Source organism: Kribbella sp. NPDC020701, assembly GCF_055562215.1.
Window position 1 is genome coordinate 1 of sequence record NZ_JBVHFT010000027.1, and the last position, 57,671, is coordinate 57,671.

Below are 57,671 nucleotides of genomic sequence, written 5' to 3' on the forward strand. Positions count from 1 at the left end.
CACTCCCCGGCAGGTCCACGACGAGTACCTGGAACGGCAGCTCGTAGCATAATTGGCCATTAAAAGAGCTGTCCGGAAAACGCGGGGCGCATCAGCTCGCCTCGGTGGACTCTGCCGTCGATCGGCTCGATCAGTTGGCCCAACGGATGTTGACTATGGCAGAGGCGACCAGCCGGCGCATCTCAATGGCCGCAGCGGCGTCGCCGGTTCTCGGAATGAGATCCGGCGAGGCAATCGTTGCGGAGCGGATGAGCCGTCCCAGTGACCTCGCCCAGTGCGACCGCGACGACCTCTTCGATCGTGATGCGGAACAACTCTTCGGATATCTGTGCCATCTCTCGGACGAGTGCCGCTTCGGATGGGGCGTCGCAGGATGACTGTGACGACTCGTGAAACCTGGCCCTCGCGGTCGCGATTCCAGTCCAGCCGAGAGTCTGAGGCACGGCTGTTACTCCTTGTCGACGCCTTCAGCCGGAAGTCCAAGGGCGAGCCTCGCTTCCTGGAAGGGCGGGTCAAGCTCGCGAAGCTGGACTTCCTTCTGCGCTATCCGGTCCACTTACGCAAGGTCTTAATCAAGCACGGAGTCGACGCCGACCGTCTGGAGGATCTCGAGGAGAACGACGCTCCTCTGGACAACAGGATGATGCGGTATCGCTACGGCCCCTGGGATCCGTCGTACTATGCGGTGCTCGGCTCGCTGATCGGCAGAGGGCTGGTCGAAGTCGAACCGTTGCCGGGATCGGGCGGTTTCGGCTATCGCACGACTGCCCTGGGGGCCGGACTCGCCGAACAGCTTCTCGCCGACGAGATCTTCCTCAAGATCGGTGACCGCGCCAAAATTGCTACGTCGGTGTCTGGACAAGTCGGGGCGGACGCTGATGGGCTACGTCTACGAGGTTCCCGAGGTGGCGGACGCGACGTGGCTGGACGACATCCGATGACGAGCCAAGAGCCTGCTGGGCCTACGTCGTCGCACCGCCTCGAGCTGGAGTCGGTGGAGCTGGTCGGCGGTGGGCGAAAAGTCCCGTTCCATCCCGGTCTCAACATCATCCAGGGCGACATCACCAGCGGGAAGACGACCCTCGTCCGGCTTATCAGTGCCCTGCTCGGGCCGATGCCGAGCAACCTGCCGCCGGAGGTGGAGCAGCTGACGGCGATCCGTGGTGAAGTGGTTCTCGGCAACACGGTCTGGAGCATTTATCGGCCTCGCACCACAACCAGCACGGCTCCTGTGGAGATTAGCGAAATCGTCCATGGGCGGGAGCCGTCCTCGACCCGTCTCCCGGTCACCGGCAACGGGCCGTCGTACGGCAAGTTCCTTCTTGAGCAGCTGGGCCTGCCGATCGTCAGCGTTCCTCGCGCCCGCAGCGATCCGTCCGGAGCGTTGACGCCCGTGTCCATCAGGGACTGGCTCAACTACTGCATCATCACCGGCGATGAACTCGACACCCAGGTGTTCGGGCATCTGCGGCCGTGGCGGGAGGAAAAGCGGCGCTGGGTCTTCGAGCTGGTCTACGGGTATTACGACCCGGAGTTGGCCATGTTGCGCGCCGAACTTCGGACCCTCGAACTCCAGATCCAGGAGCACCAGAAATCCGAGGCGATCAGCCAGCGGTTCCTCGCCCAGACTCCGTTCGCCAGTGCGGAGGCGCTGGACCGCGAACTGGCCGGCAGACGCCAGCAGCTCGCCGAGCTCGTGAATCGGCGCAGAAACCTCGCAGGAGGTATGGATCGATCCAGGCCGGAACTCGCCAGGATCCGTGCCGAGCTGCTCGCTGCGAGAACCCGGTTTGCAGCGCTGTCGGAGCAGTTGTCGGGGCTCGCCGCCCAGGCGAGCGACCTGGCTGATCTCGAGCAGCAGTTGCGGGCACAGTCAGCGCGATTGACGCGCGCCATCGTGGCCGACGAGCTGCTAGTTGATTTTGACTTCGTTGTCTGTCCACGCTGCGGCCAAGGAGTGAGTCCAGGGCGGGCCGAGGACGGGCACTGCTATCTGTGCTTCCAAGAGCCCCGGCCGGCGCCGTCCACCTCGGCGCTGCTCGCCGAGCAGGAACGCATCGCCAGCCAGATTGAGGAGACCACGGACGTCCTCCGCGAGCGTCTCGCGGCTCGAGGTCAGCTCGAGGCGGAGCGGTCGGCGCTCGACGCCGAGATCATTGAGCTGTCGCGCCGGCTCGACGAGGGCACGTCGATATTCATCTCCGACCGGTCGTCGCAGCTTCAGCAAGAGGCGGCGGAGCAGGCGACACTCGAGGCCGACATCCGGCGGCTAACTGAGTACAGTGAGCTGGTCCACCGCTACCAGGCGAGTCTGTCCGACCGTGAGGCACTCCGGCGGGAGGCGGATGCCGTGGAGGAGCGGATCCGGGCCTATGGGATCAAGCGTGTCGATGCCGAGGGGCAACGTACGAGCGCTCGAGCAGCGCTGCTTGCAATATCTGCGAGAGCTGCGCATCCCGGACTTCTCTCCGGCCGAGCTCCAGGTCCACATCAACCGGAGTACCTACTTGCCCGAGGTGTCTGGCCGAGCCTTCGAGACGCTGTCTAGTCAGGGCCTCAAAACCCTGGTCAACATCGCGCACGCGCTGGCACATCACACGGTCGCAATCGACAGGGGACTGCCACTGCCCGGGCTGCTGATCTTGGACGGCATTTCCTCAAACGCGGGCCAGGAAGGTTTCGATCTGGCGCGCATCCGCGACGTTTACGACCTCCTGGCCCGCACGGCGCAGTGGTACCTCGGCCGGCTGCAGATTGTGGCCGTCGACAACGAGGTCAACAACGCCGTCAGTCTGGAGCACCGGGAATCGCTCATTCTCGGTCTCAGGCAGAGTGACCGCCTGATCCGCGGACTGTAGTGGCGAGGGGCCCGGAGCCGCCGTGCTCCGTGGCGATCAGCTCAGGACTGGGGAATCCGCTCAGCTTGATGATGGTGTCGTTGGGGGATCAGGACGGGGCGCACTCCGGGGCCGTCCCGCACTCCGCCAGAGCCTCACCCCGGATCTCCTCACGGATCGACGTTGAGTTTCTGCGTCCGGTCCGGTTCGTGATGACACCGCTCACTGCGAACTGGACCGGTGCATTCGTGGGATCAGCTGGTGACGGTGCAGGACTATCTGCTGTACGGACTCTGAGCGGTTAGCAGCCGTCTCTGTGCGCGGCTCAAGGCCTCTCGGAGGGTTTCGTTCGCCTGCTGAAGTTCGGTGACTTGGCGCTGCAGACGATCCACTTCCGCGAGCAGTACGGTCACCTGTTCGGCTTCGATTGCCTCGGCCGAGCGCACCAGTTTTCGGCTTCGCCAGTTGCGAAGGCGGCAAACACATGTGGCGAGACCCGGGTGACGCGTCTGAGGCGGAGGATCTCTGGTGCAGCAGCAGCGGCGGTCATGTGGTGGTGTTGAGCGCTGGGGCTGGTGATCTGCGGTTGGTCAGAGCTCAAGTGTCCAGTGGCCGTCGGGGCCGATGAGGGCGTTTCGATCCTCGCGGAGTTCGACGGTCATGGTGTCGAGGGGGAAACGGCCGGCGGCTGTCCACCTGGCTTGGACGCGTTGCAGGTCGTCCCATAGGCCTCGTGGGCCGCTTTGGTGGATGGTCTTGGTTTCGCTGTCGGCGCGTGCCCAGGATCCGTCGGCTGCTAGGAGCCACAGGAGTTGGCTGCCGTCGTCGCGGGTCGCGGAGCGGTTCTCGATGTCGGGGGTGTCGAGTTCGTACAGGCAACGCAGCTGCCAGTCGTCCCACAGGTCGGGTATGGGTCCTGTTAGTTGGCGGGTCTCGTCGCCTGGTTGGTCGCGGGCGGCGTTGAAGACGTGATCTAGGCGGGCTGGGTAGTCGGTTTCGCGGCGGGTGCGCATGAAGGTGGCTGGGTCTGGTTGGACGTGGCCGCGGACTACTCCGTCTGGGTGTTTGTCGGCGTTGATCATGAGCGAGGTGCCGGTGATGGTGGTGACGATCTTGCCGCCGGCGCGGAGAGCGTCTAGCCATGCCGGAGGGATGGGGCGGACGGCGACGGTGGCCATGATGCGGTCGTAGTTGGTGTCCGGTAGCGAGCCGGTGGCGTCGGCGATCTCGAGGCGTGGGGTTCGGCCGAAGTCGGCGAGGCGCTCGCGGGCGGCGTCGACGAGGTACGGGTCTAGGTCGATGCTGGTCACCTGCTTGTCGCCGAGGCGGTGTGCGAGGAGAGCTGCGGAGTAGCCGGAGCCGGTGCCGACGTCGAGCACCTGGTCGTGCTTGTGCGGGTCGAGCAGGTGGAGCATGCGCACGATCAATCCGGGCAAGGTGGACGAGGAAGTCGGGAGGCCCGTCGGACGATCGGATGTGTCCGCACGATCGGCGTGGAGCGAGCCCACGCGGGTCACCAGTGTCTCGTCGGTGTACGCCTCCGCCCACGGTTGGTCCGGCCGCGGCGTGCGAAGTCCCCAGGCGAATGGGTAGCTGTCGGGGATCGGCTCCCACCACCTCGGCACCAGTTGGTGCCGAGGTGTGGAGCTGACCGAGTCGTGCCACTCCGGTGCCGTTGCGGTTACTTCCTCGGCGAGCTTGCGAGCGGCGTCGGTCCAGTCGGTCACGGAGTCAATCGTCCTTTCCTTGGAGGGCATCGGCCATTGCTTCGATCATCGGTAGGCCGGCCTTAACAGCGAGCCAGTGCCATTGGCCGTTCGGGTTCACTTCGAAGAACACCCATCGGCCCTCTGGGGTCACGGCGAAGTCGAGCGCTCCGAAGTACAGGCCTAGCTCGTCCATCAGCAGCCGGACGCCCTTCTCGACATCAACCGGGAGCTCGATCGGATCGTAGGTGAGGGAGGGATAGTCCGTTCTCCAGTCCAGTCTGGCAGCCTCGCTTCCGGCCTGGATCGCGACCGGAAACATCCGGTGCCCGATCACTGTCAGGCGTACTTCGCATTGCTTGGGCACTCGTTCCTGGAACAGATGTGCAGTGCCGGTGAGGCTCGCGTCGATCTCGTCGGCGTGGAGCACTGTGGTCGGCAGGTAGCGATGACGCCGTTCCGCCGTGAGTACGCCACCACTGAGCCCCTTGTAGATGACCTCGTCAGCGCCGATGAACCCCCGGGCATGATCAGAATCCGAAGTGATGACCGTCCGTGGTACGTCGAGGCCGGCGCGGGCTGCCACAGCGAGCTGAACCGGTTTGTAGTTGGCGGCCGAGTCCTTGGCCGGATGATTGATCCATCGCACCGGAAGCGACCCCAGCACGCCGAGGACTCCGACGCGCGCCTCGGATACTGCGAACGCTCGTGCCTCGTCCGGCCAGCCGCTCGGCACACTGAACTCGGCGGGCCGTCGCCACCACACGGCGCTGATGGCCTCGAGTTCGACCGACCGATGAGCGGTCAGTTGCCCCTCCCAGCCTTGTGCTCCGAGGGTGGCGGCTATCTGGGACGACTGAGGGAAGTCGGATGTGTCGTAGCGGACGACCGGCGCATTCCGTCTGGTCAGTTCGTCGACGACCGCGTCCGCTGTGAGGTCGTCGCGGCAGGTCAGCACCAGGACGGTGCCCATGGTCAGTAGTTGTCAGTGGAGTTGTCCGATCCCGGGCGCTGGCCGTCGGGGATCGGCGTCTCGGTGTTCGTTTCCGGCAGAGCTGCGGCGATGGCGTGGTACGGGTTGCCGGTCGCGGACACGTTCAGCTGAAGGTTGGCGCTGTAGGTCATCGGCAGTTCCATCGGTGCCCTGTCCGGCCCGGATGCCAGGTGACGAACACCGAACGGAACGGCGGTCATCTCGTTGCTCATGATGTCTCTCCATTTCTGGTGATGGTTTGGAACGGCCGGCCCAGGACGGACTCGCTATCTCGTCCCCGCGCCGGCCGGCTTCTGGGGTGCGACCTCAGCGACTCGCTGACACCGCAGCTGCCGGCCCGGTAGGCCGTGGATTCGAAGGTTGATGACGTGCGCGTACTGCGCTGCAAGTGCTGTCGGAGCGATGTGCTCCTCGATCAAGTACTCGTCCAGCCACAGTTGAACGCGCCAGAGTTCCTGCTCAGTCATCCCTCAGGCCGGCCGGCGTCGAGCCACCGCACGACGGTGGAGCCGTTGTGGCCGTGTACTGCGAGGAGGGCGTCGAGGCCGTAGTCCCAGACGACCGTGGTGGCCCACTTGCCGCGCCATCGCAGCGCTACGGTTCCGTCCGACCACTCGACTCCCTCGGCGACGTCGCCGGTGCCGCTGACTCCGCTGACATCAACGGTGCGGCGGAGTACGAACCGGCGTGGGCCCGCGATTCGGCTGGTCGAATAGTCGGGTTGTGCATCGACTTCCATCGGAGTTCCCCTTCGAGGTCCTTGATCCCCATCAAAGAACGCGCGACTGCGGAACGTAAGGAAGAAGTTGCTACCTGTCGCTGAACGTGAACCGGAAATTTCCGGGCAGAACGCTGTCGGCCGGTGACTCGCCGTACATATCGTTGAGCTGTGAAAGGAAACCAGGCCCTGAAGGCGCGTATGGCCGAGATCGGCCTGACCCAGGCCGAATTGGCTGAGGCGGTCAACGCTGATCTTCGGCGCGCGGGCTATGGCGGCACCGTCAGCGATCGAACGGTGCGGAACTGGCTGACCGGGAAGACTCGCTGGCCACATCACCGCCAGCGCGATGCACTCTCCGCAGTCTTCGGCTGCCCGATCACGGATCTCGGTTTCCTCGCTCCGGCCGAGCCGGGGCCTGTCCCGCGGCGGCGATTCATCGGTACCTCCGCGGCGACAGTCATGGTCGCCACTGGGGCGTCGACGCAGCGCGCTGCTCAGTCCCGAGTCGGTGCTGGTGACGTCGAGCGGCTGCTCTCCAAATTCGCGCTGATCGTTGCGAGCGATCATCAGTACGGCGGAAAGCTCACCATCGAAACTCAGGCGTCCGCGCTAGCCGGTGAAGCTCTCGCTCTGCAGGCGCGGGGGACTGCGAGTCAGCGCATCCGTAGCGCGCTTTACGGCTGCGCAGCCTCATTCACGTCGAGTGCGATGTGGGCTGCCATCGACGGTCGGCGATTCGATACCGCGCAACGACACTTCGATCGCGCAGCAGGCCTGGCCACGATGTCAGGCGATCCGGCGATCCAATTCAGGATCTGGTCCCACGCCGGCAGCCTTTACCGCCACATGGCCAGGCCGATCGACGCGTTGGCTGCCAATGATGTCGCGCGTCGGTTGCCGATTGCGAGGCGAGATCCGATGTTCGCGTCACTCGGCCACGCAAGGCATGCCGCGATATTGGGGCAGACCGGTGATCACCGCGCCGTTCGTCAGGCTGTTGCCCATGCCGAAGACGCTCTGACCAGATCCGAACTCAGCGATGATCGGCCGCTCTGGCTGAACGCCTTCTACGACCAGGCAGAGTTGGAGAATCTCGCGCTGGCAGGCTACTTGGCGCTCGGCGACTATGAGGTGGCCGAGGGCCACGCTCATCGAAGCCTCGCTCTGCTGCGGCCCGGCATGCGGCGCACCCGATCGATCACCACCGCACGACTGGCCAAAGCACAGCTCGGCCAAGGCGACCTCGAGGAAGCAGTCGCGACGGCGATGTCGATCCCGCTCGAGCCGACCGGCCTGCATCCACGCATCAACTCGATGCTTCAAGACTTCAGCAGCACACTGCAGATCGCTGCACCATCGAGCGACCCGGCAACCGCCTGGGATCAGTACGCACACGACTCATTGAGGACGCTTCTGTGACCCCTGACGGTATTGCGTTGCGCCATTCCACCGTGATCGACGATGTGTGGAGCACGATGATCGAGGTGTACGCCGACGTGCGCGCTGATCAACTGCATCTGCCGCACTACTCGGTCGAGCGATTCGGCGAACAGCTTGCGCGGCACGCATCCGATCCCGGATGGGAAGTTGTCATCGGCTACGACGCGGACGAACCTGTCGGGTTTGCTTACGCAAACAGCCTCACGCCAGACGACCGCTGGTGGCGCCGGATGACTACTCCGCTGCCTGACGGCTGTGCGGATACGTCGACCGTGGCGGTGAAGGAGATCATGCTGCGCAAGCCGTGGCGGGGTCAGGGGATCGCCCTGCTGATCCACGACGAGCTCCTCCGCGATCGTCCCGAGGAGCAGGTGTCGTTGCTGGTCAACGCATTGAACGGCGACGGGAAGGTCAAGGCCCTATACGAATCTTGGGGCTATGAGCCGATCAGTACTCAGCAGCCGTCGGTCGATGGCCCGGTCCTGACAGCCATGCTCCGGCGAACTCACCTCAGGGCCGGAGACGTTGAGTAGCGTTGAGAAGCTTGATTACTGTGCGTAGCTCATGCGTTGAGCAGGCATGGAGAAGCCAGATGTGGACGGTGTGGGTGAGGATCCGCAGATTCGGGTGAGGCTGCCGGGCAGGTCGCCGGTGCTATATCCACAGGCTGCTCGTGTGTTGCGCCGGATCGTTCTTCGACTGGCCCGGTCGAAGCGCAGGTGGGCATCTTGAGCGGCGACGAGTGGGCGACGCTGGACGAACTGCTTGGTCTCGAGGCACTGGAAGCCCGTCCGACTAGTGAGGTCGGGATCGGACGGTTGGCCTTCTATGGACGTTGCTCGACTGAAGACAACCAGGATCCGCGGACCTCGCTGGCGTGGCAGATGGGGGAAGCAAGTCGCTTCGTTGAGCCGCTCGGCGGCGAGATTGTGGAGCAGTTCTTCGACATCGGGCAGTCTCGGTCGCTGCCGTGGGAGCGTCGCGGCGAGGCCGGCAGGTTGCTGCAGGAGTTGAAGAATCCGCAGCGTGGCTGGGATGGGTTGGTTGTGGGCGAGGCGACTCGTTGTTGGTACAGCAATCAGTTCAGCCTGACCTGGCCGAAGTTCCATCGGTACGGCGTCGCGCTGTGGATCCCGAGTCTCGGTGGGCAGTTCGATCCCGAGAACACGGTGCACGACATGGCGATGACGATCACGGGCGGCTTGTCGAAGTCGGAACGGCAGCATGTACAGCGCAGGGTTCGGGCCGCGATGGCGGCGCAGGTCGTGATGGACGGGCGGTACCAAGGCGGTCGAGCGCCGTACGGATATGTGGTCGTTGACGCAGGCCCCCATCCGAATCCGCGGAAGGCTCAGGAGGGTTGTCGGCTTCGGGCGCTGGCTGTCGACGAGGAGGCGGCGGCTGTTGTCGAGCGAATCTTCGAGCTCTACCTCGGTGGGTTGGGGCTGAAGTCAATCGCCGAGACGCTCAACCGCGAAGGTGTTCCTTGCCCGTCTGCCCATACTTCGCAGCAGAACCGGCATCGGAGGGGCGATGGCTGGCAACACAGCACCGTGAAGGCGATCCTCGAGAATCCCCGGTACACAGGCTTCGCTATCTACGGCCGATGGCGGAAGGTCGAGGAGTTGCTGGATCCCGACGATGTGGCAGCGGGACACGTTGTGCGCTTCCGGCGTTCGCCGCAGTCGAAGATCGTACGGTCGCGTGAGCCGGCGCACCCCGCGATCGTCTCGGTGGACGTCTTCACGCGGGTGCAGTTGGAGATCCGTGCTCGTCGAGGCGCGGATATGGCGGCCCGGGCGTCCCAGCCCCGGACGCGGATCGGGCCGAAGTCGGCGTACCTGTTCCGAGGAGCCATCTGCTGTGCGACGTGCGGGCGGAAGATGGTGGGCGCTCGACGAAAGCATGCGATGTTCTACCGGTGTGCAGCGAGAACATCGATCCCTGGATCGAGCGCAGCCCTGGGTCATCCGCCGACCGTCTACGTCCGAGAGGATCAGCTCTCCCGCGGCGTGAATGAATGGATTGCAGGTCTCTTCAGCCCCGACAATCTTGATGAGACTGTTGCAGTCCTCGTTGGCGCCCAGGACGTCGAGGACCCGACAGAGGCGACCGAGCGAGTCCTCCGGGAACGGATCGCTGCCGCGGAAGCGAGCATGAACCGACTGCAACGGGCCTTGGAGGCTGGTTGGGATCCCGAGACCCTGACGAACCAGTACAACGCGGCCGTGGCCGAGAAGAAGGCGGCTCTGGCGGGACTTGAAGCGCTCGAGTCGGCCGAGCGTCTGAGTCCTGCGGATATCCGCGCGATGCTCGACGAGCTCGGCGCCATGAAGACGGTGTTGGATCACGCGGATCGAGCGGATCTGGCCGAGCTGTATGGCACCCTGGCCTTGGAAGTGTCCTATAACCACAAAACGCGGGTGGCTGATGTTTCCATCAATCCAACTCCGCGTGTGGTTAGCCTGCGTGTCCGAGGTCGGATACGCACCTTAACCACACGCCTCGGCTTAGCCAGCTGAACTGGATCCGGACCTCGTGCGCGGACTGATTTCTGTCCATCAGCCTCCGAAGGAGCGCCGCGGCAGGTCATCCCGGCTCTCCGGGTGTTCTTCAAGGCATAGCCCAGGGCAGCACCCTGGGAGGTGACCGGGACATGGGCCCGACCTGATCGTGGAACGGCGCCGAGTGGCGTGGTTCTTGATGGTTGGGGAGGACTCTGTGGCCACGATCGCGAATGACCGTCGGCAGTCGGTCGGCTGGATGAATGGGGCTGGGCATCGGCTGACCCTCGGTATGTTCATGTTCGTCGTGCTGGCGCACTGGGCCGAGCACCTGGTGCAGGCCGCTCAGATCTGGGTCTTCGACATGCCGCGGCCGCAGGCGCGCGGGGTCCTCGGCCAGTTCTACCCGTGGCTGGTGTCGTCCGAGACACTGCACTACGGGTACGCGATCGTGATGCTGATCGGGTTGTTCGCGCTGCGCAACGGCTTCGCGGGACGCGGCAGGGCCTGGTGGACGGTGGCGCTGGCCATCCAGTTCTGGCACCACATCGAGCATCTGCTGCTGCTGATCCAGGCGCAGACCCAGCATTTCCTGTTCGGTGGGTCGGTTCCGGTCAGCATCCTGCAGCAGTTCTATCCGCGGGTGGAACTGCATCTGTTCTACAACACGGTCGTGTTCGTCCCGATGGTGATCGCGATGTACTTCCACCTGCGGCCCAAGGAGTCGGAGCGGGCGCTGACCGTCTGCGGGTGCGCCCGCGAGCGGGCAGCGGTCTGACGGCCATGGCCCGATCCGCCTGGGGACAGCTCGCGGTGGGGGCCGGGGCGGTGGTCGTCCTCGCGATCGGCCTGCTGATGCTGGCCGGTCGCGTGGCCGGCCCCGGCCTCGGATCGGTCTCGCCGGCCGACGGTGCCGCGTTCCGCGACCCTCCCGGCCAGGTGTCGCTCACGTTCGACCGGGCCGTGCAGCCCGAACAGGTCCACATCGAGGTCACTGACAGCCGCGGCGAGCCGGTCCCGTCGGGCGCGCCGGTGACCGCCGGTGCGGCGATCACCGAGTCACTGACCTTGCAGGACGACGGCGACTACGTCCTGGACTACCACGTGATCCTGGCCGACGGCCGCGCCGTGTCCGGCACCAACCGATTCCGGGTCTCTTCTGCCCTGCCCGCGGACTCGCTCCCCGGTGATCGGACCCCGCAGGCCGGGACCGGTCACAATCACGAACACTTCGGCGACGACCCGCTCAACGTCGTCCTCATCGTCGTCGCCGGGGTGGCCGTCGCCGCCCTGCTGACCATGCTGTTCCACCGGCCTCAACCCCGTCGACCAGTGGCAGAGGAGTAGCCAACTCATGAACACCCTCCGAGTGCTCCGGCGCAAGATCATGACTCCCGACCGGTCCGCCACCCGCATGGCGGTGCGCGGATTCCATGTCAAGAACGCCGAGGCGCGAGCGCTGCTGGAGTCCGTCGGCAGCTCGTTCCTGGACGGTTTCGAGTACGCCGCGGAGGCACGGACCCCGGCCGCGGCCGAAGCCCCGCTGGCGACCGTACCGACCCGGTTCCGCGGGTTCGCCCATGAGGGCGCCGCGATGGCCTTCGCGGTCCGCGACGCCCTCAACCCGGCCGGCGGCCGCAACGTCGAGCGGTTCCTGGCCGGGGCGGGGGCCGACCACGTCTACATGGCGTACGTCGGGGTCGGCTGGGCGATGGCGCGGGTCTCGCGCATCAGGTGGTCGACCCTGCACTCGCCCGATCCGTTGCTGCGCTGGCTGGTACTCGACGGCTACGGCTTTCACCAGGCGTACTTCAGGACCGAACGCTACGTCTACGATCTTTACGAGGACACCTCGATGCCGTGGGCAACGGTGACCGCGCGGGACTACGCCTCCCGGGCCACCGACCAGGGCGTCGGCCGCGCGCTGTGGTTCGTCGGCGGTACCGACGTGGAGGTCGTGACCAGCCTGGTCGAGCGCTATCCGCGCCGGCGGTGGGCGGATCTGTACAGCGGAATCGGGCTCGCCGCCACGTACGCCGGTGGCGCCACCGAGGCCGAGTTGACCGCGCTGTGGAATCACGCGGCGGACTACCGGCCGCAGATCGCGCAGGGTGCCGCCTTCGGAGCCGCCGCGCGGGCCAAGGCCGGTCTGGTCTGCCCACACAACGAGCTGGCCACGCAGATCTTCTGCGGTCAGCCGGTCGCACTGGCGCAGAAGGTGACCGACGAGGCACTGGTCGGTCTGCCGGCCGACGGCATCGTCCCGGCGTACGAGGTCTGGCGGCAGCGGATCGCGGCGGCCTTCGCGCGGCTCGGCCACTACGCACCTGCCGGCACCGATCAGAAGACCGGCACCGGCCAGGAGGAGCGGGCCTCCTGAGCACCGTGTGAGAAGCCGTCCTTCGGTGATCCGAGCAGGCTTTCCCCCGGGCGGGACATGGCCGCCTACCCCACCTGGCGCCGACCGGCGCCAACCCGTCGAGATGCGAGGATCCGATGCGATCGAGCCCAGTCGCGGTAGTCCGCCGACTCGCCCCAGCCCTCTTTGTGATCATCCTGACCGCCGCGCTGTTCGTGGCCGCTCAGCGACCCACGGTCTCTGCAGCCAACCAGGCCAAGCTGGCCGGGCAGTTCCGGTTCACCGAACTGCCGATCGCCCTGCCGGACAACCTGTCGCACAGGTCGGTCCGGGTGGTGAACCCCCAGTACGAGCACATCAGGTCCTGGATCTCGTCGGTCGGCGCCGCCATCTCGGTCAACGACCTGGACGGTCAGGGCGTGGCCAACGATCTGTGCCTGGTCGACACCCGCTCGGACTCGGTGATCGTCACCCCGGCCCCGGCCGGTGGCGAGAAGTACAGGCCGTTCGTGCTCGATCCGGCGCCCCTGCCGATGTCCGCCGTGATCGCGCCGATGGGGTGCGTCCCCGGCGACTACAACGGCGACGGCTGGACCGACTTGCTGGTCTACTACTGGGGTCGCACGCCGGTGGTGTTCCTGCACCGCGGGCAGCCCGGGGTCCTGGCGTTGGCGAACTACCTGCCGACCGAGTTGATCGCACCGTCCACCGCGCCCGACGGCACCTACCAGGGCAAGCAGTGGAACACGAACGCGGTGGCGGTCGCGGACTTCGACGGTGACGGGCATCCCGACATCGGTGTCTTCAACTACTTCCCGGAGAGCGGCGTCTTGGACCCGAACGGGCAGCCCAACGTCCAGATGAACCACTCGATGTCGCGGGCGACGAACGCCGGCGGCGCGCACATCCTGCGCTGGACGGGCGCGACCGCGACCTCGGTGTCCTACCAGACGCAGCCGGCCATCGACCCGAAGTACGCGACCGGCTGGACGCTGGGCGCCGGCTCGGCGGACCTGGACGGCGATCTGCTGCCGGAGCTCTATCTGGCCAACGACTTCGGCCAGGACCGGATGTTCCACAACCGGTCGACCCCGGGAAAGATCAGGTTCGAGCTGGTGGAGGGCCGGCGGACCCCGCTGACACCCAAGTCGCTGGTGGTGGGGCACGACTCGTTCAAGGGGATGGGGATCGAGTTCGGCGACCTGGACGGCAACGGCCAGTTCGACGCGTTCGTCAGCAATATCACCACCTCCTGGGGGCTGGAAGAGAGCAATCTGGTCTGGATGAACACCCAGACCAGCGAGGCCGGCGCCAAGTCCGAGCTGGACCGGGGCGCCGCGCCGTTCCGCAACGAGGCAGGCAAGCTCGACATGGCCTGGGTCGGCTGGGGCTGGGACGCCAAGATGGCCGATTTCGACAACAGCGGCCGGCTGGCCGTCGTCCAGGCGGTCGGCTTCGTCCAGGGCGACATCAACCGGTTCAACTGGCTCCAAGAGCTTGCTATGGGCAACGACCTCCTGCTGGCGAACCCGGACATGTGGCCCAAGGCCGAGCCGGGTGACGACATCGCCGGGCACCAGCCGATGGCGTTCTGGATCCGGGACGGCAACGGCAGGTACGTGAACGTCAGCGCGAACCTCGGGATGACCGACCAGACTCCGACGCGGGGGATCGCGGTCGGCGACACCGACGGCGACGGCGGCCAGGACTTCGCCATCGCGCGGCAGTGGGGCGCACCGGCGTTCTACCACAACGGCCACGCCGGCAGCGGCGACTTCCTCGGCCTGCGGCTGTACCGGCCGGCCACCGGCAGCGGCGCCGCGAGCGGGCCGACCGGCACTCCGGCGTACGGGGCCAAGGTGGTGGTCACCAGCGCGGATGGCCACCGCCAGGTCGCCCAGCTCGACGGCGGTGGCGGTCACTCCGGCAAGCGCAGCTTCGACGTGTTCTTCGGTCTGGGCGAGTCCGGCGCCAAGCCGGTGTCGGCCGAGATCAGTTGGCGGGACCTGCAGGGCGAACCACACCGGCAGACGGTCGACCTGACCGCCGGCTGGCACAACCTGATGCTGACCGACCAGGTCAAGGAGGTAGCGGCGAAATGACGACGGCGGGCAGTGTCTCCAGCGGCGGATCCGAGGGGACCGCCCTCTCATCCCTCATCCTTCCACCAGCGGTCAAGAAGGTGCCGGTACCTCCTGTGCTGCAGGCCGTCGCCGACAGGCGGGTCGGCCTGCCGCCCCGGATCGACAGCCGTGACCCGCGGTACCTGGCGCTACGCAACTTCGCCATTTCGATGAGCGTCTTCAACATCCTGGGCTACACCCTGCTCGGCTTCGAGCAGCCGTGGGCCTGGCCGTTGTTCTCGCTGGCGATCGGACTGGGGCTGGAGCTGGTGATCGCGGTGATCGCCGGCTGGGCCAACCGGCGGATGCCCGCGTTCGCCGGGCACGGCGCCTGGGGTGTGTTCACCTTCCTGCTGCCGGCCTACATCACGACGCTCGCGGTCAACATGCTGCTGTACGCGAACGACCGGTTCCTGCCGATCGCGTTCGCGGTGGTGATCGCGGTCGGTCAGAAGGCCGTCCTGGTGGCGCCGATCAACGGCCGCTGGCGGCACTTCATGAACCCGTCCAACTTCGGCATCACGACCACCCTGGTGCTCTTCTCCTGGGTCAACATCGCGCCGCCGTACCACTTCACCGAGCAGGTTCCGGACGTCATCAGGATCATGATCCCGATCATCTTGCTGACCGCCGGTACAGTGCTGAACGGCGTTCTGACCAAGAAGGTGCCGCTGATCCTGGGCTGGCTGGGCGCGTTCGTGATCCAGGCCCTGCTACGGCACTGGCTCTTGGACGTCGCGCTGTGGGGTGCCCTGACGCCGATGACCGGCGTCGCCTTCCTGCTCTTCACCAACTACATGGTGACCGACCCCGGTACGACTCCGGGCAAGCCGCGCCACCAGTTCATGTTCGGCATGAGCGTGGCGGTCGTGTACGGCGTACTGATGTCCTTCAACATCGTGTACACGCTGTTCTTCGCGACCACCCTGGTCTGCCTGGGCCGCGGCTTGATGTGGTGGCTGAAGTGGTGGCTGGACCGCCGCCGCGAGGCGGTTCCCGCAACGACCGCGAGCTGATCAGTAGCGACCCACGAAGGCCACCGTGCTCAAGCGACACGGTGGCCTTCGTCGTTTCAGCGGTAGTCGCCGGCCGGGCGGGTCACGACGCGGATGCCCGCTGCCAGCGCTCGCGCCGCGGCGAGGACGCGCGAAGCGTCGGTCCCGGAAGCACTCGCACTGCCGACGCGCGCCGCTGAGCTCGTCAAGGCGGCGACGCTGTCTCCCGGCCGCACGAACGACCTCACCTCCTCTGCCGGCGCGTCCGGAAAGATCAGGCTCGGCAGGGCAACCGATTGCACTACGCCCTCCGGCGCGGTGGCGAACGCGATCGCGGCAGCAGCCGCGGCGGGGACAGCCCCGGGATCGGGCCCGCCCAGACCAACTGGCCAGCCCAAACTCCAGCGCTGCAGGTCTGTCCCGGTGACGAGGTGGACCAGGTGCGGAATCCCGTCACCGCCGACCCGGCTGTGCGACTCGATGATCTTGAGACCCTCGCCGGTCAGTTTGAACTCGGTATGGGCCGGCCCGTCGACGAGACCCATGACGTCGAGGAACTCGACCAGTTGAGCTTCTACGGCCGGCACCAGCGTGTTGTCCAGCGACGGCGCCGGTACCACGTGGGCCAACTCGACGAACGACGGACTGAGGTGCTTCTCGACGAGCGCGAAGATCCGGTGGGCACCACCGACGCTGAAGCTCTCGGCGCTGTATTCCTGGCCCGGGAGATACTCCTCCAGCAACCGGCCGGACGGATCGCCCTGCGCGCGCAGATCGTCGACGCTCCGGATCAGCACGACGCCTTGGCTGCCGGCACCCGCGCGCGGCTTGAGAACGGCCGGTCCGCCACCCCACCTGAGAAAGGTTTCGGCGGCCTCTTCGGTGCTCGCGGGAACGGCCGCCCGGAGTGTCAGGTGTGGCGCCTCGAGCTCGAGCAACGCCCGCATGCTCGCCTTGTCCCGTAGGGTCTCGACCACTTCCAGCGGCGTACCGACGAGACCCAGGTGTTCGTTGGCGAGGGCGGCGGGTACGAGTCCGTCCTCCCGCACGCTGACAACAGCGTCGGGCCGCAATGGCCGAAGTACTCGCTCCACAAAGCCCAGGAGGGCGCCCGCGGTGTAGTCGGCCGTGTAGAAGGCCGACCGCGGCGGGTTCGTCTCGATGAATGCAGCGAGGCGGCGACTTCCCGGCTTCTGGACATGGACGATGTGGCAACCGAGTTGGTGCGCGACCGTTGCGAGCTGCCCACTCGCGCCGAGTACGACCAGTTGCAGATCCGTTGGAGGCTTGGACATCAGCGGGGTCCAATCACGCGACTACGTGGGCTGACAGGGGCCGCATCGAGCGTGGCAGCCGGCAGGTGTCCCCGGCATTTCACGGCGTGCTGTAGATCGCCCTCTGCGCTTCCGACGGCGGGACCCCGGGCTGACGGCACGCAGCAAGAGGAAGGCCTACGGCGGGCCTGGCACTGTCGAGGACAAGGCGTCGGTCGGCGACGCGCGACAAAGGACGGTGGAAGCGTGGCGCACATCGAGCTGGGCATCGACGAGACCCGATTGCCGGGAATCACCGGGCTGCTGGCCTTCCGGCCGAAGACCGCGGGACCGTTGAACGACCTGGCCAACGTGCTGCTGGTCGCGCCGAACTCCCTGTCCCGCGGCGACCGCGAGTTGATCGCGGCGTACGTGTCCGGTCTCAACGAATGCACCTTCTGTTGCGGCTCGCACTCGGCCTTCGCGGCGGCGCAGTTGCCGGGTGGTTCGGACCTGGTGGCCCAGGTTCGCCGCGATCCTGAATCGGCCCCGATCTCCGGGCAGCTGAAGGCCCTGCTGCGGATCGCCGCCGCCGTACAGCAGAGCGGCCGGAAGGTGACCGAGGCCTTGGTGAATCAGGCCAAGGAGACTGGGGCGACCGACGTCGAGATCCACGACACGGTCCTGATCGCCGCCGCGTTCTGCATGTTCAACCGCTATGTGGACGGGCTGGGCACCCTGGCCGGCCGGGACAGCAGCCAGTACGACGCGGTGGCGCAGCTGGTCGTCGAGGCCGGGTACGGCGCGCTCCGGCCGCCGGAACCCGCCTGACAGGAGGTTCGACCGATGAGCCCTGTCGACATCAGCCCGCTGGACGACCGTCTCGCCTTCGCCCGGCAGATCAAGGCGGCCTCCGACCGCGAGCTGCTGGCCTTGATGCAGTCGCCGCGCCGTACCTCGATCGTCGCTGACCTCGTCGAGGACATGCCGGCCGTCTTCCTGGCCGATCGGGCCGGCGACCTCGAGGCGGTCGTGCACTGGAAGGTGACCGATCGCCCCGACGGAGGCATCGACACGCTGGAGCTGGTCATCAGCCACGGGACGCTGGCGGTCGGGCTGCAGCCGACGCGGACGCCTCGCCTGACGCTGACTCTCGGGCCGGTCGACTTCTTGAAGATGGTCACCGGTAACGCCAACCCCAAGGTGATGTTCCTGCGGGGCCGCATGAAGGCCCGCGGCGACCTGGGCCTCACCACTCGGTTTCCCAGCCTGTTCGACACACCTCGACCGTAAAGGACAGGTACGTGGACGACTTCGAGGCATTGTCGGTGGACCAGGTGATGACGCTGGAGGCCTACGCCGACACGATCATCCCTGGCGAGCGGCGCGGTCCGACCGACCGGGCGGTGGCCGGTGCGGCGACCGGTGGGGGCGCGGTCGCCTCCGGAGCCGTGGAGCTGATGACCTCACCGGAAGGCGGCCTGGCCGGGATCCTGGACAGCCTGGCCGAGGGACTCAACGAGCACGCTCGCGAATACACGAGCCGGCTCGGCATCGAGCCCGATCCGGCCGTACCGCCCTTTGTGGCGCTGGACTTCGCCCATCGTGTCGCGCTGGCCCAGAATCTGCTGACGCCGGGCCACCCGGAGCAGGAGCTGTGGGTCGCGCTGGCCATGTTCAGCACGATGGCTTGGGACACCGGTGCCCATCTGCACACGGCCGACGCCGTCGCGGCGGGCCATCCGGGCCTGGCCGCGATGGGCTTCATGCCGCCCGGGCAGGACGGGCTGTGGCGCTTCCCGAGGTTCTCCTACGGCCGTGCCCTCGCCGCGCTGCACCCACGGACGACCTCGACGGGAGATCCGCAATGACAGCCTTCGAACAAACCGACGTACTGGTCATCGGCAGCGGCTTCGGCGGGGCGATTCCCGCCTTCCACCTGGCCGCCGGCGGCGCCTCGGTCGTCGTCCTGGAACGCGGTCCCTGGCTGACCGCGGACGAGTTCGAACACGACTTCAAGTTCGGTTCGTCGTCGACCCGGGTGTTCGAGTTCACCATGGGCGCCGGGATGAACGTGCTCGGCGGCAACTGCGTCGGCGGCGGGAGCGTGGTCTACTTCGCGGCGATGCCCCGCGCCCCGCGGTTCGTGTTCGAGCGCCAGGGCAGCATCGGCCGGCGGATGTGGCCCAGGTCCATCACCCGGGACGCGTTGGATCCCTGGTACGACCGGGTCGTCGAGGCTCTGCCCATCACCCGGGGAGGCTGGGACGACGTCACCTACGCCGGGGGAGTGTTCGCCGCGGCCTGCGACCACGCCGGCCGGACGGCCAATCCGGTCGCGGCCGCGATCGACACCGGCCTGTGCACCAACTGCAACTGGATGATGTCCGGCTGCGCCTTCGACGCGAAGCGGTCGCTGCTGCTCAACTACTTGCCTGGGGCCATCGATCACGGCGCCCAGATCCGGCCGCTGCACGAGGTACAGCGGATCGAGCGCTCTCCTGAGGGAGACTTCCTGGTTCACTACACGGTGGTCGATCCGGTCGACTACCGGGTGCAGGCCGACGCCGGAGTCATCGGGGCGAAGGTCGTCGTGGTCGCGGCGGGCGCGGCCGCGACGCCGGTCATCCTGCAGCGGTCCGAAGCGACGCTCGGGGCGATGCCGCCCGCGGTCGGGCGCTACTTCTCCGGTAACGGCGAACGGCTCAACACGGCGATCCTCAACGAGGACAGGGTTCGCGACGTCCTGGGTCTGGACCGCGGAGACGGCCTGGCCTACGCGGCCAACCAGATCGGCAGGGGACCGTCGGCCGCGAGCTGGGATCGGCTTGACGGTTCGCTGCCCGAGTTCAGCCGCTACTCGCTGGAGCAGCTCTACTTCCCGCCGGGGTTCGGCACGATCCTCGCGCAGGTACCCGGCGCCGAGGGCCCCAGCTGGTTCGGGGTCGAGAAGAAGGAGATCCTGCGGCGCTGGCAGTCCTGGCTGACCATCTTCATCATGTCCGAGGACGACAACGAAGGTGTCTTCGGACCTCCGCCGGAGACCGGCAACGCGGATCGCATCTCGATGCAGATGCTCAGCCGGGGCAACCTGCGGTACGCCCCGTCCGCCAGCACCCGGCACGGGTGGGACCTGGCCGACGCGGACATCCGCGACATCATGGAGCGCGACGGACTGTCCCGGGTGATGCCCTGGACCAACGAGGTCATCGGCGCGTACACCGTGCATCCGCTGGCATCGTGCCGGATGGGCGACGACCCGCGGACCTCGGCGCTGGACGACACGAACGAGTTGCGCGACCATCCTGGAATCTTCGTCACCGACGGCTCGGCCGTGCCCGGAGCGTTGACGGTCAATCCGGCGTTCACCATCGCCGCCATCGCGGAGCGCGCCGTACCGAAGATCGTTGAGGCGGCCCGGGCGCGTGGCGTCGACGTGCGCTACCTCGGATCCCTGCCGCCGGCGGCGCGATCTGGCCGGCCGGCCCCCGTATAGCCATCACCTGGAGGAAACCATGTCGGACACCACGAGTGTGTACGAGGATCTGATTGCTGACGGCAACGATATCGAGGAGTTGGTGACCGGTCTCAGTCAGGACCAGTGGTCCCTGGCGACCCCGGCCCCGGGCTGGACGGTCAAGCACCAGATCGCCCACCTGGCCTTTGTCGCCCACCTGGCAGCCCTGTCGGCCGGTGATCCGGAGGCGTTCGCCGTCGTCACAGCCAAGGCCAAGCATGACTTCCAGGGCGCGGTCGAGGCTGCTCTGATGCCGTACCTGAGGCTGCCCACCGATGAGTTGGTGGACAAGTGGCGCGATGAGCGCAACACCGCGGCCAAGGCCCTCGCGGCCATCGAGCCGCCGTCGACCGTTCCCTGGCTGGTCACGCCGCTGCCGCCGTCGGTCCTGGCCGCGGCCGGAATGATGGAGTTGTTCGGCCACGGCCAGGACATCGCCGACGCGATCGGAGTCACCCGCGAGCTGACCGACCGGATCGGCCACCTGGCCTGGTTCGGTGTCAGGACCCGCGATTTCGGCTATCAAGCGCACGGGTTGACGGCGCCGGACGAGGAGTTCCGCGTCGAGCTGACCGGGCCTTCGGGCGTGGTCTGGGAGTTCGGGCCGCCCGACGCGACCCAGCGGGTGACCGGGCCGGCCGCCGACTTCGCGCTACTGGTCAGCCGCCGCCGGCACCGCGACGACCTGGCGCTGACCGCGCAGGGCGAGAAGGCCGACCGCTGGCTGGACATCGCTCAGGCCTATCGCGGGCCGGCCGGGCCCGGGCGCCGACCCGGCCAGTTCCCCAAGCGATAGACCTCGCGTCGCCGCTAACGGCGCCAAGGCACCTGTCCTGCGGTCAGGCTCGGCGCGTACGGCGCCGGATCGTGCCGGCGCCGGGGTTCCAGAGCGGGCAGTGCGTAGAGGACAGGCAGGTCGGTCTCGCGCTTGGGCCGCAAGGCGATGCCGACGATGTGGGTCGACTTGCCGGTCACAGTCACCGGGTTGACGCCGTTCAGGAGGAGGGAGCGCCGGGTCCACGGCTCAGGGTCGGCGCTGTCCGCCGTGGCGACAGCCCTGATGTACCACGGCCCGGGGGCGACATCAGGCAGCCAGTAGCGCGCCGTTTCGTCGGCTGCCGCATCGACAAACGTCCACGACACGGGCCGGCGCTGGATGATCGGCGTCTCGAACGCGCCGACGTAGACGCGGGCAGCGGCGTACCGGTCCGGCAGGGTGACGGTTCCGGTGACGGTGCCGCTCTCGGCCGGCGCCGGGGTCTCAGCCTGAGATGTTTCGCGCATACCTTCCATCCACATGCGGCGGAATCGGCTGGGCGACGCGCCCACGCTGTCGGTGAAGTGATTGGTGAACGAGCCCAGACTGTTGTAGCCGACCGCCAGCGAGATCTCCGTGACGCTCAGGTTCGTGGTGGCGAGCAAACGTTTGGCCTGGTAGATCCGCACCGCCGAGAGATAGCGTCCCGGCGAAACCCAGGTCGCCTCGCGAAAGACCCTGGAGAAATGAAACCGGCTGAGAATGGCGCTCTTCGCGATCTCGTTGAGCGACAACGGCTCGCTGTAGTCTTCCCACATTCGTGCGATGGCACGCTCGATTGCACTGTTCACGATGGCCTCCCGTAGGCGGAACGATCACGTGGACGGACGTGATCGGCAAAACTGTGCACTGGTGAACTCGAGAGGTGATGGGGTTCAGCTGAAGGCGCGGTCGAGGCGCGCTCGAGTCCCGCCGGCTAGCACAGCGCGATATGCTTGGCGACGAGATCGGCCAGTTCGGGCGTGACGGTGCCGACCGGCTGTGGCGGTATCTCCTGGATCGGAAACGCGCTCAAGCCGGGCACTGTGACGGTTGCCGGGGAGTCGGACAACACCGTGACAGCGGCCTGGGCGGCGGTCCGCTCGGTCGCCGAGTCGTTCCGGCCGGCCAGCAGGAAGGCCAGCCAGGCGCGGTACCAGACGACCAGGTCGGAGAAGACGCCTGCTGAGCTGCTGAGCCCCTTGCTCGCAGCTAGCGCAGTGACCTCGTCCCGGAAGACCTGTTCCATCGCCGAGACGACCTGGCACGGGTCCGCCTCCAGGTCCGGCACCTGGCGTGTCGCCGGGCCGAACCTAGTCAGGAACTCGGTGAACTTCTCGGTCAGATGGTCGTCGTCCGGCCACGTCGGGTTCACCAGTACGGCGCTCACCGCGCGGGCCGGCGCCAGCAGGTCCGCGATGTGCAGGGCCAGCGGTGAAGCGCTGCAATGCCCTATCACCAGCACCCGGCCACAATCCGCGCCGGCGCTCGAGAACTCGCCGGCGCAGGCGCCGGCCAGCTCACGCAGAGGTGCGTACAGGCGGTCCGCGGAGAGCGCCCCGATCGGGTCGATCTGGAACACGGCCCTGGCGTGAAGACGTTCGCTGAGCATCTCGCTCAGGCGTGGCGTCATCGACATCGCCTGGAAGTCGGCCACCAGAATCGGATCGGCCTCGCCGGGGCTGAGCCGCCGGAGGATCTGTTCGCCATCGGAATGCGTCATGCCGCTCCTCACCCACTCGATGTGCACTAGGACCATCCTTGGCGGGCCACCGGCAGGTTCCTTCTCGGATCGTGCCGTCCCGGTGACCGGGTGTGCGTGGCGGCTTGCGCAGCACGGCGAAAGATGTCCGCTCCACCGGCCTCGCCCATGCTGGCTCTGACTCTGGGTCTGGCCCGCACACAAGGAAGAGGTCGCGATGCCTGAAGAGACCGTTCGCCGCGCCGTTGTCCTGGGCGGCAGCCTGGCCGGCCTGCTCGCCGCCGACGTGCTCGCCGAGACGTACTCCGAGGTCCTGGTGGTGGACCGTGACGAGCTGGCCGGAGTGACAGGCCCGCGGCGCGGCGTGCCGCACGGCCGGCATGCCCACGGTTTGGTTGCCCGCGGCCAGCAAATCCTGGAGAAGCGCTTTCCCGGTCTGCTGACCGAGTTGACGGCGGCCGGCATCCGGCCGGGAGACTTCAGCGCCGACATTCGCTGGTACTTCAACGGACTGCAGTTGCGGCCGGCCAGGACGGGGCTGCTCTCGGTGCCCTGTACCAGACCTGTCATCGAGCGGATCGTGCGCGGCCGCGTGGAGCAGGTCAGCAAGGTGCGTTTCCTCGAGCGGTACGACATCGTCGGGCTGGAGACGACGCCCGACGCGACCCGGGTCACCGGTGTGCGGGTGCAGAGCCGCGACCCCGGTTCGGACCCCGAGATCCTGTGTGCCGACCTGGTGATCGACGCCACCGGCAGGGGATCACGGACACCGGTCTGGCTCGACGAGCTCGGCTACCGGCGGCCGGCCGAGGACCTGGTGAAGGTCGACCTCGCCTACACCACACGCCACTACCGGGTGCCTCGCGATCCGTTCGGCAGCGATATCGCCATCATCGCGGCGGCGACCCCCTCGCATCCGCGAGGCGCCTTCTACTACCGGGTTCCCGGCGACGACGGCCAGGTCGAGTTGTCGCTCACCGGCGTACTCGGCGACCATCCGCCGACCGACCCGGACGGGTTCCTCGAGTTCGTCCGGTCGTTGCCGGTGCCGGAGATCTACGAGTCGGTGCGCAAGGCAGAGCCGATCGACGACGCGGTGACGTACCGCTTCCCGGCCAGCGTCCGCCGACGCTACGAACTGCTGACCAGGTTTCCCGAAGCCCTGCTGGTGATCGGGGACGCGGTCTGCAGCTTCAACCCCGTGTACGCGCAGGGCATGGCCGTCGCCGCCATCGAGTCCCGCATCCTGGCCGAGCAACTCGCACGGACACCGGTGCCGCCGGCCCGCGAGTTCTTCGCCGCGATCGCCCGCGAGGTCGACTCGCCCTGGGACTTCGCGGCGATCGCGGACCTCGGCTACGCGGGCGTGGAGGGCAACCGGACCGCCAAGGTCCGGATGATCAATGCCTACGTGGCAAGGCTCCAGCACGCGGCGGTCCACGACCCGAGTCTCACCAACGCGTTCATGAGAGTCGCCGGTCTCATCGACGAGCCGACGGCGCTGCTCCGGCCCGGCAGGATTTTCCGAACGTTCTGGCGAACCGGCCGCCGGTCGGGCCAGGCACCGGCCGCCGTATCGCTCCAAGCGGCTCGCGACTAGTGGAAGGTGTGCGATGCGTCCGTTCCGTGTTGAGGTTCCGCAGTCCGAACTGGATGATCTCGAGCGCAGGCTGGCAGGTGTTCGCTGGCCGGACGAGATGCCGGGTGCCGGCTGGGACCGTGGGGTGCCGCTGGGGTACCTGAAGGAGCTGGCCGAGTACTGGCGCACCGGATACGACTGGCGGGCGGCCGAAGCGCGCCTGAACGAGTATCCGCAGTACGTCACCGACATCGACGGCGCGAACGTGCACTTCCTGCACGTGCGGTCACCCGAGCCCGGCGCGATGCCGCTCGTCCTGACGCACGGCTGGCCAGGCACCGTCGCGGAGTTCCTCGACGTCATCGGGCCGCTGACCGATCCCGCCGGCCACGGTGGCGATGCCGGCGACGCGTTCCACCTGGTTATCCCGTCGATCCCCGGGTACGCGTTCTCCGGCCCCACCGGCGAGGTGGGCTGGGACACCGGCCGGGTCGCCAAGGCCTGGATGGAACTCATGCGTCGCCTCGGCTACGACCGGTACGCCGTCCAGGGCGGCGACTGGGGAATGCCGATCTCGCTGCGACTCGGCCTGGCCGACCCCGACCACGTCGCGGGCGTGCATCTCAACATGTGCGTGACCTTCCCTCCGCCCGACCCGGCGGCGATGGCAGGCCTCGACGAGGCCGACCTGGCCAGGCTGGAGTTCACCGGCTACTTCATGCAGGACGGCACCGGATGGCAGCGGATCCAGTCGACCCGTCCGCAGACGCTGGCCTACGCGCTGACCGACTCGCCGGTCGGCCAACTGGCCTGGATCGTGGAGAAGTACAAGGAATGGACCGACTCCGCGAAGGTTCCCGAGGACGCCGTCAGCCGCGACCACATCCTGACCGCGGTCTCGATCTACTGGTTGACGGCGACCGCCGGATCGAGCGCCCAGCTGTACTACGAGTCCAGTCACCTGGACGCCGACTTCGTGCGGACCTGGGCAGGGCCGTGGCCGCTGAAGATGCCAGTGGGAGTCGCCTCCTTCCCCCAGGACGCGGTACGACCGGTACGCCGCTTCGCCGAGCAGATCCTGCCGACTCTCACGCACTGGACGGAGTTCGACCGCGGCGGCCACTTCCCGGCCCTGGAACAGCCCGGCCTACTGGTCGACGACATCCGGACCTTCGCCCGCTCGCTGACGCGCCGCCCCGGTCCGCCCCACTGACTCATGAAAGAAGGTGCCATGGAGGACAGCTCTTCGGTCGTCATCGACATGACCGGTGCGGATATCCACGGCGAGGCCGAGCGGATTCGGGAGCACGGGCCGGTCGGCCGGGTCGAGCTCCCTCAGGGCGTCCAGGCGTGGTCGGTCACCGGCTACGAAGCCGGGCGGCAGGCACTGGCCGATCCCCGGTTCTCCAAGGACGGGCGCCGGCACTGGACCGCCTTCGTCAACGGCGAGATCGATCCACGGTTCCCGCTGATCAGCTGGGCGGTGATGGAGAACATGGCGACGGCGTACGGGAGCGCTCATACCCGCCTGCGCCGGCTGGTGGCCAAGGCGTTCACCCCGCGACGGGTCGAGGCGATGCGGGCGACTGTCGAGACATCTGTCGCCCGTCTCCTGAACGACCTGGCCGACAGCCCGCCCGGTGCGATCGTGGATCTGAAGTCCAGGTACGCGCATCCACTCGCGGCCGAGGTGATGTTCGAGCTGATCGGCGTACCGGCCGAGGCCCGGCAGACCATTCTGCGGGGCGGTGAGGTGCAGATTGACACGACCATGACCGAGGAGGAGATCGCGGCGAGTGAGGCCGAGGTCCTGCGGGAGATGGCCGAACTGGTCGAGGCCAAGCGCCGTACGCCGGTGGACGACCTGACCTCCGACCTGATCGGCGCGCAGGAAGGCGAAGACGGTCCGGGGCTGGACGACGTCGAGTTGATCGGCACGTTGTTGCTGCTGCTCGGCACCGGTACCGAGCCGGTGACGAACCTGGTGACCAACGCGGTCCTCGCGCTGCTCGCCAATCCGGACCAGCGGCAATTGATCGACGCGGGCCAGGCATCGTGGCAGGACGCCATCGAGGAGACGCTCCGGATGGACGCGCCGGTGGCGCAGATGCCGTTTCGTTTCGGCGTCGAAGACGTCCAGCTCGGCGACGTGAAAATACCGGCCGGAGATCCGGTCCTGGTGAACTTCGCCGCGATGGGCCGCGATCCCGCCGTTCACGGACCGAACGCCGGCTCCTTCGATCTCTCCCGGCCGGACAAGAAGAATCTGGCCTTCGGGCACGGCATGTACGTCTGCCTCGGGATGCGGCTCGCCCTGCTGGAAACGCAGACGGCGGTGCCCGCGCTGTTCGGGCGCTTCCCCGACCTTGCCCTCGCTGTCGCGGTGGAGGAGCTCAAGCCACAGCAGACCTTCATCATGAACGGTCGCAGCGAGTTGCCCGTCCTCCTCTCCGCTACCCGGCAGTGACGCGGTAGCGGTCCATCCCGTTTCGACGAAAGCGAGACAAGCATGCCCACGAATACGCCCGCGGCCGCGGCGCCGGCACTTTCCGATGCGGAGCAGGCAGCGATCGCCGCCGTACCCGCCCGGATGGTCGCCGCCTGGGCCGCCCACGACGCCGACGCCTTCGCCGAGCTGTTCACGCAGGACGGGACCCTGATCCTTCCCGGCGTGTACCAGAAGGGCCGCGACGACATCCGCGAGTTCATGGCGGTCGCCTACGCCGGGCCTTATCGGGGGACGACCGTCACCGGATCGCCGATCGATCTCAAGCCGCTGACCGACGGCGCTGTCGCGTTGCTGACGACAGGGGGCGTGCTGGCCGCCGGCGCGACCGAGTTGTCCGCCGAGAACGCCATCAGGGCATCCTGGATCCTCGTCCTGCGCGAATGCCGGTGGCAGCTGGCGGTCTATCAGAACTGCCCCCGCGACTGAGCCGACTCACGGCGGCGAGTTTCCCGCTACAGCACAACGGGCGCCTGATCAGGCGCCCGTTGTGCTGTAGCGGAAACTTGATTGGGTCGATCAGTCCGGTACGGCGGTGGGCTCGACGTCGGAGCTGTCCGGGGAAGCCGGCCTGGTGCGCTGGCCCCACCGCGCCACGGGTGGCATCAGCAGACCCGTCAGGACGAAGAACGCGCCTAGTCCGAGCAGGCCCGGCCGGCCGAAGCTCAGGACCGGTCCGAGGAGTAGCGCCGGAGCCGCGGCGGCGCCGACACCGGCGATGGTTCCGAGGAAGCCGTCGTACTGTCCTTGGGCGTGAGCCGGGGGCAAGCCCAGGTGGAGGGCGAAAATGGCGGCCATGTGCCACATTTCGCCGATGGTGTGCAGGCAGACGGCAACGACCAGCACGATCAGCGCGATCCAGGCAGGCACTCCGGTGGCCAGGCTCATCACGACGCAGCTGAACAGGAAGGCCACGCAGGCTCGCAGCCACGCGTGTCCGCCCTGGATAAGCGTCTTGACACCGCTGCCGACGCGGACCTGGAAGAAGACCACCAGAACGGTGTTGAACACAAGGGCCAGCGGGATGCACCAGCGTGGGGCGCTGGTGTACTGGATGACCCACAGCGGAAGCAGCAGGGTGATCACGCTGAACTGCAGGCTCGAGGCGGCCATCAGGAGCGCGAACGCCGCGAACGGCTTGTCCCGCAGCACGCCCCAGCGCGGCTCGGCGGCCGGCACAGGCAGTGGTTCGTACTGTGGCAGGCGACGCAGAACCGCCCAGGCGGCGAGGAAAGTCAGCGCATCGACGATGATCAGCGCCCGGTACGCCGTCGCGGTGTCGAGCTGGATCGCGATGCCGCAGCTGGCGACGCCGAGCGACAGGCCCACGTTGGTGAGTGCGTGCAGCGAAGAGCGGTAGCCGGCAGCTTCTTCACCGGTGCCCAGCCGTCGCAGCAGCGCTCCTTCGGCCGCCGAGATCGCTCTCGCTGTCAGCGTGTTCACGATGACCGCGGCCAGGAAGGTGAAGAAGTCGTTGATGAAGAGGAAGGCGATCGTCGCGGCGCACTGCAGCAGCAGCATGCCTTTGGCTACCTTGAGCGGGCCGCGTCTGTCGGCCAGTTGACCGATCGGGAGGCTCGTCGTCAGGGTGATCGCCGCCGCGATGGTAAGACCGAGTCCTACCTGCGCGGCCGACAGATCCACCACCCGGGTGAAATACAACGGCAGGCTTACCAGGAGCAGCCCGTTCCCGAACGTGTTGATCAGCGTCGCCAGTGAATACGGGCGCCTCGGGCCGGGCTCCGGGACCAGGGACTTGATCGCGTGAAGGGGATTCAATCGCGGCACGGCGCCTCCAATCTATGCGTCGATTTCTGTAGCACCGTGCCAGTTCCGGCGCCCGCGCACATCTCTTGGATTGCGGCCCGCAAAGAGTTCACTCAGCGTCCGCGAAGACGCTGGTAATGTGCCTGGGCACGGGCTCGCGCGCGCGGGTCGAACACTGATCGAGGAAGGTCAATGATGAAGCTTCTTCTGACAGACTCGGGTGTCAAGAACGCGAGTATCGAGGACGCGTTGGTCGATCTCCTGGGCAAGCCGATCGCCGAGTCCAGCGCGTTGTGCATTCCCACCGCGATGCACGCGCAGCGCGGCGGTTCCGAGCATTCGTGGAAGCTGATCAGCGGCCGGCAACCTCTGTGCCCGTTGACCGATCTCGGCTGGAAGTCCGTGGGAATGCTGGAGCTCACCGCATTGCCCACCGTCGACGAAGAGATCTGGAAGCCGTTGGTCGAGGAGGCCGACGCCCTGTTGGTGCTCGGCGGCGACCCGATGTACTTGTGCCATTGGATGCGCAAGTCCGGGCTTGCGGACCTCTTGCCGTCGCTGCACGCCGTCTACGTGGGGCTCAGCGCCGGCAGCATGGTGATGACGCCGCGCATCGGCGCCGATTTCGTCCGCTGGAACGAGCCGGACGGTAGCGACGAGACGCTGGGACTCGTCGACTTCGCGATGTTCCCGCATCTGGACTTCCCGGGGATGGAGACCAACACCATGGCCCACGCGGAGAAATGGGCCGCTGCCATGCCGTTGCCGGCGTACGCCACGGATGCGGAGACCGCCATCAAGGTGAACGACGGAAACGTCGAGGTCATCTCCGAGGGCCACTGGAAGCAGTTCACCCCGTAGCCGGTGCCGCGGGGCTCGGTCAGCCGGCTCACGTTCGGACCGACAGCGGTCGCATGTCCGTCCAGATCTCTTCTATGTGCGCGAGGCAGGACTGTTGACTGCCTGACGTGCCCTCCTTGCGCCAGCCTGCGGGAGGTTCCGTGGGGGACGGCCAGATGGAGTACTGCTCCTCAGCGTTCACCACTACCTCGAAGATCTCGGACCCGTCCGCGGCCCGGGCTATCACGGCGGCTATTCCGTTGACGGTCGGAACCTCGAAGATCTCCGACCCTTTGAGCCTGACGTCATAGTGATGCCCGAGCCCCGCGACCACCCGGGCGATATGCAGTGAGGTGAGCCCCTCCTGGAACAGGTCGCTGTCCGGACCGGCCGGCTCTCGACCGACAGCCTGCCGGACGATGTCCATGATGACCTGCGCGACAGTCTCGCGACCGCGTGGTCGTTCGACCTTGCCGCGGTCGTTCCGCGGTATCCGGTCAACGCTGATCACTCGTTGCGGAACCAGATATCCCGGCAGCATTTCGGATAGGCGCTCCAGGATGTCGTCCTGCGGCGAGTTGCGATCCGAGTGGACGACAAATGCCAGCAGGTAGGCGGATTCCCCGTCGCCCTCCTTCACGACCGCGGCGTCCCGAACATCGCTCAACCGGCGGAACGCGGCCTCGATCGTGCCCGGGTTGACTCGGTGGCCGCGAATCTTCACTTCGTCGTCGACACGTCCGTGATACACCAGCTGATCCTGGTCCGAACGCGACACCAGGTCTCCGGACCGATAGATTCGCGCGCCCGGATCGCCGTACCGGTCCGGAAGGAATCTCAGCGCGGTCTCCCGCGGATTGCCGACATATCCTCGGCCGACGCCCTTTCCGCCGATATACAGCTCGCCGATCGTGCCGGGCTCCGCGGGACCGTGCCCGGCGCCGATCTGAACAGTCGAACCCGGTATCGGCCGGCCGATGGGCACCGGATCGTCTGTCGTGGCGGGTACTTCGTAGCGGGTGCACCACAACGTACATTCGCTCGGCCCGTACTCGTTGACCAATCGCGCTCGCGGTACGGCTCGCCGATGCCGTGACACCAGCTCGCTCGTCAGCACGTCACCGCCGAGGGCCACCTGGCCGACCGACTGCATCGCCTCCGAAGGCATGGTGTCGACGAGGAGGCTGTAGAACGACGGAACGCAACTCAGATGGTCGACCGGCCGGTCGGTCATCAGCTGACCCAGCGCAAACGGGTCCAGGAGTTCGTCCGCCGATGGAATGACCAACTCTCCGCCGTGCATCAAGGTCCAGTAGATGGAGTACACGGACCCGTCGAACGATGGTGACATCGTCAGCAGGATCCGGAACCTGGCGGGCGGCTTCTGGTACCGGTCCCGTGCGATCGTGGCGTGCCACAGGTTGCGATGCTCGATGCCGACGGCTTTCGGTGAGCCGGTCGAGCCCGACGTCAGGATCAGGTAGGCGAGGTTCGCCGGCTCGAGCTGCCGGGCTTGCCGGCTGTCCGGCCGCCCAGAGTCGGCGACGTGGACGGTGAGGTCGATCCCGCCCGCACCGCTGACGGTTGCGACCGCGCCCAGCCGGCCGGCCAGTTCGGCCAGCACGTCCGGCGGTGTACTTGGATCGATCGGCAGATACGCGCCGCCCGCCTCGAGTGTTGCCAGCATCGCGATGATGGTCGAGGGCGATCTTTCCGCCCGGATCGCCACCACCTGCTCCGGCCCGACTCCGTGGCCGGTGAGCTCCTTGGCGGTCTTCCGGATGGCGTCGGTCATCTCGCCATAGCTCCACGCGCCGGCCGTCGACCACAAGGCCGGCGCGTGCGGGTCCGCATCGCCGATCCGCAGGATCTGTCGATGAGCGAACCCTTGGGCGCTAGAGGCCGATGGGGTCACTCACGTCCTCCTGCTCGAGCCGTTCGGGACCGTTGTCGATGATGTCCAGGAAGTGCTGCCGGATCTCGTCGATCAGGGCCTCCTCGTGCATGTCGGTGCGCAGGCTCAGCGCCATGTCGAGACCTTCCGGCACCGGCAGTACCTGGAGCGTGACAGCGAACGGGATCCGCAGTTCGCCGCCGCCCTGGTGGGTGCTCGTCCCCGCTCGGCCTCCGAGAGTGAGGGCAGGGATCGAGTTGTAGAGCATGGATGCCATCTTGTGGAGCGGAATGCCGCCGCCCTCGCGTCCGGAGTGAAGCTTGCCCAGCTCTCTCGGGTCGATCAGAAGATCACGTTCCGCCAGCGCGTTGTGGTACGTGTCCCGCATCCGCGCGATGAGGTTGCCCGACCGTGACGGGCCGTTCGGGCGGAGTACGACGTCGGCCACCCGGTTGGTGATGGTCGCGTCGATCGTCTCGCCCGCCAGGTTGGCGAGCGAGACCTCCAGCCCGAAGTCCTGCGGCGCGCCCGCGCGGATGATCGCCGCGACGTACGCGGCCGCGACGCAGACCGAGGTCGCCATCCCGTTGACCCGGGCGTAGGCCTCCCAGCTCTCCAGTTGAGCGTTCGAAAGGAACACCGGCCGCTCCGTCGCGGGTCCCGGCGGCGACCACACGGTCGTGCCGGTGAGCCGGATCTCCGGTGCGCCGGGGCGCCGTGGAAGTCGGCAGGCCGGAAGGTCACCGAGCTCGCCCTGCCAGTACTTCCGCTGTGCTTCGGTGTCGGCCGAAGCGAGTTGGTGCCTGAAGTCGGCCGCCATCTCTGCCAGCGAGGCGGTCCGGCTTGGCCACTGTGGCGCCGTCCCGGCCACTCGTGCGGCGTAGGCCACCGGTAGCTCTGCCGTCAGGATGTCCCACGAGCGACCGTCGAACGCTGTGTGGTCCGCAGCCAGTCCGAACAAGGTGCGCCCCGACTGTCCGCTGCGCACGAGCGCGCACCGCCAGACCTCGCCCTCGGCGAGCTGGAACGGCTTGCGCAGAGTTCGCCAGAACACATCACCGGCGGCGAAGTCGTCCGCCTCTTGCCCGAGCAGGTGAAACCGCACATCGTCGGGCTCAGCCGGCACTTCGGCCAGTCCGAGGTCCGCCCCGTCGAGGTACTTGGCATGCAGGGCCTGATGACGGCGGTGGATGTCGTTGGCCGCTCGTTCGAGAGCCACCTCGTCAAGAGTCCCGTCGAACCACCAAGCGACCCTGACGGCGGTACCTGCCTGGACGTTCTGCGCCTGCACGGGAGTGATCGCCACGAGTTCGGCTGTCGAGCGCCTGGCGGCAGTGCTGCCGTGGTTGCCGTTCACGTTCCCGCGAGCCGTGTCCACCCAGGCTGCCAGCAGTTCGATCGTCGGCGTCCGGAAGAGCTGAGAGAACCGAATCTGCGTGCCCGTCGCCTGCTCCAGGCGCGCACAGGCGACCGTCACCGACAGCGAGTCGAGCCCGAGGTCGAACAACGAAGCCGTGCGGGGTACGGCGGGAACACTGAGCACGTCGGCGACCACGGCCGCGATGGTGTTCTCGGTATCGCCCTGTGGCCGCTCGTGCGGAGCCAGCGCCTGGGCGTGATCGGCCGTCCGGCCTTCGCGGTTGGTCTCTGCGCTGATGATTTCGGACTCCAGCTGTTCATGCTGCATCAGTTCCGCTCCTCTGGCGACGGGAAGCCGTGGTACCTGTCACCGTCAGGGTGGCCAGGTCGCTGACGGGTCGCACCTCTGCGGTTGCTTGCCTGGCGGTCAGATCAGGCCAGGGATGGCGAAGTCACGGGGGCGAGGCGTGCGGCGGGGAGGTCCCACGCAGTACGAGTTGTAGGCGCTCAGGATCTGCTGGGCCCGCACGGTCGCCAGCTCGAACCTGGCGGCCGGCTCAGCACCGGCGATCAGGACGTCGTGCATCGCGCCGGTGAGCTCGGCCATGATGTCCGCGTCGCCACCCAGCAGGGGGCCGAGCACCGCAGGTGAGCCGAGGGTCGAGTCGAGCAGAGTGGTGGCTACCCGATGATCAGGATGCTTGCGGTACCAGCCGTCCGCGTCGAGAACCTCGATCGCCGCCCTGGTGACCGGCACGCGGAAGTGACGCCTGGCCAACTCCGCGGCGATGCGAGGGCTGCTCAGATACTGCAGGAACGCCAGTGCGCCGTCCTGCTTGGCCGGGCTGAGACCCGCGGCCAGCCAGCAGGTGTTTCCGCCCATCATGCAACCGGCGAACGGGACCTCGTCGTTGTACGGCATCGGGCCGACTTTGACGGTGAACCCGTTGCTCTCACCGACTTCTGGCAGGTGCGAGGCGTCGACCGAGGAGCTGAGGAGGAACGCCACGTCCTGGTTCTCGAAGGCGGTGAAGCAACCTTCGAAGACGTCGACCTTTCCCGTGTACAGGAAATGACCGTCCTGGTGGAGGCTCCGCCACCAGTTGACGAAGGCCATCATCTCGCCCGAGGCCAGATCCACTGTCTCGGCACGGCTGGAGTGTCCGTTGTCGTGGTCCGCGAACAGCCCGCCCTGGTGTGCGACCGCCTCCTGGAAGAACCAGGGAAAGTTCGGCCAGGTGATGCCGTGCCGCGGACCGTCCGGCAGCTCCGCAATCGCCTGGCAGGCTGTCGTGACCTCGCGCCAGGTGCGCGGCGGCTCTGCCACGCCCGCCCGGTCGAGGATGCTCATGTTGGCGAAGAGCACAGGCGCGGAGGCGCTGCGCGGCATCGCCATCAGTTCGCCGGCATGACGAAAGTAGTCGCGGACCACAGGCACCATGTCGTCGACCACAACGGGCACACCGAGGATCTCCGTTCGCCCTGCCACGGCCCGGTCGATGGGCACGTACAGGGACTTCCCGTCCGGCCCCAGGGTGTCCATGGCGGCCCGGGTGGAGTCGAAGTGGTACTCCGCGATGTCGGGCGCTTCGCCGCGTTCCGCGGCCCGGGCCACCTCTTCGGGCAGGGTACGAAAATCGTGGGTACTGATCTCGACCTGGTACTCGGGGTGTGCGGCGTTGAACTCCGCGGCCGCTGACTCGGCCACGTCCGCGTCTGTCGCGGTGCTCAGTAGGCGCGGATCCGTCAGCCACGCGCTGATGTTGATCTTGGCCGTGTCTGCCATCTGAATCTCCGTCGTTCGCGAAGCTTCCCGGTCGTTTCGCAGCTCGAGGACGAGACTGGCGGGCCGGCCGGGCCGGTGCACCTCGACGGTTGCTCGCCGTCGCCGGCCGGCCGGTCCGTCGCAATTGCGGAGATGCCGGGGGCCGGCCCGAATGCCACGCTGGCAAAGGCACGAGTAGACAGGAGATCCGCATGGCACTGGTCTTTGACTATCGCGCAGAGCGTGGTGGCGCGACCCCGTTCGACCCGCCGCTTCGGTACGAGCAGTTACGCGATCAGCCGGTCAGCCAAATCACCCTGTGGGACGGCAGCAAAGCCTGGTTCCTGACCCGTCAGCGCGACGTCCGCGACGCGCTCGCCGACGAGCGGATCAGCGCCGACAACAGCCGGCCTGGCTTTCCGCTCGTGAGTCCCGGTTCGGAGGAGCTCACCGCGCACAATCCGACGATCGTCCGGATGGACCCGCCCGAGCACTCCCGACAGCGGGCCATGGTGAACGGTGACTACACCCGCAAGTCCGTGGGCCGGCTCCGGGAGCAGATCCAGGAGATCGCCGACCGTCTCGCGGACAGGATGCTGGCGAAGGATCCGCCGGCCGACCTGGTGGTGGAGTTCGCCCAGCCGCTCGCGGCGGAGGTGACCTGCATGACGCTGGGAATTCCGTTCCCGGGGCAGGACTTCTTCCGCAGGGTTTCGTCCACGATTCCCAACCACTACTCCGGTCAGGACAAGCTCGACGCAGCGAACGACGAGCTGACCCAGTTCCTCACCGACCTGATCGAGCGCAAAGCGAGTCGGCCGGGTGACGATCTGCTCAGCCGGCTCGTTGTCGAACGAAGCGGCGAGCTTGCTCGCGACGACGTCATCGCCATGGCACGTCTGCTGCTTGTCGGCAACTACGACCCGACCGCGACCGCGATCGCGATGGGCATCGCCGCCCTCTTCTTCCATCCTGATCAGCTGGCGGCCTTGCGGGCCGATCCCTCGCTGATCGCGGACGGGGCCGACGAGTTGCTCCGGTACATGACCATCCACCACACGGGGCTGCCGCGGGTTGCCGTCGAGGACACCGAGATCGGCGGACAGCCGATCAAGGCAGGCGAGGCTGTGCTCTGCTACCTCCCAGCTGCGAACTTCGATCCCGAGTGGTTCGAGTCGCCCAAGACGCTCGATCTGCGGCGCGGAACCGGCGGCAACGTGTCGTTGGGCTACGGCATTCACCGATGCCTCGGGCAACATCTCGCGAAGCTCGAGATCGGGGTGGCGATCAGCACCCTGAACCGCCGGATCCCGGTCATGCGGCTCGCTGTCGGGCTGGACGAGGTGCGCTTCAGCCAGGCAACGGCCCTGTACGGCGTCGACGAACTTCCAGTGAGCTGGTAGCCGACGGTGAGCACGACAGACGTCGACGGTGCGGCGGCCACGGCCGAAAAGCTCCCGCTCTCGCTGAACCAGGAATTCGTCAGCCTGTTCGATCAAGGTGGCGACGACGGACCGTTCGGTTCGCGCAATCACCTCGTGATGATGTGGCGCCTCACCGGTGCCCCGATAGACCTCGATGCGCTGCACGGTGCTCTGTTCGACGTCGTCGAGCGCCACGAGGCGCTCCGGACCCGCATCGCTGAGGTGGACGGGACCCGGTACCAAGAGATCCTGGCGGCGGGTCCGGCGCGGCTCGACATCCGTGACTTTCCCGCGGATCCCCGCGCCTCGCGTGCGGATCAGGCCGAGACCCTGATGGCCGCGATCGAGACCGAGACGATGAGCGCGACGGTGTCGCCGTTCCTTCGAGCCGTGCTGGCCCGGTTCGACGACACGGACGCGGTCCTGGTCCTGATGACACACCACATGTCCAGCGACGGGATCTCCCTGGGGGTGATGATCCGCGACCTGGCCAATCGCTATGCCGCCAGGACGGAGCGCAGTACCGCGGCTCTGCCGGCGGTGCCTCAGTATCGCGACTACTGCGACTGGGAGCGCGAGCATGCTGGTCAAGCCTCGCAGGCGGCGCGCGACTACTGGCGCCGCCAACTGGACGGCGCCCGATTCACCGCCATTCCGACAGACGTCCCCCGCTCGGCAGGCCTCCCCGAATCGACGGCCAAGCATCACTTCCTGCTGCCTGGCGACGTCGTCTCGGCGATCGACCGCTTGGGCCAGAAGAGCCGGGCCACGCGCTTCATGGTCTTCGTCGCGGCATACCAGTTGCTGGTGCACCGCCTGACGGGCACCACGGACGTGGTGACCGCGATCTTCACGCCCGGCCGTGGCGACCGGCGGTTCGAGGAGTCTGTCGGGTCGTTCTTCAACTTCGTTCCACTGCGAACGAACCTCGCCGGATGCACGACGTACGCCGACGTGCTCACCCGAACCAGGCGAGCCTGCCTCGACGCGTACTCGTACGACATTCCTACCATGCAGATCTTCGCCGAGGCACCGCACCTCATGGACCCTGCCATGGCCGACAACGGGACGGCGGCCGTGTTCGAAAGCGTTCCCGACCACGAGCCGATCGTGCTGGCGCCGGACGGGCTGACGTTCACTCGGATCACTCGTCTGTTGCGTTCGCAGTCGCTGTGCTCAGCGGTGCCCGACGGCGCTCTGTGGGACGTGAACAAGGATCCGTCGGGCGATGGCATCGGGACCGTCGCGTACAAGCGGAACCTGTTCCGCGAGGACACGATCGCTGCCCTGGCCGCGGATTTCGCCCGGATAGCACGCGATGTCAGTACTTCCCCAGAGGCCTCACCGGGCCTGCTCTGAACTCCGGACCGAGGACTGTCGACATGACCCAGGAAGCCGATGCCAGCATGCAGGACACACTCGCCGAGACCATCACCGCACCGCCGGACACGAGCCTGACGACGTACGTCGCGCAGAGCCGTGCGCAGATCGACGCACACCTTCTGAGCAAGGGCGCGGTACTCTTCCGCGGGTTCGGCGTGTCCGGCCCGGAGGAGTTCCGGGCGGCCGTCCTGGAACTGTGCGGTGAGCCGTCGAGCTACACCGAGGGATCCTCGGAGCGCCGACAGCTCGGCGACTCCGTCTACACGTCGACCGAGTTCCCGGCGGAACAGACTATCTCCCTGCACAACGAACTGTCCTACACGTTGCGCTGGCCGAGTCGGCTGTGCTTCTGCTGCCCAGAAGCGCCGCGGTCCGGTGGACAGACTCCGCTGGCGAACGGCCGTCGCATCCTGACGAGTCTGCCGCCGGACCTGGTTGCCGAGTTCGAGGCGCGTCAGATCTGCTATGTGCGCAACCTGCGATCGGAGGACGTGCCCGGACTCGGGCTGAGCTGGCAGGCGGTGTGGGAGAGCGACAGCCGCGAGGTGGTGGAAGCGTACTGCGCGCGCGAACAGATCAGCTTCGAGTGGCGCGACGACGATTCGCTGTGGACCAGTCAGATCCGGCCGGCCACCGCGACGCATCCGGAGACCGGTGAGAAGGTCTGGTTCAACCAGGCCGACCAGTTCCACCCGTCGAACCTTGGTGACGACGTGGCCGCCGAGCTCCTGGAGATCCTCGGCCCCGATGCCCTGCCCCTGAACGCGACGTTCGGCGACGGCGGACCGATCCCGGACGAGATGCTCGACGCCGTCCGGCAGACCAGTTGGTCCGAGGCCACGGCGTTCGACTGGCAGGTAGGCGACTTCCTCGTCATCGACAACATGCTTGTGGCCCACGGCCGCATGCCTTTCGAGGGTCCGAGGCGTGTTCTGGTGGCGATGGCATGACTGAGGACGGGATCAACATGACTGCCCAGCAGGTGATGGATGCCTGGAACGACACCAGCAGGCCGGTACCGGCGAAGACGGTGCCCGAGTTGCTGGAGAAGCAGGCGGCACGGACTCCGGATGCGACGGCGATAACCTGCGAAGACCGCAGTCTGACCTACCGTGAGCTGGATGTGCGGGCCAACCAGCTGGCCCGGCACCTTGTGACGCTGGGCGCCGGGCCGGAACGGCTGGTTGCGATCGCATTGCCACGCAGTGAGTTGCTGGTCATCGCCCTGCTAGGGGTTCTGAAAGTCGGTGCGGCCTACCTGCCGATCGACCCGGACTACCCTGCTGGGCGGATCGACTTCATGCTCGCGGACGCCGGGCCGGTGGTGCTGATCACCGATTCGGCGACTGGAGGCGGACTGCCTACCGCGGCAGGTGTGCACGTCGTCGTCGCGGACGACCCTGCCACCGATGCCGCACTTGCCGCGCTGCCGGGCGTACCGCTCACAGATATCGACCGTACTGCGCCCTTGTTGCCGGCTCATCCTGCCTATGTCATCTACACCTCTGGGTCCACGGGCACTCCCAAGGGCGTCACCGTTACCCACGGAAGCGTGGTGAACTACGTCGCGCGGTGTGTGCACCAGTACCCGCACCTGGCCGGCAGCACCTTGTTGCCGACGCTGATCTCGTTCGACCTCAGTTTGACCGGTCTCTACGGAACCCTGGCCAGTGGTGGCCGGGTATGCCTGGCCGGGCTCAACGACGAGCCGGCCCCAGCCGAGGCGCAGGGCGGATTCACGTTCCTCAAGGTCACGCCCAGCCACTTGCCGCTGCTGGCCGCGGGTAACAGCGTCCCGTCCGGCCAGCTGATGCTCGGTGGTGAGGCCGTACTCGGCCAGCAGTTGCGGCAACTACGGCAACGTCATCCCACGGTCGGCCTGGTCAACCACTACGGGCCGACCGAGACCACCGTCGGCTGTACCGACTTCGTCATCGAGCCTGGGGATCCGATTCCCGACGGCGCCGTACCGATCGGTCGACCGATGTGGAACACCCGGGTGTTCGCTCTGGACGAGGACCTGCAGCCGGTTCCGGTCGGGGTGGCGGGGGAGTTCTACGTGGCGGGCGCGGGCCTGGCGCGTGGATATCTGAACCGGCCGGGGCTGACCGCGGAGCGGTTTGTGGCCTGTCCGTTCGGTGTGGGGGAGCGGATGTACCGTACGGGCGATCTGGTGCGATGGCGCGCGGACGGGAACCTGGAGTTCCTCGGACGGGTGGACGATCAGGTGAAGATCCGCGGCTTCCGCGTCGAGCTCGGTGAGATCGAGAGCGTGCTCGCCGGCGAGGAATCGGTGGCGCGGGCGGCTGTCGTCCTGCGGGAGGACCGGCCGGGCGACCGCCGGCTGGTGGGATACGTCGTACCTACCGCGGGAGCGGTGGCCGACCCGGCCGGGTTGCGCGACACTGTAGCGCGGCAGTTGCCCGAGTACATGGTGCCGGCAGGCGTGGTGGCACTGACGGAGTTTCCGTTGACGGCGCGCGGCAAGCTCGACCGGCAGGCGCTGCCGGCCCCGGACTTCAGCACCCAGGCCGGCCGGGAGCCGGCGTCTCCACGAGAAGAGATCCTGTCCGAGCTGTTCGCGCAGGCGCTCGGCATCGACCACATCGGTGTCGACGACAGCTTCTTCGACGCGGGCGGCCACTCCCTGCTGGGCATCCGGCTCATCAGCCGGATTCGGTCGGTGCTCGGTGTCGAGGTCGCGGTCCGCACACTGTTCCAGAATCCGACCGTGGCGCTGCTTGCCAAGGCCCTGGACCAGGCTGGAAAGTCGCGGCCCCCGCTGGTGGCCACTCCGCGGCCGGCGAGGTTGCCGTTGTCGTTCGCTCAACGGCGGCTGTGGTTCCTGGCCCAGCTCAACGGGCCGAGTCCGGCGTACAACATGCCGTTCGCCTGGCGGCTGCATGGCCTGATGGATGCGAGCGCGTTGCGTTCTGCGCTGTCCGACGTGGTCGGCCGGCACGAATCGCTGCGCACGATCTTTCAGGTCGTCGGCGGCGAGCCGTACCAGCACATCATCGACGCTGCTGAGGCGGCTCCGGAGCTGACGGTCGTGGAGACGGATCCGGCGTCGTTACCCGGTCAGCTCGACGAGGCGAGGCGACAGGTCTTCGACTTGTCCAAGGACATCCCGATCAGGGCCTGGCTGTTCCGGCTGAGTGCCCAGGAGCACGTGCTGCTCCTGGTGCCGTACCACATCGCCTGCGACGGCTGGTCGATGGGAATCCTGACGCGTGACCTGGCTGAGGCCTATCTGGCTCGAGCGAGCGGCCAGCGGCCGGGATGGGCCGAACTGCCGGTGCAGTACGCGGACTACGCGGTCTGGGAGCGTGGTTTGCTTGGCGGCAGCCATGGGGAGAACAGCATCCTGGCGAGCCAGGTGGACTACTGGAGATCGGCACTGAACGGCCTGCCCGAGGAGCTGGCGCTGCCCTACGACCGACCGCGATCGGCCGATCCCACGGATCGCGGCAGCAATGTCGAGTGGGATCTGGACCCTGAGCTCCACGGCGACCTGCAGGCGCTGGCGCGCGAGCATCATTCGACCCTGTTCATGGTGCTGCACGCCGGGCTGGCGACCCTGCTGTCCCGCTCCGGAGCCGGCGCCGACATCCCCGTCGGAACGCCGGTGGCCGGCCGCTCCGACGAGGCGGTGCACGACCTGGTCGGGTTCTTCGTCAACACCCTGGTACTGCGCGCCGACCTGCGCGGCGATCCGAGTTTCGCCGACCTGCTCGGGCGCGTCCGCGAGACCGACCTCGCCGCCTACTCCAACCACGACGTGCCGTTCGAGCGCCTGGTCGAGATCCTCAACCCTGCGCGTTCGGTGTCTCGGCACTCGTTGTTCCAGGTGATGCTCGTCGCCGACATCGCCGGTACCGGACAGTGGCAACTGCCCGGTGTGCGGATCGAGGCAGAACCGTTCGGCCACGAGACCGCCAGGTTCGACCTGACCCTCTTCGTCCATCCGCACACCGCGCCGGACGGCTCGCCCGCCGGGGTCCACTGCACCTTGGAGTACGCCCGCGATCTGTTCGACGCATCGACCGTCGAAGCCCTCGCCGAACGACTGACCCGGTTGCTGCGTCAGGTCGTCGCGAACCCGTCCCTGCCGATCAGCGAGTACGAGATGCTGACCGATGCGGAGCGGCAGCAGGTTCTGCACGAGTGGAACAACGACAGCCGGATCGTCCCCGCGGGCGTTCTCGATGCTTTGGCCGGCGTGGTGAGGGAGGCCGTCGCCGAGGGCGCGCGGGTGTTCGTGCTGGACGAGGGTTTGCGGCCGGTTCCGGTCAGGGTGGCGGGGGAGTTGTACGTGGCCGGAGTACGCGGGGATCTGCAGCCGCCGGGGTTGACCGCGGAGCGGCTTGTGGCGTGTCCGTTCGGTGTGGGGGAGTGGATGTATCGCACGGGCGAGCTGGTGCGGTGGCGGGCGGACGGGACGCTGGAGTGGCTCGAGCGGGTCGATGAGCAGCAGATCGCTGCCCCAGACCCCGGCGTACCGGGAGACCGGCAGCCGGCGTCGCCGCGAGAAGAGATTCTGTGCGAGTTCTTCGCGGAGGTGCTCGGCGTCGACCGGGTCGGGGTCGAGGACAACTTCTTCGATCTGGGCGGCCACTCCTTGCTGGCGGCGGTGCTCATCGCACGGCTCACCGAGCGCTTCGGCGTCGAGCTTCCCCTCAAGGTGTTCCTCAGCAACCCGACGGTCAGCACCGTCGAGGAATACCTGACCGCCTGACGGTCGCTTCGGCCATGCGAGAAGGCGGTTCGTACCAGGGAGGCCTGGTACGAACCGCCTTCGTTGTGAGCAGCGGGTGGGGTGGACGGCTACAGGTACTGCGTGTTGGGCTCGAGGCCGCAGACGATCCGGCCGTAGAGCTCGAGGTTGGTGTTCGGGTGCAGGATCGCGTGCAGGTTGAGTGCGTGTACGTCGCGCTGGATCCGCTGGATCGGGATGTCGCGGTAGATGGAGGAGCCGCCGCTCGCCCCGCTCAGGATGTCGACCGCTTCCTTGGCCCGCTGGCATGCGGCGCCCAGGTCGAGCCGGACCCGAGCTCGTTCCTCGAGCGTCCAGGCCTCGTCCGTCCGGCTCTTGCCATCGATCATGGCTGCCGTGCGGTGGGCGTGGAACCCGGCCTCGTCGATCTTGGTGATCGCTTCAGCGACCTCCAGATGGGTGATCGGCGCCTCGGCCTGACTCTCGTAGTCGGTGTAGCTGATCTTCCGGCCTGGTAGCCGTTCGAGGAAGGCATCCTTGGCCGCCATGGCCAGACCGAGCGCCGGCGCGCTGACAGTGGCGCAGGCAGTGGGCATGAAGGGCGCCCTGAAGATCGGTGCGTTCGCGTTCTGCTTCGACTGGTGCTGCCCCTGCAGCACCGGTCCCATCTGCAGCACCCGCTCCGTCGGGACGAAGACGTCCTTGGCGATCGTCGTGATGCTGCCGGAGCCGCGCAGGCCGGACGTGTACCAGTCGTCGACGATCTCCAGGTCCGCGATCGGTACGGCGATCATGACCGGAGCGAAACCGCCGTCCCCGGTCGGTGTCACCGCGGCGTTCGTGTTCCAGGTGCTCTGCTGGGCGCCGCTGTTGAAGGACCACTTGCCGTTGACAACGAATCCGCCGTCGGCCGGCACGGCCATCGCGCCGGGGCTGAGGATGCCGCTGATCCGCACGTCCGGGGTCGCGAAGACCTCGTCCTGCACCTCGTCGGGGAACAAGCCCATCATCCAGGTGCTGATCGACCACACGGACGCGGTCCAGGCGGTCGAGCCGTCACCGCGCCCGAGTTCTGCCAGTACGTCCACGACCGTTCCCATGTCGGACTCGTAGCCGCCGTAGCGGACCGGGACCCGCATCTTGGGAATTCCCGCGTCGACGAGCGCCGTGATGACGTCGTCGTGAAGGCGCCGGTTCTCATCCATCCACACGGCCTTCTCCCGCAGCAGTGGGACGATGCCGGCGGCACGACGTACGAGTTCGTCCTTGGGTGGCGCTTGGGTTATCTCCATCGTGGTTCTCCTCGGTTGGCGTCCCTGATGGGCAAAGGCGACCACTAGGAGGTTGGCAGCCGGGCCGTCATACGGCACCTTCGCGGTTGCTTGCGAGGCTTCGGCGAATCCCTGAAACGCTACGCCCGGCCGGGCGCAACCGGTGAGAAGCACCGGCTCCGCCGGCCCTCGACAATGCTGACAGCGAAGGCTGGAGCCGCCGGCTTCGAACTCAGGGACGAAGGATCTCGATGACCGAACGCAGGGAGCAGTTCGTCGACAGTGACTTTGAGGAACCGGACAGCGAGGTCGAGCGATCGGTGGCCCTGATCATGGCCGACGTGCTGGGGATCGACCGTGTCGGCCGCCGGGACAGCTTCTTCGATTTCGGCGGCACCTCGCTCGCGGCCATCAAGATCTGCGCGCGACTCGAGCACGCGTACGGCTGGCGGGCCCGGCCCACCTGGCTGTTCCTCAACGACACGGCCGCGGACTTCGCTCGCAAGGTGCAGTCAGAGTCGGCCGTGACAGCCGAAGCGCATGAGTAGCCCGGCCGGCGTCCGGTCGCTGATCCATGCCGCTGTGGCCCAGCATGCGGCGTGTACCCCTGAGGCGACCGCACTCGTCTGGGGCGGCCGCATGATCAGCTACGGAACGCTCGAAGCGGCGGCGAGTTCCTACGCCGCCGATCTGGCGGACCGCGGTGTCGGGCCGGGCCAGATCGTGCCGTTGCTGATGGATCGCTCACCGGAGATGGTGGCGCTCCAGCTGGCCGTGCTCAAGACTGGAGCGGCCTACGCGAATCTCGACCCGGCCTGGCCGGTCGAGCGGCGGCGGGCGATCCTCGAGCTGGTCACGCCCACAGTGGTCATCGCCACGGAGGCCGGATCGGACGACCGGTTCGGCAGCTACCGGCCGTCGGACGACGGCGTCGCCGGCGCGGCCCGGCGCGCGCGATCGTTCGATCCACCGCCGGTACCACCGAGCGCGGCCGCGATGGTCGTCTTCACCTCTGGTACGACGGGCGTCCCGAAAGGTGTGGTGACCCCTCATCAGGCAGTGGCACGGCTCTTCAACTCCCATCACCTCAGCGGTTTCGGCCCCGGCCACGCGATGCCACAGGCGGCGGCCCTGCCCTGGGACATGTATGCCTTCGAGCTGTGGGGGCAGCTCGTGACCGGTGGCACGGTGGTGCTGATCGCGGCGAAGTACCTGCTGCCGAGCACGCTGCGCCAGGTCGTCACGGCGTACGGCGTCGACATGGTCTGGCTGACCGGCTCGATGTTCAACCTGTTCGTCGACGAGGATCCGGACTGCTTCAGCGGCCTTCGAGGGGTGCTGACTGGTGGCGAGACGGCGTCGCCGACGCATATGCGCGGTTTCCTGCTCCGCCATCCCGGCGTCGCGCTCTGGAACGTCTATGGACCAGCTGAAAGCGGAATGCTCACGACTACCGCGCGGGTGGCACTCGCGGACTGTGACGTGGCGGCGGGGGTTCCGATCGGCACTGCGGTCCACGGCAGGAACGTGGTGGTGCTCAACGCGCGTGACGAGCCCTGCGGGCGCGGGCAGGAGGGCGAGATCTGCGTCTACGGTCACGGACTGGCGACGGGTTACCTGGGGCAGCCGGAGCTGACGCTGGAGAAGTTCCCGACCGTCGACCTCGACGGTGCTCCGGTCCGGGTCTACCGGACGGGCGACCTCGGGGTGTGGGATGCCGGAGGTGTCCTGCACTATCGAGGCCGGCGTGATCGGCAGATCAAGCTGAGTGGTTTCCGGATCGAACTCGCCGAGATCGAGTCGGTGGCCGGATCACTGCCCGGCGTCCGGAACTGCATCGCCTTCCCGGTCAACGGTCCCGACGGTACGCCGGAGCGGCTGGCGATGGTGTATCTCGTACCGAGAGCGGACGCGTCAGGACTCCCGGAGGGCGATCCACTGGGCGTGCACGCCCAACTGCGTCAACTGCTGCCTGCCTACCTGCTCCCCTCGGTCGTCCGCGGTATGCGGCAGTACCCGATGACAGCCAACGGGAAGGTCGACCGTGCGGCACTCCACGAGCTCGGCCGCCATGCTCGGCCGGCCGGTCGATACCAGTCGGCGGCGCAGTCATGAGCGGCGAACCGGAGGAGACGACGGCTGCTGTCAACGTCCGCCCGCGGATCTATCCGATGAGCCGCGAGCAGGAGACGGTCTGGCTCGACGATCTCATCTTCGCTGGGTCGTCCCGCTACCTGGAAGCCTGGGCCAGCCGGCTCATCGGGCACCTCGACATCGATGCGCTCGAGTGGGCCATCGGTCAGGTGATCGTGCGGCATGAAGTGCTTCGCAGCCGGCTGACCGAGAAGGACGGCGAACCGGTCCAGATCGTGACCGATCCAGGCCACGCTCAGCTCTTGCGGCTGTCCTGCACCGCGGAGGCGGTTCCAGCCGAGTTGAGCCGGATCGTCGCCGAACCGCTCCACCTCGACGAGACGCCCATCCGGCCCTGGCTGCTCTGCTTGGGTCAGGATGAGTCCGTCCTGGTGGTGCAGTTCCATCACGCCGCATTCGACGACTGGTCGCTGAACATCTTCCGGCGTGAGCTCATGCACTTCTACTCGGCCCGGTTACACGATCGGCCGGCCGATCTGGAGCCGTTGCGCATGCAGGCCGGCGAGTTCGCTGTCGCGCAGCGAGCTGAGGAGCTGGATCCGGCGGACATCGAGTACTGGCGGGAGCGAGTGAAGGCCGCGCCCAGGTCATGCACGATTCCGCCGGACTTCCCGGGGCCGAAGGAGCTACCGCACCGCGCGGAGTATCTCCTGGTCGAAGTGAGTCCCGAGCTCGGCCAGGCGGTGCGTGCCGCCGGCCGGGCGCTGCGGACCACTCCGTTCACCGTGTTCGCGGGAGCTATGGCCGGGCTTTTGTGGCAGTACGGCGAGCAGCAGGAGGTGATCTTCGGTACGGCGGTGTCGTTGCGGGGGACAGCCGCCGCCGACGACATGATCGGCTTCTTGACCAACCTGCATCCGATCCGGCTGGCAGTCTCTTCAGAGATGTCGTTCCGAACACTGGTGAACGCGGCCAAGACCGAGGTCCTCGCCGCCCTCGAGCATCGCGCCGTTCCCTATTCCACGATCGTCGCGATGTCACGACGTGGGCTGGCTCCGGACGCGCCCCTGTGCGACGTCTCCCTGGTTCTCGACGACATGAGGTGGGAGCCGTTCTCGCTCCCCGGGGTCACCGCGGAGACGATCCGGGTGCCTGAGCAGTACGCCAAGTACGCCCTGCACCTGATCCTGACGGCGGACGACGACGGTGGTTACACCGGCGCGTGGAACTACGACGGCGAGGTCTATGGTGCCGCCACGATGGAGCGGGTGGCCGGCCAGTTCGTCCAGCTGCTGGCCCACTGCGTCGCTGCGCCGGACATGCCTCTCGGCAAGAACGTCGGCTCCACTACCTGAGCATCGGGCGGCGTCGGTCGATCAGAGCGGGATGTTGCCGTGCCGACCGCGGATCGGGCCGTTGGAGTCGGCGGCCGCTAGGGCGGAGGCGAGGGCAGAGCGGGTCTTGGCGGGGTCGACGATCTGGTCCACGACGCCGATCTCCCGGGCTCGTTCGATGCCTCCGGCAAGCTTCTCGTGTTCCGCGGCCAGTTCTGCCTCGATCTGTGGACGGATCTCGGGATCGATCTCGGCCAACCTCCGCCGGTGCAGGACGCGGATCGCGGCGATTGCACCCATCACGGCCACCTCGGCCCGCGGCCAGGCGAACACCCGAGTCGCGCCGAGCGAGCGGGCGTTCATCGCGATGTAGGCGCCGCCGTAGGTCTTGCGGGTCACGAGCGTGACGCGCGGTACGACGGACTCGGCGAAAGCATGCAGTAGCTTGGCGCCCCGTCGTACGACGCCGTCCCACTCCTGACCGACACCCGGCAGGTACCCCGGTACGTCGACCAGCACCACCATCGGTACGCCGAACGCGTCGCACATCCGCACGAACCGGGCAGCCTTCTCGGCCGACAACGCGTCGAGGCAGCCGCCCAGGCGCAGCGGGTTGTTCGCGATCACCCCGACGGTCCGGCCACCGAGCCGGCCGAGTGTGGTGACGATGTTGGGCGCCCACCGCTGGTGTAGTTCGACGCCGGAGTCCTCGTCGAGCACCCCGCCGACCAGTGGGTGGACGTCGTACGCGCGCTTGGCCGATTCGGGCAGCAGCCCTGACAGGTCGGTGTCGGACACGTCGCCGGAGACCGAGCCGGGGTTCGCGAACAGGTCCGCGAGCCGGCGGGCCTTCTCGATCGCGTCCGCCTCGGAGTCGGTGGTGATGTGCACGACCCCGGACCGGCGGCCGTGCGGCTCGGGACCACCGAGCCGCAGCATGTCGACGTCCTCACCGGTGACCGAGCGGACCACGTCCGGCCCGGTGACGAAGATCCGCCCCTCCGGACCGAGGACGACGACGTCGGTCAAGGCCGGCCCGTACGCCGCGCCGCCGGCGGCCGGGCCGAGCACGACCGAGATCTGCGGGATCTTGCCCGAGGACTGCGTCATCGCGAAGAAGATCTTGCCGACCGCGTGCAGACTCAGCACGCCTTCGGCCAGCCGCGCGCCGCCGGAGTGCCACAGTCCGACGATCGGCAGTTCCTCGGCCCGGGCCACCCGGTAGGCCTCGACGACGACCTCACAGCCCTCGTCGCCCATCGCGCCACCCATCACGGTGGCGTCGGAGCAGAACGCGATCACCGGCGCGCCGGCGATCAGGCCGCGCGCCGCGAGCATGCCGGACCGGCCGTCCGGCGAGAGCAGCTCCAGGCTGCCTGGATCCAGCAACGCGGTCAGCCGCGTCGCGGGCTTCCGCGGGTCGTCCCTCGCGGGCGGCCTTCTCGCCGCGGCCGTCGTGGTCACGAGCTGAACCGACCGAGGGCTTCGAGTAACTGGGCCGGTGGCTGGCCGGGGATCAGCGGTTCACCGGCCGACCCCCGCTGCATACACGCCACCGTCTGCCGACCGACCGCGACCACCCCGCCCTGCCGGCGATAGGTGAACTCCATCGTCACCCGGTGCCCACCTCTCGCCGGGTCGGCCTGCCGCATCAGCAGTTCGACGTCGTCGCCGGCGAAGCACTCGTCCAGGAAGTCGACCTGGACGCCGACCGTCACCATCGCCAGCTCACCCGACTGCAGCAGCCGGACCACCTCCGGCGCGTGGTCGTAGAGGAACTGCTCGCGGCAGTGCCCCTGCCAACGCACGTAATGGGCGAAATAGACATTGCCGACGAGGTTCGTCTCCTCGAAGGCGACCTTGTGCACGAATCGGTAGGCGGGCTTCATCGCAGGCCCGCCGTCGTCTGGTCGACAGCGGCAGCGACGACCAGCAATCCGCTCGGCGGACGCAACAGGCTCACCAGTACGTGGGCCTGTTGCGTACTGAGCACCAGTTCGGCCGAATCCACCAGCTGGGCGGTCAGCTCGGAGTCGATCGGATGTCCGGCTTTCACCACCGCTTCCCGAGCGGCCCACACTGCGAACTGGGCGACTTCGTCCTCCAGCTGACTGCTCAGCCTGGCCGCCAGCTGGAGATCGCCCGGACTGAGGGCGGGCGGATCACTGTGCTCGACCTCGAGCCAGTCGGCGCCGACGCCGCGATCCGGTGACCAGATGGTGAGCCGCAGATCGTCGAACTGACTGGTGGCCGCGAAACCGGTTGCCGACTGCAACCGGCCGGCGGGGCTGTGACCCCAGTCGCCGCCGGTCCAGCTTGCCAGGACGTCGGTCACCGGGATCTCGGCCGAGGTCACGACGGCGTCCAGGGCGGTACTCCAGCCGAGTTCGCGGACCCGCCGCGCCAGGTGTGCGCCGGCCAGTCGACGGTCGGCGTGCTGGCCCTCGAGTTGCCCGGCAGAGCGCAGTACCAAGCCGGTCCACTCCACCGCGGGGCCGTCCGGACCGATGGCCAGGAGGTCGAACTTGAGATCGGTCTTCGGCAGCTCCGGATCGAGTCGCTCGGTGGCGATCAGTCGCAGTGGCCCCTCGGGCGGCCGGTGGACCGTCAAGGCCTCCGCGGTGACGGGGAGCAGCCGGCGGCTCGGATAGCAGGCCTGGAGCACGTGGATGCCGGCGTCGAGCAGACCGGTGTCGCCGAGCACCAGCTGACCAGGGAGGAACCGGGAGAACCATCGCTCGCCGCGGCCGACCAGGTCTGCCTCGAGTCGTCCAGCTCCGACACTTCTCAGAGCGGTGACGCACTGGAAGTTGCCGTCATGAAAGTAGAGCGGGCCGTAGAGATGCTCCAGCGGTACGCCGTCGGCGGCCGGCAGCTCCTTCAGTGGTTCCGCCCGGTCGGGCTTGGTGGCGGTGTGGACGGTGACCGTGACACAGTCGGTGCCGAACCCGTCGTCGTCGGCTCGGATGACGGCATCGACAGCGTCGTCGTCCGAGCGGGACCTGCGGACGGCGACCCGGACGGTGCGGTAGGCCTGGTCGTCCACCGTGATCGGCCGGTGCAGCCGCAATCCGGTGAACCGCCGCCAATCGCCGTCCGGTACGGCCAGGCCCGCGGCCTGGGCGATCGCTTCGAGGCTCGCCACCGTCGGGAGCACGGCGAGACCGTCAATCCGGTGGTCGGCTACGGCCCGGTCGGTGTCCGAGCTCAGCTCGGACTCCGCCACGACCTCGACGCCAGGCGTGCGGCTGCGGATCGTCTCGGCGTACCGCAGCGGCGGCGCCTCCGTGGCCGGCATCATCAGGGTCGGTCCGGCCGGCAGCCGGCCGGTCAGCAGTTGGGTGACCGGCCGGCCCGCGGCCAGCGCCGCGACGAACAGCCGGCGACCATCCGTCGGCCCGATCGCGGCGACGCCTGACCTGGCCAGCGAGTCGAGCGCGCCGAGGTCGACCCCCATCCCGACCGACGACCAGACGCTCCACTCCAGGTGCCGGACGATGGCATCGCCCGCCTTGACGGCGTACCGCTCGGTGCTGGCGCGCAGCCGGTCGTTCGCGAGGCAGTAGTCGGCCTGACCGGCCAGGCCGGCCCGCCCGATGACAGAGCCGAACGTGGCGACGAGTCGCAAGCTGTCCAGCTCGGGACAGCTGGCCAGCAGCGCTTCGAAGGAGACGTGCTTGACCGCCGCGGTCTCCGCCAGAGAATCGACGGACACCGCCGCGAGCGGTTGCGGGGCGTTCAGACCCGCGCCGTGGATCAGGCCGCGGACCGGGCCGAGTTCTGCGGCGGTCGCCCAGAGTGCAGGGAGGACTTCCGGGGTGGTGAGATCGCAGGACTCGTAGGAGACGTCGATCCCGGTGCCGGCCAGGCCGGCGAGTGCGCGGGCCACTGACTCGTCGCCGCCCGGGCGGCGGCCGGTGAACAGGAGTCGCGCGCCGGTGCGCTCAGCGAGTTCGGCAGCACACTCGGCGGTGATGCCGGTCGCGCCGCCGGTCACCAGGCAGACGTCACCCGGGCGGAGTTGGATGGCAGGCAACGGGTTCGGTGCCGGCAGGTGGTGGGTGGTCAGCGTCGACCAGCCGGTCCGGTCGAGGCGCAGGTCGGCGAACGCACCGTACGACGGAAGCGTCACGAGCCATTCCCGCACCGGTCGATCGGTCTCGACGCAGGCGATCCGCGGTGGTTGCTCCAGCTCCGTCATCAGGCTTCGGCCGAGGCCGGCGCCGTCGCCGCGATGGGCGATCACGATCTCGGCGTACTGGTTGCTATCGGCAACTCTTCGGAAGGTCTCGACGATCAGTTCGTTCTGCCGGTGGTGGTCCGCGTCGAGGACGACGAGGAGGCCGAGCGTGTCGCCGGACCCGAGTTCGGTGTCGGGGAGACCGAGGACATCCCAGCGGAGTGGGCGGTTCGCCGTACCGGGTGGGATCGGCTCCCAGCGGTGTTCGAACGGCTCGGCCCAGCCCAGTGCGCCCGCGAGCCGGTCTCCGTCGCCGGCGCCCGCCGCGGGGAGCCCGGCCAGGGTCGCGGACAGCTCGGCGATCGTCGCGTCGGCCAGTGCCAGCGGCGTCATGGGCATCGCACGGCCCAGCCGGCCGGCTGCTCGTGCGAGTAGCTGTCCGACCTGGAGAGAGTTGAGGTGCAGGTCCTTCGAAAGCGACAACTCCGCGCTGACTCCCTCGCTGGGCAACCCGGTCAACTCGGTCAGTACCTCCAGCACCACGAGGTCGTCCGGAAGGTCGGCCGACTCCGGTGCGGCTTCTGTGGCGACCGGAGTCACCTGCTGTGGTTCCGGCTCGACAGAAGCAGCGGTTGAGGTTGGCTGTTGTGGCTCCTGCGGAGGTGTGGCCGGGGTGGTCCTGATGGGCAGCGTGGTGCCGGGAAGCAGGCCGCAGGGGTTGGAAAGGAGGACTGGTGCACGGCCTCGGACGAAGGGGCGACTGGCGCGGAAGCGATGCCAGTGTTCGAGGTGGGGTAGCTGGCCGGCGGCTGCCAGGGCGGCCGTGGCCAGAGCCAGGCCACTCGGGTTTCCACCGACGTCCGTACTCACGACCGGCGTGCTGACATCGGCTGCGGCCAGTTGCCCGAGCATCCGCCCAGGACCGCACTCGACCAGCAACTCGCATTCTCCGGCCAGCCGGTGTAACGCCTCCCGGAAGCGCACCGGCGCGATCAGCTGCCGGACGAGCTGCTCGCGCAACTCGTCAGGCTCGAGCTGAACACTGTCACCGGTGACAGTGGAGATCAGTCCATAGGTCGCGGCAGTCAGCTCGATCCGGGCAAGCTCCTCGCGGAACGGATCCAGCGCCGCCCTCATCGCAGCCGAATGGAAGCCGTGCGACACCGCCAGTCGACGGGTCCCTACCCCCCGCCGCCGAGCCAGCTCTGCCAGCTCGGCCAGCAATGCCACCGGCCCGGCAACCGTCGTCTGGTACGCCGAATTGCTTCCCGACACCACCAGCTCCGGCTCGTGGCCCGGCGAGCCGTTCAGCGTCGACCAGGCGGACTCGCCGGTCAGCGTGGTGATCAGCTCCGCGGTCGTCTCGTCGTTCGCGGCCACCGACAGCATCGACGTACCGGCGATTCCGTACTCGCTCATCACCCGCCCGCGGGCCTCGACCAGGGACAGCCCGTCGGCCGGCCTCAGCGCGCCCGACCAGATCAGCGCCGTGATCTCGCCCAGGCTGTGGCCGACCGCCCGATGCGCCTCGATACCGATCGTGTCCAGCCAAGCCAGGCCGAGCAGCGACGCGGCGACGATGGATGGCTGCGCGAACCGGGTGTCCTCGCTGCCCTCCGGCCGGTTCGCCGCGAAGGCGGCGCCCGCTCGAGCGGCGGTCAGCAATTCACCGGCATCCACCAGCTGCTCGAGCACGGTACCGGCTGCGATCATCGGCGCGGCCTGCCCGGGGAACAACAGTCCGATCCGCGCGGGCCTACCGCGCCCCACGAAGCACTGACGGCCGGCGAGCACCTGCGTCTCGCCGCCGGACTCGTCCGCCCGGTCGAGCAGCTTCGCCCCCTCAGCGAGCGCAGCGATCGCTTCGTGCCGGTTGCGCGCGGTGCAGGTGAACCGATGTGGCAGGCCGAGCTCGGTCGTCCGGGACAGCGTGACCGCGAGATCGCGCATCCCGGCGTCGGACAGGACGGCGAGCTCGTCCGCGAGGTTCAGCATCGCCTGCCGCAACCCGCCCGCGGTCGGCGACGCGAGCGCGATGACCTCGTCCGGTCCGGTCCGCGCGCTCACCGGGATCGCGGTACGCCGCCGGGCCGGTTGCCGCGCATCGGCCAGCACGACATGGGTGTTGATCCCGCCGAACCCCATCGCGGACACGCCGGCCACCAGCCGGTCCTGGGTCCACGGACGCGGCTCGCCGAGCAGCTCCAACTCTGGGCCGTCGGCAACGATCGGATGCGGGCGCCGGACACCGGTTGCTGGGGGCAACGTCCGGTGATGGATCGCCAGCGTCGCCTTGATCAGTCCTGCCACCCCGGCCGCCGCCTTGGTGTGCCCGATGTTGGCCTTGATACTGCCCACCGGTACCGGGCGGTCCGCCGTCTTGCGCAGCTCGCGGAAGGTTGCCAGCTCGATGGGATCCCCGACACCGGTCCCGGTGCCGTGCCCCTCGAACAGGCCGACCTCCTCGGGACTCAGGCCGGCCGCGGAATAGGCCCGCGAAGCGGCCAGCACATGACCGTGCTGCGCGGGCCGGGTCAGCCCGCCGGCTCCGTCGCTGGACATTCCGGCGCCCGCGATGACGGCGTACACGGGCAGGTCGCTCCGCAGCGCGTCGCTGGTCCGCATCAAGGCGACCAGCCCGCAGCCCTCGCCGGGCAGGAACCCGGTCGGGTCGGCGTCGTACACCCGCATCTCACCGCGGCTCAACGCCCCGAGCCGGGCGAAACCGACAAGCTCGAAAGGATCGATGCTCATGTCGACACCACCACTGATCGCCAGGTCCAGATCGCCGCGCAGCAACGCGTCCCGCGCGTTCATCACGGCCAGCAGAGATGACGAGCAGGCGGCGTCCACCGTGTACCCGGTGCCGTGCAGGTCGAAGTGGTTGCAGACCCGGCCGGCGATCGTGTTCGACATCGCACCGGCCAGTGACTCGTCGCCGGGGGCCGGGAAGCTCGACCGGAACCGCGCGGCCGTCGCAGCCAGGAGCTCCTCGTCGACTGGCCGGTCCAGCGCGTCCGCAGCCAGCCGCAGGCTCCGCTCGACGAACGGCCAGCGCAGCCGCAGGCCGTTCGCCCGGCTGGTTTCGCCGGTCAGCGAGTTGCCCAGGACGACGCCGGTCCGGTCGGGCCGGAACCACGCGGCCGATCCGGTCCCCAGACCATCGAGGAGCCGGGACGCCGTGTCGAGCGCGAGCCAGTGGCTCATGTCCGCGGCCTCGAACAGGTTCTGAGGCACCCGGAACGCGGCCGGGTCGAAGGTCCAGCCGTCGAGCAGCGCCGCGGATTCGACATAGGTCAGGTCGGGCGCTCCAGTGCCGTGCAGATCGAAGTACTCCGACCGCGGCAGCCGGCGGTCCGGCAGGGCCCGGAACGCCGTCCCCTGGTGGAGCACCAGGTCCCACAGCTGATCCGGCGTCAAAGCCTCGGGATAGGTCACGGCGATGCCGACCACGGCCACCGTTTCCGTCGGGGTCATCACAGTTCACCGCCGGCGAACAGCTCGAAAACCCGGTAGAACGCCTCCATCGGGAACCACCACTTCCGTCTCGTCACCAGCGCGCACCGGTGGTGTCTCACCGGAGGCTAGGGCGGCCGGAAGCACGCCGACATCCTCCAGATTGCGCTGGCCACCCGCTCTGCGAGCTACCTGGTCGGCCGGGCCGCACGCGCGAAGATGCCGCCCCCTACCGCGGCTGGAATCGTCGGTGCGGGCCGCCGACGCCGCACCAGGCCCGTGGCCCCTGGCAACCAGCGGTCGACAACTACTGGGAGGACTGCGATGGGTGGGCACTACGCGCCGGAGGACATCGAAAAGGCGACCGATATCGCGATCATCGGTCTGGGAGTTCGTGGACTGGGTGTGCTCGAGCGCCTCGTCAGCCATGCCACCGCGACCGGGCCGGCAGTCCAGCTCCGGCTGCATCTCATCGACTCCAGCCCTGCCCAGCCACGGCAGTACGAGATCCACCAACCGGACTATCTACTGCTCAACCACGCGTGTGTCCAGGCGTCGATGTTCCCGGCGCCCGAGTCGGTGGCGCACGCGCCCGCGACCACTGGTCCGAGCCTGTTCGAGTGGGCGTTGGAGCGAGAGTTGCGGGTCGCCGGCGACGGGTTCACCGTCGGCGCCGAGGGGCGGCTGGTGGAGCCGACCGACAACCTGCCGCGGCGGATCTTCGGCGAATACCTGCTGTGGTTCCTGCAGCAGTTGCGGGACAACGCGCCGGACAACGTGCGGTGGGTCGACCACCTCTCCGACGCCGTGGACGTGCAGCAGCGAGGCGACGGCGCGATCCTGACGCTGGCCGACGGCGGCCGCGTGGAGGCGGACTTCGTGTTCGTGACGTTAGGCCAACGGCCACAACCGATCCCACCCAGCCCGGATGGGTCGTCCAGCCGGCTGATCGCCACGGCGTACCCGCTGCCGGGACAGCTCGTCCTGGTCGAGCCGACCGATACCGTCGCAATCGCGGGCCTGGGCCTGACGTCGGCCGACGCGATCTTCGCGCTGACGGTCGGCAGAGGTGGCCGGTTCGACCACACGGTATCGCCGCAGCGGTATGTGCCGAGCGGCCGCGAGCCGCGGATCGTGGTGTTCTCGCGATCCGGCCTGCCGTACCGCGCGCGGCCCACGCCCTCGCCGTACGTGACCTACGATCCGGTGGTCTTCACCCGGCCGGCGATCGACGAACTGCGGTCCCGGACGCCGCTATTGGACTTCGATCGGGACGTGCAGCCGTTGCTCCTGCTCGAACTGCGGGTGGCGTATCGCCGAGCGAAGCTGTTGCAGGAGTCGGGACGGGAGGACGCCGAGGCGTTCCTGCTCAGCGCCCGGGCGGCCGCGGCCGAGGGGCGGCTGGAGACCTTCGCCGAGCTGCCGCAGCCGGCCGAGTTCGACGCCGAGGCGGTGTACCGCGGAACCCTCGGCACGGCAGCAGGCGACGGAGCCGCCTACCAGCGATCGGTCGAGTCTTGGCTGGCCGCCGATCTGGCCCAGGCGATGCGTGGCTTCGAGGGCAGCCCGTACAAGGCGGCCACCGAGATCTGCCGCGAGTTCCGCGACACCATCCGGTACGCGATGGACTTCGGCGGTCTCACCGACGACTCGCTCGACCGGTTCTACGGCTACCACCTGGAGGCGATCAACCGCCTCGTCATCGGGCCCGAGAAGGACCGGGCCGCCAACCTCTTGGCCCTGCTTCGATCCGGAGTCGTGTCGATGTCCCTCGGACCGGATCCGTTGCTGAGCTGGGACGAGGACAGCCACAGCTGGATGCTGACCTCCACCGCCTTTCCCGTCCCCGAGACAGTTCGAGCGCAGTGGCTGTACCGGGGCTACACGGATCGCCTCAAGTCGCTGGAGAGCGACGAGACGATCATCGGCGCCATGGCCAGACGCGGTCTGGTCCGGCGGTTCAAACCGGACAGTGCGCTGGTGTCGGCCCTGGAGGTGGACAGCCATGGCCATCCGGTGGCGGCCGGCGGCGAGGTGGCCACCCGGATCTGGATCTCCGGGCTGCTCTGCGAAGGAGTCACCTTCTACAACGGCTATCTCACCTCACCCGGGCACTTCGAACGCTCGCAGTCCGACGCCGACCGTGCGGTGAACGAGCTGATCGGCACCGTCCGGAAGGACCGGCAGATTGTGACTACGGTCGACGGGGGTGCGCGGCGATGATCATCGAGACCGGACTGTGGGGAGGCGCGGCCGACCCACCCTGCCTGCTGGCGGCCTTCGAGCGCGCGGTCGACCGGTTTCCGGCCGAGTTCGCGATCGTCGACGCGGGCGAACGGCTGACCTATCGCGACCTGGCTGGTTGGATCGGCCAAGTCACCGAGCTGTTGCGGGACGCCGGCATCACGGCGGGCGACACGGTCGCCGTCACCGGGCCGCGGTCCGCCGCGATCGTGGCGGCGGCTTGGGCAGTGGTCGGCGCCGGCGCGACGTACCTGCCCGTCGACGGCAGCCTGCCGCGCAAACGCCTCGCCTACATGCTCGCGGAGAGCGGCGCCAAGCTCGTCCTGTACGCCGGCCCGGAGCCGGACCTGCCGGCCCGCCGCCTGGCCAGGATTTCCGACTGGACCGGCCGGGACCTGCTGGCCGGGACGGGCCTGAGCTTCGTCACCTGTGCGCCGGAAACCCCCGTCTACGTGATCTACACGTCGGGCTCGACCGGTAATCCCAAAGGGGTGGCCGTACCGCACACCTGCGTCGACAACATGGCGTACTGGCAACGGAACGTCTCACTGCGCGAGGATCTGCGGACCGCCCAGTTCGCGCCGCTGAACTTCGACATCTGGTTCCAGGAAGTCGTGAGCACGTTGTGCGGCGGCGGATCGTTGGTCATCATGCCCGAGGAGTTGCGGCAGGACCCGATCGAGTTGCTGGACTGGCTGGCTCGCGAACGGATCGAGCGGCTCTTCGTGCCCTGCGTCGCATTGCACATGTTGGCCACGGCCGCGACGGCGTTCGAGTCGCTGCCCGACCTCGCTCTGCGCGAGATCAACACCGCGGGCGAGCAACTCGTCTGTACGCCGGCGATCAAGGACCTGTTCGGCCGCCTGCCGCAGTGCAGCCTGAACAACCACTACGGGCAGAGCGAGTCGCAC

45 protein-coding genes (1 of these 45 running past the window's edge) are annotated in these 57,671 nt (G+C 67.9%); 30 read left to right on the forward strand and 15 right to left on the reverse strand.

The window, feature by feature from the left end; translation table 11 throughout:
* Positions 1-155: 155 nt before the first annotated feature.
* From ACZ3HV_RS40545 to ACZ3HV_RS40555, 3 genes are read left to right on the forward strand one after another with little or no spacing between them, the layout of a single operon-like run.
* Entirely contained in the window at positions 156-377 is a 222-nt protein-coding gene (locus ACZ3HV_RS40545; protein ID WP_465692790.1) for a hypothetical protein, read from the forward strand.
* A 2-nt stretch (positions 378-379) separates the two neighbouring features.
* Positions 380-2,548, forward strand: a complete 2,169-nt coding sequence (locus ACZ3HV_RS40550) for a hypothetical protein (RefSeq protein WP_465692792.1) — start codon at positions 380-382, stop codon at positions 2,546-2,548.
* The gene (locus tag ACZ3HV_RS40555) at positions 2,508-2,858 is read left to right on the forward strand and encodes a hypothetical protein (RefSeq protein ID WP_465692794.1); all 351 of its coding nucleotides are present in this window, start codon (positions 2,508-2,510) and stop codon (positions 2,856-2,858) included. The genes ACZ3HV_RS40550 and ACZ3HV_RS40555 overlap by 41 nt, the downstream gene beginning before the upstream one ends.
* A gap of 569 nt (positions 2,859-3,427) precedes the next feature.
* Here ACZ3HV_RS40555 and ACZ3HV_RS40560 read toward each other — a convergent pair.
* From ACZ3HV_RS40560 to ACZ3HV_RS40575, 4 genes are all read right to left on the reverse strand, one after another.
* Entirely contained in the window at positions 3,428-4,564 is a 1,137-nt protein-coding gene (locus tag ACZ3HV_RS40560) for a methyltransferase domain-containing protein (RefSeq protein ID WP_465692795.1), read from the reverse strand.
* 4 nt (positions 4,565-4,568) lie between these two features.
* Entirely contained in the window at positions 4,569-5,516 is a 948-nt protein-coding gene (gene tgmB / locus ACZ3HV_RS40565) for an ATP-grasp ribosomal peptide maturase (RefSeq protein WP_465692797.1), read from the reverse strand.
* 2 nt (positions 5,517-5,518) lie between these two features.
* Entirely contained in the window at positions 5,519-5,749 is a 231-nt protein-coding gene (locus ACZ3HV_RS40570) for a hypothetical protein (protein ID WP_465692799.1), read from the reverse strand.
* A gap of 251 nt (positions 5,750-6,000) precedes the next feature.
* Positions 6,001-6,276, reverse strand: a complete 276-nt coding sequence (locus tag ACZ3HV_RS40575; protein WP_465692801.1) for a hypothetical protein — start codon at positions 6,274-6,276, stop codon at positions 6,001-6,003.
* Positions 6,277-6,426: 150 nt separating this feature from the next.
* Here ACZ3HV_RS40575 and ACZ3HV_RS40580 point away from each other — a divergent pair, with 150 nt between their 5' ends.
* From ACZ3HV_RS40580 to ACZ3HV_RS40615, 8 genes are all read left to right on the forward strand, one after another.
* Positions 6,427-7,677: a helix-turn-helix transcriptional regulator gene (locus tag ACZ3HV_RS40580; protein ID WP_465692802.1), complete on the forward strand. Its 1,251-nt coding sequence runs from the start codon at positions 6,427-6,429 to the stop codon at positions 7,675-7,677.
* Positions 7,674-8,231, forward strand: a complete 558-nt coding sequence (locus tag ACZ3HV_RS40585; RefSeq protein WP_465692803.1) for a hypothetical protein — start codon at positions 7,674-7,676, stop codon at positions 8,229-8,231. Before ACZ3HV_RS40580 ends, ACZ3HV_RS40585 begins: the two co-directional genes overlap by 4 nt.
* 195 nt (positions 8,232-8,426) lie before the next feature.
* On the forward strand, positions 8,427-10,220 hold the full coding sequence (locus tag ACZ3HV_RS40590; RefSeq protein WP_465692805.1) for a recombinase family protein: 1,794 nt from the start codon (positions 8,427-8,429) through the stop codon (positions 10,218-10,220).
* Positions 10,221-10,419: 199 nt separating this feature from the next.
* Entirely contained in the window at positions 10,420-10,980 is a 561-nt protein-coding gene (locus tag ACZ3HV_RS40595; RefSeq protein ID WP_465692806.1) for a hypothetical protein, read from the forward strand.
* Entirely contained in the window at positions 10,953-11,549 is a 597-nt protein-coding gene (locus ACZ3HV_RS40600) for a copper resistance CopC family protein (RefSeq protein WP_465692808.1), read from the forward strand. Before ACZ3HV_RS40595 ends, ACZ3HV_RS40600 begins: the two co-directional genes overlap by 28 nt.
* Positions 11,550-11,556: 7 nt before the next feature.
* Positions 11,557-12,582 carry a DUF1702 family protein gene (locus ACZ3HV_RS40605; RefSeq protein WP_465692810.1) on the forward strand — a complete coding sequence of 342 codons (1,026 nt, stop codon included), beginning with the start codon at positions 11,557-11,559 and terminating at the stop codon, positions 12,580-12,582.
* A gap of 116 nt (positions 12,583-12,698) precedes the next feature.
* Entirely contained in the window at positions 12,699-14,663 is a 1,965-nt protein-coding gene (locus ACZ3HV_RS40610) for a CRTAC1 family protein (protein WP_465692812.1), read from the forward strand.
* The gene (locus ACZ3HV_RS40615; protein WP_465692814.1) at positions 14,660-15,700 is read left to right on the forward strand and encodes a hypothetical protein; all 1,041 of its coding nucleotides are present in this window, start codon (positions 14,660-14,662) and stop codon (positions 15,698-15,700) included. Before ACZ3HV_RS40610 ends, ACZ3HV_RS40615 begins: the two co-directional genes overlap by 4 nt.
* A gap of 56 nt (positions 15,701-15,756) precedes the next feature.
* Here ACZ3HV_RS40615 and ACZ3HV_RS40620 read toward each other — a convergent pair whose 3' ends face one another.
* A complete protein-coding gene (locus ACZ3HV_RS40620; RefSeq protein WP_465692816.1) occupies positions 15,757-16,974 on the reverse strand; it encodes an ATP-grasp domain-containing protein in 1,218 nt (405 codons plus the stop codon).
* Positions 16,975-17,199: 225 nt separating this feature from the next.
* Here ACZ3HV_RS40620 and ACZ3HV_RS40625 point away from each other — a divergent pair, with 225 nt between their 5' ends.
* From ACZ3HV_RS40625 to ACZ3HV_RS40645, 5 genes are all read left to right on the forward strand, one after another.
* Positions 17,200-17,763: a carboxymuconolactone decarboxylase family protein gene (locus ACZ3HV_RS40625; RefSeq protein WP_465692817.1), complete on the forward strand. Its 564-nt coding sequence runs from the start codon at positions 17,200-17,202 to the stop codon at positions 17,761-17,763.
* A 153-nt stretch (positions 17,764-17,916) separates the two neighbouring features.
* Positions 17,917-18,225, forward strand: coding sequence for an SCP2 sterol-binding domain-containing protein (locus ACZ3HV_RS40630; RefSeq protein ID WP_465692900.1), 309 nt, complete (start codon positions 17,917-17,919; stop codon positions 18,223-18,225).
* 11 nt (positions 18,226-18,236) lie between these two features.
* Positions 18,237-18,803, forward strand: coding sequence for a DUF5987 family protein (locus ACZ3HV_RS40635; protein WP_465692819.1), 567 nt, complete (start codon positions 18,237-18,239; stop codon positions 18,801-18,803).
* Positions 18,800-20,428, forward strand: coding sequence for a GMC family oxidoreductase N-terminal domain-containing protein (locus tag ACZ3HV_RS40640; RefSeq protein ID WP_465692821.1), 1,629 nt, complete (start codon positions 18,800-18,802; stop codon positions 20,426-20,428). Before ACZ3HV_RS40635 ends, ACZ3HV_RS40640 begins: the two co-directional genes overlap by 4 nt.
* Before the next feature lie 19 nt (positions 20,429-20,447).
* Positions 20,448-21,245, forward strand: a complete 798-nt coding sequence (locus ACZ3HV_RS40645) for a TIGR03084 family metal-binding protein (RefSeq protein ID WP_465692822.1) — start codon at positions 20,448-20,450, stop codon at positions 21,243-21,245.
* Between the two features lie 14 nt (positions 21,246-21,259).
* Here the strand turns inward: ACZ3HV_RS40645 and ACZ3HV_RS40650 are convergent, their stop codons facing one another.
* Together ACZ3HV_RS40650 and ACZ3HV_RS40655 are read right to left on the reverse strand one after the other, a co-directional pair.
* Positions 21,260-22,057, reverse strand: coding sequence for a helix-turn-helix domain-containing protein (locus ACZ3HV_RS40650; RefSeq protein ID WP_465692824.1), 798 nt, complete (start codon positions 22,055-22,057; stop codon positions 21,260-21,262).
* 125 nt (positions 22,058-22,182) lie between these two features.
* The gene (locus ACZ3HV_RS40655; protein ID WP_465692825.1) at positions 22,183-22,968 is read right to left on the reverse strand and encodes a hypothetical protein; all 786 of its coding nucleotides are present in this window, start codon (positions 22,966-22,968) and stop codon (positions 22,183-22,185) included.
* Positions 22,969-23,164: 196 nt separating this feature from the next.
* Between ACZ3HV_RS40655 and ACZ3HV_RS40660 the strand changes: the two genes are divergently transcribed.
* Genes ACZ3HV_RS40660 through ACZ3HV_RS40675 form a run of 4 tightly spaced genes read left to right on the forward strand, consistent with a single transcriptional unit; the run spans position 23,165 to position 27,461 of the window.
* The gene (locus ACZ3HV_RS40660; RefSeq protein WP_465692826.1) at positions 23,165-24,547 is read left to right on the forward strand and encodes an NAD(P)/FAD-dependent oxidoreductase; all 1,383 of its coding nucleotides are present in this window, start codon (positions 23,165-23,167) and stop codon (positions 24,545-24,547) included.
* 13 nt (positions 24,548-24,560) lie between these two features.
* Complete coding sequence (locus tag ACZ3HV_RS40665) at positions 24,561-25,739, forward strand: epoxide hydrolase family protein (RefSeq protein WP_465692828.1); 1,179 nt, start codon at positions 24,561-24,563, stop codon at positions 25,737-25,739.
* 18 nt (positions 25,740-25,757) lie between these two features.
* Positions 25,758-26,993 carry a cytochrome P450 family protein gene (locus ACZ3HV_RS40670; RefSeq protein ID WP_465692829.1) on the forward strand — a complete coding sequence of 412 codons (1,236 nt, stop codon included), beginning with the start codon at positions 25,758-25,760 and terminating at the stop codon, positions 26,991-26,993.
* Positions 26,994-27,035: 42 nt separating this feature from the next.
* The gene (locus ACZ3HV_RS40675; protein WP_465692831.1) at positions 27,036-27,461 is read left to right on the forward strand and encodes an SgcJ/EcaC family oxidoreductase; all 426 of its coding nucleotides are present in this window, start codon (positions 27,036-27,038) and stop codon (positions 27,459-27,461) included.
* Between the two features lie 90 nt (positions 27,462-27,551).
* Here ACZ3HV_RS40675 and ACZ3HV_RS40680 read toward each other — a convergent pair whose 3' ends face one another.
* The gene (locus ACZ3HV_RS40680; protein ID WP_465692833.1) at positions 27,552-28,820 is read right to left on the reverse strand and encodes an MFS transporter; all 1,269 of its coding nucleotides are present in this window, start codon (positions 28,818-28,820) and stop codon (positions 27,552-27,554) included.
* Positions 28,821-28,994: 174 nt separating this feature from the next.
* Between ACZ3HV_RS40680 and ACZ3HV_RS40685 the strand changes: the two genes are divergently transcribed.
* Complete coding sequence (locus ACZ3HV_RS40685; RefSeq protein ID WP_465692902.1) at positions 28,995-29,660, forward strand: Type 1 glutamine amidotransferase-like domain-containing protein; 666 nt, start codon at positions 28,995-28,997, stop codon at positions 29,658-29,660.
* Between the two features lie 28 nt (positions 29,661-29,688).
* Here ACZ3HV_RS40685 and ACZ3HV_RS40690 read toward each other — a convergent pair whose 3' ends face one another.
* The 3 genes from ACZ3HV_RS40690 to ACZ3HV_RS40700 all read right to left on the reverse strand — a co-directional run bounded on the left by ACZ3HV_RS40690 (position 29,689) and on the right by ACZ3HV_RS40700 (position 34,678).
* Positions 29,689-31,554 (reverse strand): amino acid adenylation domain-containing protein, encoded by a 1,866-nt coding sequence (locus ACZ3HV_RS40690; RefSeq protein WP_465692835.1) that lies wholly within the window; start codon positions 31,552-31,554, stop codon positions 29,689-29,691.
* Positions 31,535-33,220: a condensation domain-containing protein gene (locus tag ACZ3HV_RS40695; RefSeq protein WP_465692837.1), complete on the reverse strand. Its 1,686-nt coding sequence runs from the start codon at positions 33,218-33,220 to the stop codon at positions 31,535-31,537. Before ACZ3HV_RS40695 ends, ACZ3HV_RS40690 begins: the two co-directional genes overlap by 20 nt.
* 99 nt (positions 33,221-33,319) lie before the next feature.
* Positions 33,320-34,678, reverse strand: a complete 1,359-nt coding sequence (locus ACZ3HV_RS40700) for an extracellular solute-binding protein (protein WP_465692838.1) — start codon at positions 34,676-34,678, stop codon at positions 33,320-33,322.
* Between the two features lie 191 nt (positions 34,679-34,869).
* Here ACZ3HV_RS40700 and ACZ3HV_RS40705 point away from each other — a divergent pair, with 191 nt between their 5' ends.
* Genes ACZ3HV_RS40705 through ACZ3HV_RS40720 form a run of 4 tightly spaced genes read left to right on the forward strand, consistent with a single transcriptional unit; the run spans position 34,870 to position 42,202 of the window.
* Positions 34,870-36,060: a cytochrome P450 gene (locus ACZ3HV_RS40705; RefSeq protein ID WP_465692840.1), complete on the forward strand. Its 1,191-nt coding sequence runs from the start codon at positions 34,870-34,872 to the stop codon at positions 36,058-36,060.
* A gap of 6 nt (positions 36,061-36,066) precedes the next feature.
* Positions 36,067-37,440, forward strand: a complete 1,374-nt coding sequence (locus ACZ3HV_RS40710; RefSeq protein ID WP_465692841.1) for a condensation domain-containing protein — start codon at positions 36,067-36,069, stop codon at positions 37,438-37,440.
* 23 nt (positions 37,441-37,463) lie between these two features.
* Positions 37,464-38,414 carry a TauD/TfdA family dioxygenase gene (locus ACZ3HV_RS40715; RefSeq protein ID WP_465692843.1) on the forward strand — a complete coding sequence of 317 codons (951 nt, stop codon included), beginning with the start codon at positions 37,464-37,466 and terminating at the stop codon, positions 38,412-38,414.
* The gene (locus tag ACZ3HV_RS40720; RefSeq protein ID WP_465692845.1) at positions 38,411-42,202 is read left to right on the forward strand and encodes an amino acid adenylation domain-containing protein; all 3,792 of its coding nucleotides are present in this window, start codon (positions 38,411-38,413) and stop codon (positions 42,200-42,202) included. The genes ACZ3HV_RS40715 and ACZ3HV_RS40720 overlap by 4 nt, the downstream gene beginning before the upstream one ends.
* A gap of 89 nt (positions 42,203-42,291) precedes the next feature.
* Here the strand turns inward: ACZ3HV_RS40720 and ACZ3HV_RS40725 are convergent, their stop codons facing one another.
* Positions 42,292-43,473, reverse strand: a complete 1,182-nt coding sequence (locus ACZ3HV_RS40725; RefSeq protein WP_465692847.1) for an acyl-CoA dehydrogenase family protein — start codon at positions 43,471-43,473, stop codon at positions 42,292-42,294.
* 230 nt (positions 43,474-43,703) lie between these two features.
* Between ACZ3HV_RS40725 and ACZ3HV_RS40730 the strand changes: the two genes are divergently transcribed.
* The 3 genes from ACZ3HV_RS40730 to ACZ3HV_RS40740 are packed head-to-tail and all read left to right on the forward strand — an operon-like array spanning position 43,704 to position 46,901.
* Positions 43,704-44,000, forward strand: a complete 297-nt coding sequence (locus ACZ3HV_RS40730; RefSeq protein WP_465692848.1) for a phosphopantetheine-binding protein — start codon at positions 43,704-43,706, stop codon at positions 43,998-44,000.
* Positions 43,993-45,567, forward strand: a complete 1,575-nt coding sequence (locus ACZ3HV_RS40735; protein WP_465692849.1) for an amino acid adenylation domain-containing protein — start codon at positions 43,993-43,995, stop codon at positions 45,565-45,567. Before ACZ3HV_RS40730 ends, ACZ3HV_RS40735 begins: the two co-directional genes overlap by 8 nt.
* A complete protein-coding gene (locus ACZ3HV_RS40740; RefSeq protein ID WP_465692851.1) occupies positions 45,564-46,901 on the forward strand; it encodes a condensation domain-containing protein in 1,338 nt (445 codons plus the stop codon). The genes ACZ3HV_RS40735 and ACZ3HV_RS40740 overlap by 4 nt, the downstream gene beginning before the upstream one ends.
* 21 nt (positions 46,902-46,922) lie before the next feature.
* On the opposite strand, the gene ACZ3HV_RS40745 is transcribed toward ACZ3HV_RS40740, so the two are convergent.
* The 3 genes from ACZ3HV_RS40745 to ACZ3HV_RS40755 are packed head-to-tail and all read right to left on the reverse strand — an operon-like array spanning position 46,923 to position 54,537.
* Positions 46,923-48,344 carry an acyl-CoA carboxylase subunit beta gene (locus ACZ3HV_RS40745; RefSeq protein WP_465692852.1) on the reverse strand — a complete coding sequence of 474 codons (1,422 nt, stop codon included), beginning with the start codon at positions 48,342-48,344 and terminating at the stop codon, positions 46,923-46,925.
* Positions 48,341-48,769 carry an acyl-CoA thioesterase gene (locus tag ACZ3HV_RS40750; RefSeq protein ID WP_465692854.1) on the reverse strand — a complete coding sequence of 143 codons (429 nt, stop codon included), beginning with the start codon at positions 48,767-48,769 and terminating at the stop codon, positions 48,341-48,343. Before ACZ3HV_RS40750 ends, ACZ3HV_RS40745 begins: the two co-directional genes overlap by 4 nt.
* Positions 48,766-54,537, reverse strand: coding sequence for an SDR family NAD(P)-dependent oxidoreductase (locus tag ACZ3HV_RS40755; protein WP_465692855.1), 5,772 nt, complete (start codon positions 54,535-54,537; stop codon positions 48,766-48,768). The genes ACZ3HV_RS40750 and ACZ3HV_RS40755 overlap by 4 nt, the downstream gene beginning before the upstream one ends.
* A 303-nt stretch (positions 54,538-54,840) precedes the next feature.
* Between ACZ3HV_RS40755 and ACZ3HV_RS40760 the strand changes: the two genes are divergently transcribed.
* Positions 54,841-56,739 (forward strand): FAD/NAD(P)-binding protein, encoded by a 1,899-nt coding sequence (locus ACZ3HV_RS40760; protein WP_465692856.1) that lies wholly within the window; start codon positions 54,841-54,843, stop codon positions 56,737-56,739.
* Positions 56,736-57,671, forward strand: partial view of an AMP-binding protein gene (locus tag ACZ3HV_RS40765; protein WP_465692858.1) — the 5' portion only. Its footprint extends 630 nt past the window's final position; the window shows 936 of its 1,566 coding nt (coding positions 1-936); its start codon is at positions 56,736-56,738; its stop codon lies off the right edge, out of view. Before ACZ3HV_RS40760 ends, ACZ3HV_RS40765 begins: the two co-directional genes overlap by 4 nt.

What these genes read in the sequence shown, in the direction of transcription:
- ACZ3HV_RS40545 (WP_465692790.1), top strand. Translation starts at nt 156, where the DNA reads ATGGCAGAGGCGACCAGCCGGCGCATCTCAATGGCCGCAGCGGCGTCG.
- tgmB (WP_465692797.1), bottom strand. Translation starts at nt 5,516, where the DNA reads ATGGGCACCGTCCTGGTGCTGACCTGCCGCGACGACCTCACAGCGGAC.
- ACZ3HV_RS40570 (WP_465692799.1), bottom strand. Translation starts at nt 5,749, where the DNA reads ATGAGCAACGAGATGACCGCCGTTCCGTTCGGTGTTCGTCACCTGGCA.
- ACZ3HV_RS40575 (WP_465692801.1), bottom strand. Translation starts at nt 6,276, where the DNA reads ATGGAAGTCGATGCACAACCCGACTATTCGACCAGCCGAATCGCGGGC.
- ACZ3HV_RS40605 (WP_465692810.1), top strand. Translation starts at nt 11,557, where the DNA reads ATGAACACCCTCCGAGTGCTCCGGCGCAAGATCATGACTCCCGACCGG.
- ACZ3HV_RS40610 (WP_465692812.1), top strand. Translation starts at nt 12,699, where the DNA reads ATGCGATCGAGCCCAGTCGCGGTAGTCCGCCGACTCGCCCCAGCCCTC.
- ACZ3HV_RS40615 (WP_465692814.1), top strand. Translation starts at nt 14,660, where the DNA reads ATGACGACGGCGGGCAGTGTCTCCAGCGGCGGATCCGAGGGGACCGCC.
- ACZ3HV_RS40620 (WP_465692816.1), bottom strand. Translation starts at nt 16,974, where the DNA reads ATGTCCAAGCCTCCAACGGATCTGCAACTGGTCGTACTCGGCGCGAGT.
- ACZ3HV_RS40630 (WP_465692900.1), top strand. Translation starts at nt 17,917, where the DNA reads ATGCCGGCCGTCTTCCTGGCCGATCGGGCCGGCGACCTCGAGGCGGTC.
- ACZ3HV_RS40640 (WP_465692821.1), top strand. Translation starts at nt 18,800, where the DNA reads ATGACAGCCTTCGAACAAACCGACGTACTGGTCATCGGCAGCGGCTTC.
- ACZ3HV_RS40645 (WP_465692822.1), top strand. Translation starts at nt 20,448, where the DNA reads ATGTCGGACACCACGAGTGTGTACGAGGATCTGATTGCTGACGGCAAC.
- ACZ3HV_RS40655 (WP_465692825.1), bottom strand. Translation starts at nt 22,968, where the DNA reads ATGACGCATTCCGATGGCGAACAGATCCTCCGGCGGCTCAGCCCCGGC.
- ACZ3HV_RS40660 (WP_465692826.1), top strand. Translation starts at nt 23,165, where the DNA reads ATGCCTGAAGAGACCGTTCGCCGCGCCGTTGTCCTGGGCGGCAGCCTG.
- ACZ3HV_RS40665 (WP_465692828.1), top strand. Translation starts at nt 24,561, where the DNA reads ATGCGTCCGTTCCGTGTTGAGGTTCCGCAGTCCGAACTGGATGATCTC.
- ACZ3HV_RS40670 (WP_465692829.1), top strand. Translation starts at nt 25,758, where the DNA reads ATGGAGGACAGCTCTTCGGTCGTCATCGACATGACCGGTGCGGATATC.
- ACZ3HV_RS40675 (WP_465692831.1), top strand. Translation starts at nt 27,036, where the DNA reads ATGCCCACGAATACGCCCGCGGCCGCGGCGCCGGCACTTTCCGATGCG.
- ACZ3HV_RS40685 (WP_465692902.1), top strand. Translation starts at nt 28,995, where the DNA reads ATGAAGCTTCTTCTGACAGACTCGGGTGTCAAGAACGCGAGTATCGAG.
- ACZ3HV_RS40695 (WP_465692837.1), bottom strand. Translation starts at nt 33,220, where the DNA reads ATGCAGCATGAACAGCTGGAGTCCGAAATCATCAGCGCAGAGACCAAC.
- ACZ3HV_RS40700 (WP_465692838.1), bottom strand. Translation starts at nt 34,678, where the DNA reads ATGGCAGACACGGCCAAGATCAACATCAGCGCGTGGCTGACGGATCCG.
- ACZ3HV_RS40705 (WP_465692840.1), top strand. Translation starts at nt 34,870, where the DNA reads ATGGCACTGGTCTTTGACTATCGCGCAGAGCGTGGTGGCGCGACCCCG.
- ACZ3HV_RS40715 (WP_465692843.1), top strand. Translation starts at nt 37,464, where the DNA reads ATGACCCAGGAAGCCGATGCCAGCATGCAGGACACACTCGCCGAGACC.
- ACZ3HV_RS40720 (WP_465692845.1), top strand. Translation starts at nt 38,411, where the DNA reads ATGACTGAGGACGGGATCAACATGACTGCCCAGCAGGTGATGGATGCC.
- ACZ3HV_RS40725 (WP_465692847.1), bottom strand. Translation starts at nt 43,473, where the DNA reads ATGGAGATAACCCAAGCGCCACCCAAGGACGAACTCGTACGTCGTGCC.
- ACZ3HV_RS40730 (WP_465692848.1), top strand. Translation starts at nt 43,704, where the DNA reads ATGACCGAACGCAGGGAGCAGTTCGTCGACAGTGACTTTGAGGAACCG.
- ACZ3HV_RS40735 (WP_465692849.1), top strand. Translation starts at nt 43,993, where the DNA reads ATGAGTAGCCCGGCCGGCGTCCGGTCGCTGATCCATGCCGCTGTGGCC.
- ACZ3HV_RS40740 (WP_465692851.1), top strand. Translation starts at nt 45,564, where the DNA reads ATGAGCGGCGAACCGGAGGAGACGACGGCTGCTGTCAACGTCCGCCCG.
- ACZ3HV_RS40750 (WP_465692854.1), bottom strand. Translation starts at nt 48,769, where the DNA reads ATGAAGCCCGCCTACCGATTCGTGCACAAGGTCGCCTTCGAGGAGACG.
- ACZ3HV_RS40755 (WP_465692855.1), bottom strand. Translation starts at nt 54,537, where the DNA reads ATGACCCCGACGGAAACGGTGGCCGTGGTCGGCATCGCCGTGACCTAT.
- ACZ3HV_RS40760 (WP_465692856.1), top strand. Translation starts at nt 54,841, where the DNA reads ATGGGTGGGCACTACGCGCCGGAGGACATCGAAAAGGCGACCGATATC.